This window comes from Sphingomonas mangrovi, assembly GCF_047975845.1.
Lineage (GTDB): Bacteria > Pseudomonadota > Alphaproteobacteria > Sphingomonadales > Sphingomonadaceae > Sphingomonas.
Genome location: NZ_JBIUCZ010000003.1, coordinates 1 through 56,881, shown reverse-complemented (window position 1 = coordinate 56,881; position 56,881 = coordinate 1). Strand labels below are relative to the sequence as shown.

Here is a 56,881-nt window from a genome sequence, read left to right as displayed (position 1 = left end):
GATGGTGTCGCAATGGTCGGCCGGCGACACCGACGGGCTGGCCGAGACGCTCAACGAAGGGCTGGAAGCGACGCCGGAGATCGCGAAGATGCTGCTGACCGATCGCAACATCCGCTGGGCGGACTGGATCGCCGGCCGCATGGCCGAGCCCGGCACGGTGTTCGTCGCGGTCGGTGCGGGGCATCTCGCCGGCAAGGACAGCGTCCAGGCGCAGCTCGCCAAGCACCAGCTGAAGGCCGAGCGCATCGACTATTGAGGCGACGACGGAGCCGTCGACGTGTCCGACCGTTTCGGTCTGGCATCTAGGCAAAAGGAAGCTGCATGGCCCACACCGCTCCCCGTCCGCTGATCGGCCTGCTCGCCGGCGTCGCGGCAGGCCTGGTCGCCTCGGCGGCGATGGCCGCGTTCCAGGCCACCGCCGCCCGGCTGGTCGACTCCGACGACGATGACGATCCCGCAACCGTCAAGGCGGCCGACCGCGTCAGCGAAGCCGCAACCGGCGCGCCGGTGCCGGACGCGCATCGCGAGCAGGCCGGTCAGGCGGTGCATTATCTGGTCGGCGCCGCACTCGGCGGCATCTACGGCGTAATCGCCGAATACCGCCCGGCCACCACCAGCGGTTTCGGCGGCGCCTACGGCCTCGTCACCTCGCTGCTGTTCGACGAGGCTGCGGTGCCCGCCGCCGGCCTCGGCGCGCCGCCCTGGCAGGCATCGCTCGCCAGCCACGCCTACGGGCTCGCCTCGCACCTGACCTATGGCTTCGCGCTGGAGAGCACGCGCGCGCTGCTCGCCGGCCGGCGCTGACGAGACCACCTACGGCGGGTTGACGTGAGATAGAACCGTTCGTGCTGAGTAGGGGCTGAGCCTGGCGAAGACCCGTATCGAAGCACCCGCGGAGGTCCTTCGATACGCCATTTCGACAAGCTCAATGGCTACTCAGGACGAACGGGTCTCTGCCACATTATCGCGCGTTACAGCAGCAGCCAGTCTTCGCGGCTCCGCCCGACGGCGCCGCCGTTCTGCCGCCGCGCGAGTTCCGTCTCGGCGGTGAAGCGCACGTCCTCGTCGCGGTCGGACAGGAAGCCCTCGAGCGAATCGTCGTCGATCTCGCTCCACTCGCGCCCGCGATCGGGGCCGTAGCGCACCCGTGGCAGCAAACCCGGCTGGTTCGACCATTCGATCAGCTGGGCGATGCTCGCCTCGTTGAGCATGTCGCGCAGGTGGAAGGCGGTGACATAGGCGTCGGGAAAGGCACGATGCGCCGGAAGCCCGCGCGCATGCTCGATGCCGTGCGGCCGCCGCCAGTAGCGCAGCATCTGGTTGGAGAAGCCGGGCGAATCGGGCCACAGCCGCAGCGCGCACTTCCACGTGCAGATCCAGTCGGCACCATGCGTCAGCGGCGCGGTGCAGAACTTCTCCTCGAAGCTCGCGCGATGCGCGGCCAGCGCGACCCGCCGCGGATAGGGATCGAGCACGCGCCGCGCGACGTCGTGCCAATAAGGCGCGTCGGCGACCTGCTCGTCGAGGATGTGGTGCACCGCCTGGGTCACCGGCGGGATCGGGCGCCCGGGATTGACGAGCTGCGATCCGCCCTCGCCCATCAGCTCCCAGCGGCCGTCCTCGCCGAGCGCCACGTCCTGCCAGCCGATCTCGCACACCGCATGCGCCGGCGGCGCGCTGCCGGTGGTTTCGAGGTCGACGACGCGAACGATCTGGGGGGAAGCCATGTCCACGAAATGGGGCAGCGGCGCGCGGATTGCCAGCCCCGCGCGCCGCTTCGTCGGATCAGTGCGCCGCCTGCGGGCCGCGCTGGAGACCGCTGAGCGCGAGCTGCTCGTCGATCTGCGCCATCAGCCGGTCGAGCCCGTCCTGGCTCTTGGCCTCGGCGCGCGCGACCAGCACGTCCTGGGTATTGGACGCGCGCAGCAGCCACCAGCCGTCGGGCGTGTTGACGCGCGCGCCGTCGGTCCGGTTGACGTCGGCGCCCGCTGTCTCCAGCCGCGCCAGAATCTCGTCGACCACGGCGAACTTGCGGCTCTCGTCGACCTGGAAGCGCATTTCCGGCGTGTTGATCATGTTCGGCATCGCACCGCGGATCTCGGTCATCGACTTGCCGATCATGTGCACCGCCCGGATCAGCCGCACCGCCGCATAGGGCGCGTCGTCGAACCCGTAATAGTCGTGCGCGAAGAAGATATGGCCCGACATCTCGCCGGCGAGCGGCGAGTCGGTTTCCTTCATCTTGGTCTTGATGAGGCTGTGACCGGTCTTCCACATCAGCGGCTCGCCGCCCAGCTCGGCGATCCGGTCGTACAGCGCTTGGCTCGCCTTCACGTCGGCGATGATCGTCGCGCCCGGCACTTCCTTCAGCACCGGCTCGGCGAGGATCGACAGCAGCTGGTCGCCCCAGATCACCCGGCCGGTGTCGTCGATCGCGCCGATGCGGTCGCCGTCGCCGTCGAAGGCAAGACCGAAGTCGAGGTTCTTGTCCGCCACCAGCTGCTTGAGCGCCGCGAGGTTCTTCTCCTCGGTGGGGTCGGGATGGTGATTGGGGAAGCGCCCGTCGATGTCGGTGAACAGCAGGTGGTGCTCGCCCGGCAGCAGCTTGGTGAGCTTCTCGATCACCCGGCCCGCCGATCCGTTGCCCGCATCCCAGCCGATCCGGTAGGCGCCACCGGCATAGCCCGCCATCAGCCGCCCGACATAGGTGTCCTCGATGTCATAGTCGCTGACGGTGCCCGCACCCTCGTCCCAGTCGGCCTCGGCCGCCATCTTGCCGAGCTTCTGGATGTCTTCGCCGAAGAACGGCTTGTGCTGCAGCACCATCTTGAAGCCGTTGTAGTCGGCGGGGTTGTGGCTGCCGGTGATCATGATGCCGCCGTCGACCTCCAGCGTCGCCTCGGCATAGTAGAGCATCGGCGTCGGCCCCAGGCCGATCCGCACCACGTCGACGCCGCTCTGGGTGAGCCCCTGGACCAGCGCCCCTTCGAGCTCGACCGAGGAGACGCGGCCGTCGCGGCCCACCGCCACGCGCGTGCCGCCGGCGCGGCGCACCACCGTGCCGAAGCCGCGGCCGATCGCAGCCGCATCCGCCGTGCCCAGGGTTTTGCCGACCACCCCGCGGATGTCGTATTCGCGCAGCGAGGTGGGGTCGAAGACGTGGCTCATGGCGTACTCCTGGAAGATCGGTGGCGTCAGATCGTTCGACGCGCCGGAAAGTTCAATGCAGGTCAGTGCCGCAATCGGCCGAGCAGCACGTCGCGGGCGGCATTCACCCGCCGGGTGAGGTCGGCCGATCCGCCGCGGTCGGGATGGACCGCGCCCACCAGCCGACGATGCGCCGCGCGGATCGTCGCCTCGTCGGCGTCGGGGCCGACGCCCAGCACCTGCCGCGCCTCCGCCTCGCCGGACAGCGCCGGCTTCTTCGGCCGCAGGTAGAGCCAGGCTGCGACCAGCAGCCCAACGACGAAAAGGACCTTCAGCATCAAGCGGCCGCAGAGGCGACGACCGGCTCCGGCAGCGCCAGCCCGGCCATCATCTCGCGCAGTTCCTGGCGCGCCGCGACATGGCTCAGCCCCATCGCGCCGAACTCGCGGCTGTCGAGCATGGTCAGCCCCTTGGGGAACAGCTCGCGATAGATCACGCGCTCGGAAAGCCCGGGAATGACGCGGAAGCCGACCCGCTTCGACAGCTGCTCGATCGCCTCGGACACGCGGCGCATGTTGCGCGCCTCGATGTGCTGCAGCCGGTTGCGCAGCACCACCCAGTCGATCGTCGACCCGTCGGCACGGGCTCGGTGCTTGCGCGTCTCCCAGATCAGCTCGGAATAGAAGCTCGGCCGCGTGACCTTGAACGTCTCCGGGTGCACCTGGCCGATCAGGTCGAAGTCGACGAAGCTGTCGTTCATCGGCGTGACCAGCGTGTCGGCGTTGGTGACGGCCATGCGCGCGAACGGATCGTCGCGACCCGGTGTGTCGATCACCAGATAGTCGGCATTCTCCGACAGGCGCTCGAGCGTCTCGGTGAAGAAGTCCATGCTCTCGCCGTCGTGGGTCGCATGGATCGGCGTCGGAAGGGTGCCGTCCAGCCGCCGTGCGGTTTCCGCCCGGTTGTCGAGATAGCGTCCCAGCGTGCGCTGGCGATGATCGAGATCGAACGCCGCCACCCGCGCGCCCTTGGCGGCGAGCGCGATCGCGACATGGACCGCGGTCGTCGACTTGCCCGTGCCGCCCTTCTCGTTGGCAAACACGATGACGTGCAATCCGTTGGAAGCCGTGCTCAAAGTGGCTGATGTCCCCTGTTGGCGCCCTGGTGCCGACGCCGTGGTGTTGATCCCGCGGCGCCACCCCCATAGAAGGCCGCCCTCGCATTCTTACCGGAGGCATTGGGGCCGTGCAAACCATCCGTCAGCTCGACGCGCTTCGCGACGCGCTGGCCTCGTTCCGCGCCGCAGGCGACAGCGTCGCCCTGGTCCCGACGATGGGCGCGCTCCATGCCGGCCACATGGCGCTGGTCGACGCGGCACGCCGCCGCGCCCAGCGCGTAGTCGTGTCGATCTTCGTCAATCCCAAGCAGTTCGGCCCCAGCGAGGACCTCGCCCGCTATCCCCGGCGGGAGATGCAGGATTCGCGCATGCTCGCCGATGCGGGCGTCGACCTGCTGTGGATGCCGCCGGTCGAAGTCATGTACCCGGAGGGCTTCGCCACCACCGTCTCGGTGTCGGGCGTCAGCGAGGTGCTGGAGGGCGCGCATCGCGCCGGCCACTTCGACGGCGTCGCCACCGTGGTCGCCAAGCTGTTCGGTCAGGTCCGCCCCGATGTCGCGCTGTTCGGCGAAAAGGATTTCCAGCAACTCGCGGTGGTGCAGCGGATGGCGGCCGACCTCGATCTCGGCATCGAGGTGGTCGGCGTCCCCACCCAGCGCGACGACGACGGCCTCGCGCTCTCTTCGCGCAACCTCTACCTCGATCCCGACGAGCGCCAGCGCGCCGTCGCCCTGCCCCGCGCGCTGGGCGTCGCCGCACGCACCCTCGAAAAGGGCGGCCCTGCCGAGGAGGCACTCGCCCAGGCACGCGACATGCTCGCCCAGGCCGGGTTCGACACCGACTATCTCGCGCTGGTCGATGCCGAGACGCTGGGCGATCCGGTTGCCGACCGTCCGATGCGGTTGCTCGCCGCCGCCCGCATCGGCAACACCCGCCTCATCGATAACGTCCCCGTCCAGCCGGCCGCCGCATAGCGGCCCGCGCCCGCAGGCGAGGCCTCCGCGACCTTCCTCCCGTCCGGATGACGACAGCGGGCATGCACCCCTGCGCGGGAACGCGAAGGGGTGCCCGCCCTGCTCAGGCCGCGTGCTTGCCCTCGTCGCGGAACTCGATCGGGCACGCCCCGCCGGCGCAGTCGAGATGCTCGCGGCCGATGTCCTCCGACACCGCCGAGCGCTGGATCGCGCGCGCGATGCCCTCGAACTCCGCCTTGGAGACCGGCTGCTCGGGCAGATACTCGTACGCGGTCAGGTCGTCCGACTGCGGCATCACCGAACACGCGCGCACCCCCGGCTGGTGCGCGCGCAGCATCGCCTCGAACGTCGCGAAGTCGGTCGCAGCCGGCCGGTACTTCAGCGTGTAGCTGATCTGGTTGCCATACGCCGGCAGCGCCTTCGCACCGGCCAGGTGCTCGGCGACGTCGAAGCCTTCGAGCCAGAAGCGCTCGCCCAGCCGCAGCCAGGCGAACTGGTCCTCCATGCTCGCCTCGCCCGCGGTGACGAGGTGCGGCTCGATCCCGTCGAGCCCGGCGATGGTCGGCTCGGTCGGGAAGCCGACGATGGTGTGCCCCTTGTATACCTCCAGCGTGCGCACCGGATAGCCGAGCGCGGCATAGTCGGCGACCAGCGGGTCGTCGTTGCGATACTGCACCCAGCGCAGATAGTGGAGCATCGACGGTAGGTGCCAGCCTTCAGTCAGCCCGAACAGCTTCGACACCGATCCCGACGGCTTGATCGTCGTCATGGTGTGCGGCACCACCACGCCCAGCGTCTCGGCATAGCCGGTCGCCTCGTCGTGCACCGCGCGCGACAAGGCGCCCAGCGTTTCCCAGAACGCCGCGGCGCGGATCGGTGGCAGATAGTCGAGGATGTCGGCGGCCACCCGTTCCGGCGCCGCCGCCCGGGCACGCGCATAGCCGTCGAAGTCGGGCGCGACGAGGTCGCGGAAGCCGATGCGGAAGAACTTCCACGCGAACTCGTGCACGCCGGTCAGCCCCACGCCGATCCGGTTGGTGCGCTTCACCTCCGCCGAATAGAGGCTGTCCATCAGGTTGACGCGCATCAGTGCCCGCACCGCCGCGCGGACCGAGGCGTGCGCCTCCTCCAGCGTATCGCAATGGAACGGCGCCACGTCGGCGATCACGCAAAAGGCGCCGAGCACGCTCAGCACGATCTCGCCGCACGGATTGACGATATAGCCGTTGCTCTTTGACGCGACGATCCGCGCAAGCCGCGCGAGATAGAGCCGCGTGTCGTCCTGCACCTGGTAGCGCTCAGACCCCACGAAGTCGCCGCGGCGGAACGCGGGCGCGTCGATCCCGGCATCGTTCTTGACCAGCAGGTCCTCGTTGATGAACCCCGGCTCGCCCGTCCCGTCGCCATAGGCGCATTCGGCACCGCGCTGGAACACCGCGCGGGCATGGCGGGTACGCTGCGCGTTGTATTCGGGATGCTCGGGCTCCAGCGCGACGCGGCGCCAGAAATCGGCGTCGACCGTCACGCTGTTATTGCTCGACCACAGGAACGCCATCGGCGGAAAGGCGCTCTGCTCGCGCAGCGCCACGACCTCGCCGATCGACAATCCGGCATACTCGATCGGGCGCTTGACCTCGATGAACTCGACCGCGTCGAGGTCCGACCAATGCTTGGTCGACATGCGTGCGGCGCGACGCGCGCCCCCGACCAGCACCGGCTCGGCGAGATAATGGTCGATGTAGAGCGTCTGCCGCCACGGAGCGAGGCCGGCGCCCTTGATCTTCGCGATCTTCTCAAACGCGTTCATCAGCGGCACCGGGCCCGATGACGGCCGCCCCTGCATCCCCATGATCGGCTCGCCGCGCCCGCGCACCTTGGTGAAGTCGATCACCAGCAGATGGTCGCGGAACACCTTCTGATAGGTCATGATCTCCAGCAGCTCGACCGCCTCGGCCCAGCCCTCGCGGCTATCCGGAACGCTAAACCAGGTGACGTTCGATCCCTTGCCGTACAGATGGCGCGCGTCGCGCACAGAACTGTGCTGCGAATGGTCGAAGTCGGGGTGCGCGTCGTCGAGCACGACGCGGACCGTGGGCATATTGTCCCAGTTGGTCAGCATCAGGTCGTCGTCGTAGCAGCGGCCGACGCCCGATCCGTTGAGCAGCAGGTAGAACAGCGCGAACGAGGTGGCCGCCGTGCTGCAGTTGGTGAACACCTCCTGCGGGCGGGTGATCTGCGCGGCGTCGCCCTGCTGCAGGTGGCGCCCCGACATCAGCACCGCGCCCTTGGCGATCAGGTCGCGAAGCCCGGTCGCCTCCGCCTCGCGCCGCGCGGCGTCCGGCTCGTGGGCGACGCCGTCGGCGCCGGGCAGTTCGAGCAGCGAGGCGTTGCCCTCCGCAACGCGCGCGGCGAGTTCGCCCCAGCTTTCCCAGCGCGTCGGCGGCACGCTGCCGCGCATCGCCGCCTTGTCGTCGAGCCGCACCGAAAAGCCGCCGCTGTTGTTGAGCGCGACCAGCCAGGGCTTGAGGTTCGGGTCGGCGGGATGGAGCGCGATCTCGCGATCCAGCAGCCCCGCCGCCTCGTCGGTCAGCACGCGGCGCAGATAGGTTCGCTCGGCAACTGCCACGCCCATTCCCGGATGCAGCGGGCGGAAGTCGGGGGCAGGTGCAAGCGTCATGTCGCGTCTCCTTGTGGCGCTCGAGACCTACGCCTCTCCGCCGCCACCAACAACTAGATATAGTGGCCGAGCCGGCCCCATCCACCGTATGTTGCGCGGATTATTGCGAACTTTTCTCAAAATGCGGATTGAGCCTACGCGTCGGCAAGACTCACGCGTCCCCCCGCGTGCCGCTCCAGCCGCCCGGCAAGCTCGAACTCGAGCAGCACCGTCTGCACCACCGCGGCGGGCAGTCCGGACTGACGCACCAGCTCGTCGACCGGCACCGGCACGGGGCTCAGCAGTTGCCCCAGCCGGCGGCGTTCGGCCTCGCCGGCGTCGGTGGCGACCGGACCTGCGTCGTACCGCACCCCCGGCGAGCGCACGCTGCGCGAATCGATCGGGCGCAACATCTCGGCGACGTCGGCGGCGGACTGGACCAGCGTCGCGCCTTCGCGGATCAGCAGGTTGCACCCCTGTGCCCGCGGGTCGAGCGGGCTGCCCGGCACCGCCATCACCTCGCGGCCCGCCTCCGCCGCCAGCCGCGCGGTGATCAGCGATCCGGACTTGGGCGCCGCCTCGACCACGACCGTCCCCTGCGACAGCCCGGCGATGATCCGGTTGCGATAGGGGAAGTGACGCGCCCGCGGCTCGGTGCCCGGCGGCTGTTCGGCGATCAGCAGCCCGCGAGTCGCGAGCGCTTCCTGCAGTTCGGCATTCTCGGGCGGAAAGGCGATGTCGATGCCGCTTGCGATCACCCCCACCGTTCCGCCCGCCAGCGCGCCGGTATGCGCGGCGGTGTCGATGCCGCGCGCCAGCCCCGACACGACCGTGATCCCCTCGCCCGACAGCGCCTCGGCGAGCTGGCGCGCGAAGCGGCAAGCGGCGGCAGAGGCGTTGCGCGCGCCGACCATCGCCACGCACGGCCGCGTCATCAGCGCGCCCTCGCCGCGCAGGATCAGCGCGGGCGGCGCATTCTCGATCTCGGCGAGCAGCGGCGGATAGTCGGGGTCGTCGAGGAACCGGTAGCGGGCGCCGAGCCGCTCGGTCCGGGCGATCTCGCGCCGCACGGAGTCTTCGGATGCGACGACCGGCGCACGGCCACCGCCGCGCGCGGCGAACTGCGGCAGCGCATCGAGCGCGGCCGCGGCGCTGCCGAAGCGGGAAACAAGCTGGCGATAGGTGATCGGCCCGACGTTCGCGGAACGGATCAGCCGGAGTCGATCGATCCGCGGGTCGGCGTCAGCCACCCTTCCGCCCGCCGATGCGGGGCTCGGTGCCCTCGAGCAGCCGCCCCAGATTCTCGCGATGCTTCCACATCGCGACCGCGGCCAGGCCGAGCAGCAGCAGCACCAGGTCGAACCGCCCGAACCAGGCGGCGCTGACCGGCGCGGAAATGCACGCCGTCATCCCCGCCACTGACGAGATGCGCACCGTCGCGAGCAGCGCCAGCCACACCGCGGCGAACACCAGCGCGCTCGGCCAGTGCAGCGCCAGCACCACGCCCATCATCGTCGCCACGCCCTTGCCGCCGCGGAAGCGCAGCCACACCGGATAGCAATGGCCCAGGAATGCCGCCGCCGCCGCGATCGGCCCGTGGCCGGGGAACAGCCATTCGGCGAGCACCACCGCCACCCAGCCCTTGGCGCAGTCGAGCAGCAACGTCGCCGCCGCCAGCCCCTTGCGCCCGGTGCGCAGCACGTTGGTCGCGCCGATGTTGCCGGAGCCGATGCTGCGCAGGTCGCCCGCACCGAATCCGCGTGCGAGCAGCAGCCCGAACGGAATCGAGCCCAGCAGATAGCCGAGCAGCAACGCGCCCACCGCCGGCGCCCAGGTGAAATCGCTTGGCAAAATTGGTTTCGAACCCCCAGTTGCCCGGAAGCTAGGCGTTTCGGTATCGAGGCGCAACAACCTCGATCAAAGCGGGAACACCCGCGCAAGGACCGCCTCCCGATGCCCGACCCGCGCCCGATCCTGTTCTTCGACTCCGGCGTCGGCGGGCTGTCGGTGCTCGAACCCACCCGCCGCCTGCTTCCCCACGCGCCGATCGTCTACGCCGCCGATTCGGCCGGCTATCCGTACGGCACCCGCAGCGAGCGGGAGATCGCCGCACGCGTGCCGGCGCTGCTCGGCCGGCTCGCGGAGCGCTACCACCCGCGGCTGATCGTGATCGCGTGCAACACCGCCTCCACCATCGCGCTGCCGGCGGTGCGCGCCGCGCTCGACCTGCCGGTGGTGGGCACCGTCCCCGCGATCAAGCCGGCCGCCGAGGCGAGCCGCAGCCGCGTCATCGGCGTGCTCGGCACCGAGGCGACGGTCCGCCAGCCCTATGTCGACGACTTGGCCGAACGCTTCGCCGCCGACTGCCGGGTGCTGCGCCACGGCTCCGCCGCGCTCGTCGCCCTCGCCGAGGCGCGGCTGCGCGGGGAAGAGGCCGACGACGCCGCCTATCGCGCGGTGCTCGCCGGGCTGCTCGACCAACCCGACGGCGATCGCATCGACGTGATCGTCAACGCCTGCACCCATTTCCCGCTGGTCGCGGATCGCCTCGCGGCCGCCGCCGGACGGCCGGTCGCCTTCGTCGACGGCGGCCAGGGAATCGCGCGGCGCACCGCGCATCTGCTCGCCGGCGCCGAGTGGCCCGATTCGCCGCCGGCAGGCGAAGCGGTGTTCACCGGGGCGGATGCCGACGTCGAGTCGCTGCGCCCGGCACTGGCGCGCTTCGGACTGACTCAAATCAAAACCTTGTAGTTCTTGCCGGTTCCACAGGGCACCTCCGGGGCTTTCCTAGTGGAAAAACAAGGGTTCGGCCGCTATGTCGCCTCCCCATGTCCAGTGACGAAACCGTTCGCGCAGTCGATTACGGCCGCGTCTTCAACCAGGCGATCGACCGGCTCCATGCCGAGGGCCGCTATCGGGTGTTCATCGACATCCTGCGCAACAAGGGGATGTTCCCCAATGCGCGGTGCTTCGCGGGCCACAACGGTCCCAAGCCGATCACCGTCTGGTGCTCGAACGACTATCTGGCGATGGGGCAGCACCCCGCCGTCATCGCCGCGATGGAAGAGGCGCTGCACGACGTCGGCGCCGGATCCGGCGGCACCCGCAACATCGGCGGCAACACCCATTATCACATCGACCTCGAGCACGAGCTCGCCGACCTCCACGGCAAGGAAGGCGCGCTGCTGTTCACCAGCGGCTATGTCTCCAACGAAGCGACGCTGGCGACGCTCGCCAAGGTGCTGCCGGGCTGCATCATCTTCTCGGACGAGCTCAACCACGCCTCGATGATCGCGGGCATCCGCAACTCGGGCTGCGAGAAGCGCGTCTTCCGCCACAACGACCTCGCCCATCTCGAACAGCTGCTCGCCGAGGCCGATCCGCAGGCGCCCAAGCTGATCGCGTTCGAAAGCGTCTATTCGATGGACGCCGACATCGCGCCGATCGCCGAGATCTGCGATCTCGCCGACAAGTACAACGCGCTGACCTATCTCGACGAGGTCCATGCCGTCGGCATGTACGGCGCGCGCGGCGGCGGCATTTCGGAGCGCGACGGCGTCGCCGATCGCCTCAACATCATCGAGGGCACGCTCGGCAAGGCTTTCGGGGTGATGGGCGGCTATATCGCGGCCGACCGCACGATCATCGACGTGATCCGCAGCTATGCGCCCGGCTTCATCTTCACCACCTCGCTGTCGCCGGTGCTCGTCGCCGGCGCGCTCGCGAGCGTGCGCCACCTCAAGGCCTCCTCGGTCGAGCGCGAGGGCCAGCAGGCCGCCGCCGCCACGCTCAAGGCGATGTTCCGCGACGCCGGGCTGCCGGTGATGGACTCGACCACCCACATCGTGCCGCTGATGGTCGGCGATCCGGTGAAGGCGAAGCGGGTCAGCGATATCCTGCTCGCCGAATACGGCGTGTACGTTCAGCCGATCAACTTCCCGACCGTGCCGCGCGGGACCGAGCGCCTGCGCTTCACCCCCGGCCCCGCGCACGACGAAGCGATGATGCGCGAGCTCACCGACGCGCTGGTCGAGATCTGGGGCCGCCTCGAAATGCGCCGCGCCGCCTGAGGTCCGAGCGCGCCTGCGCAAGCACCGCGCGTTCGAACACGACCGGCGCCCCTCCCCCGCACAAAAGCGCGGTTGCCGTTTGCGGCGGCGGCGGGGGTCATGTATCGGAACCCCAAATCACCCCGGGGCCGCGTCGCCCCACCGCATCCAGAGCTGACGGAATCCGCGCATGGCCGAATTCACCCTGCCCAAGAACAGCAAGATCACGGGCAAGACCCGCGAGCACAAGGCCGCCGAGGGCGCCGCGCGCGTCAAGAAGTTCAAGGTCTATCGCTACGATCCCGACACCGGCGAGAACCCGCGCTACGACAAGTTCGAGATCGACCTCGACGACTGCGGCCCGATGGTGCTCGACGCGCTGATCAAGATGAAGTCCGAGCAGGACCCGTCGCTCACCTTCCGCCGCTCGTGCCGCGAGGGCATCTGCGGATCGTGCGCGATGAACATCGACGGCCGCAACGGCCTCGCCTGCACTACCGCGATCGAGGATGTGAAGGGCGAGGTGCGGATCACGCCGCTGCCGCACATGGACGTCATCAAGGACCTCGTTCCCGACTTCACCCACTTCTACGCGCAGTACAGCTCGATCAAGCCGTGGCTGCAGACGGTCAGCCCCGCGCCCTCGGGCAAGGAGCGGCTGCAGTCGCCGGAGGACCGCGCCAAGCTCGACGGCCTCTACGAATGCATCCTGTGCGCCTGCTGCTCGACGTCGTGCCCCAGCTACTGGTGGAACAGCGACAAGTTCCTCGGCCCGGCGATCCTGCTCCAGGCCTATCGCTGGCTCGCCGACAGCCGCGACGAGATGACCGGCGAGCGCCTCGACGAGCTCGAGGATCCGTTCCGCCTCTATCGCTGCCACACGATCATGAACTGCGCGAACGTCTGCCCCAAGGGGCTGAACCCGGCCAAGGCGATCGCCGAGATCAAGAAGCTGGAAGTCGAGCGCATGCTCTGATCCTCGGGGCCGCCCGTTCGCGGCGGCCCTTCCCTCCCCGTGTCGGCGCAGTCGCGACACGCGCCGCTCCTGCGGCATCCGAAGCACTGGTCCCGACTGCGCACGAACCGGCCGGTGCGGGAGAGTGATGCGTGACCCAGGTGCTCGCCCGATATGATTCGCTCGTCGCGTGCGGCGAGTTGCGTGCCGATCCCGATCAGCGCGCCGCCGCGGCGCGGCTCGACCGCCTCGCCGCCGAACTCGAGTCGCCGCCCTCGCGCGGGCTGCTGGCGCGGCTGACCGGCCGGCACACCCCTTCCCCGCGTGGCGTCTATCTGTGGGGCGGCGTCGGGCGCGGCAAGTCGATGCTGATGGACCTGCTGTTCCACTGCGTCGACATTCGCGAGAAGCGCCGCGTCCACTTCCACGAGTTCATGCTGGAGGTGCACGATCGCCTCAACGTCGAGCGCAAGCGCGAGGCGGGCAATCCGGTGCTGCCGGTCGCCGCGGCGATGGCCGAGGGGCTGCGGCTGCTCGCCTTCGACGAGATGGTGATCAACAACACCGCCGACGCGATGGTGCTCTCCCGCCTGTTCAGCGAGATGATGACCCACGGGCTGACCGTGGTCGCGACCTCCAACCGCCCGCCCGACGATCTCTACAAGAACGGGCTTCAGCGACAGAGCTTCCTGCCGTTCATCGCGCTGCTGAAGGCGCGGCTCGACGTGATGCCGCTCAACGGCCCCGTCGACTATCGCCGCGACCGGCTGGGGAACATGGACACCTGGCTGGTGCCCAACGGTGCCGAGGCGACCGCCAAGCTCTCCGCCGCCTTCTTCCGCCTCACCGACTATCCGGTCGAGGACCGCGAGCACGTGCCGAGCGAGGAACTGGCGGTGCACGGCGGCCGCACGCTCCACGTGCCCAAGGCACTCAAGGGCGTCGCGGTGTTCAGCTTCAAGCGGCTGTGCGGCGAGGCACGCGGCGCCTCCGACTATCTCGCCGTAGCGCGCCATTTCCACACCGTGATCCTCGTCGGCATCCCGCGGCTGGGGCCGGAGAACCGCAACGAGGCGGCACGCTTCGTCACGCTGGTCGACGCGCTCTACGAGCACAAGGTCAAGTTGCTCGCCGCCGCCGACGCGGTCCCGGAACACCTCTACGAACAGGGCGACGGCGCCTTCGAGTTCGAGCGCACCGTGTCGCGCCTCAACGAGATGCGCTCGGAAGCCTATCTCGCCGCCGGCCACGGCGAGGGCGAAACCGACTGACGCCCCCCTCGTCACCCTGACGAAAGTGAGGATCCATTGCCGCAACGGTCGTGGAGTCCACCAAGGCAGCGCGTCTGAATGCTGACTTTCGTCAGCATGACGAACTGGGCAGAGGGCCCGTAGCTCACCCCTCCACGGAGGCAACCGATCCTACCCCCGCGCGTTGTTAACCCGCCAGCGAGCTTCGGATTTCCGGGGGCGACTTCCCTTATTGCACATGGTTCGCAGTTGCAAAGATAGCCGGCTTTGCGGGTTGTTCGGACTCGCCAAACCGGGTAATGCCCCGCGCGACTGCGGTTCCGTTCGAACCGCTGCATCTCAACGGGAGGATACATGGCCCGCAAGAAGATCGCGCTCATCGGCGCCGGCAACATCGGCGGCACGCTCGCCCACCTCGCCGCCCTCAAGAACCTCGGTGACATCGTCCTGTTCGACGTGGTCGAAGGCGTCCCCCAGGGTAAGGCGCTCGACCTCAGCCAGTGCGGCCCGGTCGAGGGCTTCGACGCCAAGATCACCGGCTCGAACGACTATGCCGACATCGCGGGCGCGGACGTCATCATCGTCACCGCCGGCGTCGCCCGCAAGCCGGGCATGAGCCGCGACGACCTGCTCGGCATCAACCTCAAGGTCATGAAGGCCGTCGGTGAGGGCATCAAGGCCAACGCTCCCGACGCGTTCGTGATCTGCATCACCAACCCGCTCGACGCGATGGTGTGGGCGCTGCGCGAATTCTCGGGCCTGCCGCACAACAAGGTCGTCGGCATGGCCGGCGTGCTCGACTCGGCACGCTTCAGCCACTTCCTCGCCGACGAGTTCGACGTCTCGGTCAAGGACGTGAACAGCTTCGTGCTCGGCGGCCACGGCGACACGATGGTTCCCGTCCTCGAATATTCGACCGTGTCGGGCATCCCCGTCACCGACCTCATCGAGATGGGCTTCTCCACCAAAGAGCGCATCGACGCGATCGTCCAGCGCACCCGCTCCGGCGGCGGCGAGATCGTCGGTCTGCTGAAGACCGGCTCGGCCTTCTACGCGCCCGCCACCTCGGCGATCGCGATGGCGGAGAGCTATCTGTTCGACAAGAAGCGCGTCCTGCCGGCCGCCGCCCATCTGACGGGCCAGTACGGCGTGGACAACCTCTACGTCGGCGTGCCGATCGTCATCGGCAAGGACGGCGTCGAGAAGGTGATCGAGATCACGCTGTCCGAGGAAGCGAAGGCGAACCTCACCGTCTCGGTCGACGCGGTCAAGGAACTGCTGGTCGCGTGCAAGGGCATCGACGCCAGCTTGAGCTGAGTACAGCGTACCCCCGCGCAGGCGGGGGTCCAGAGCCACAGGCGCTACCGCTTGTGGCTCTAGGCTCCCGCCTGCGCGGGAGCACGTGGAGATCGAAAATGAAGGTCGGCTACGTCTATATCGTAGCAAGCCGACGGAACGGAACGATCTACGTCGGATGCACGAGCAACCTGGTCCAGCGGACCTGGCAGCATCGCACCGCGGCGATCGATGGTTTTACAAGCGAGCACGGTTGCACGCTTCTGGTTTGGTATGAACCGCACGACGACCTGCAAGAGGCTCGCTTGCGCGAACGGCAGATCAAGAAGTGGAATCGGGCTTGGAAGCTGAAGCTGATTGAAGACCACAACCCGCAATGGGAAGACCTTTTCGACCAGCTGATCTGACACCGACGCCGATGGCGCGCCAAGGAGCGACCGACGAATGAGCATCCTCGTCAACAAGAACACCAAGGTCATCACCCAGGGGATGACCGGCGAAACCGGCAGCTTCCACACCAAGGCGGCGCTGGAATACGGCACGCAGATGGTCGGCGGCGTGACGCCGGGCAAGGGCGGCACCGAGCATCTCGGCCTGCCGGTCTACAACACCGTCGCCGAAGCCAAGTCGAAGACCGGCGCCGACGCGTCGGTGATCTACGTGCCGCCGCCATTCGCCGCCGATTCGATCCTGGAAGCGATCGACGCGGAAATCCCGCTGATCGTCGCCATCACCGAGGGTATTCCGGTGCTCGACATGGTCCGCGTCAAGCGCGCGCTGTCGGGTTCGAAGTCGCGCCTGATCGGCCCGAACTGCCCGGGCGTGCTGACGCCGGGCGAGTGCAAGATCGGCATCATGCCGGGCTCGATCTTCAAGAAGGGGTCGGTCGGCGTCGTCTCGCGCTCGGGCACCCTCACCTATGAGGCGGTGTTCCAGACCTCGAACGCCGGCCTCGGCCAGACCACTGCGGTCGGCATCGGCGGCGATCCGGTCAACGGCACCAACTTCATCGACGTGCTCGAGCTGTTCCTGGCCGACGACGCGACCGAGTCGATCATCATGATCGGCGAGATCGGCGGCTCGGCCGAGGAAGAAGCCGCGCAGTTCCTCAAGGACGAGGCGAAGCGCGGGCGCAAGAAGCCGATGGCAGGCTTCATCGCCGGCCGCACGGCACCTCCGGGCCGCCGCATGGGCCATGCCGGCGCGATCGTCTCGGGCGGCCAGGGCGGCGCCGAGGACAAGATCGCGGCGATGGAAGCGGCCGGCATCAAGGTCGCTGCTTCCCCCAGCGAGCTCGGCTCGACGCTGCTGGAAGTGCTGAAGGGTTAAAGACAGCGCCGCGCGTTCCCATCTCGCGCGTGTCGCACGGACACGCCGGGGCGCGCGGCACGTCCCTCGACTAGGTCGGGACGAACGGACGGACAGGACGCATCATGGGCTACGAAGGCCAGGACTTCTCCGATATCGCAGCCGGCGTCAGCCCGGCGTTCGTGGAGACGCTCTACACCCGCTACAAAGCGGATCCCGCCAGCGTCGACGCTGGCTGGCGCCAGTGGTTCGACGGGCTGGAAGGCGCGGTCTCCGGCCCCAGCTGGCAGAGCAAGCGCTGGCCGCTGACCGACACCGATGCGCTGACCGCCGCGCTCGACCCGACCCAGATGGAGCCGGCGCCCAAGCCCGCGAAGGGCGGCGGCAAGCCCGCACCGGCGCCGGCCGCAGCCCCCGCGCAGGCCTCCACCGCCGACATCGCTAAGGCGGCCGGCGACGCCATCCGCGCCCAGCTGCTGATCCGCACCTATCGCGTGCGCGGGCATCTCGCGGCGAACCTCGATCCGCTCGGCCTCTCGCCGCACCGCGAGCTGCCCGAGGATCTCAAGACCGAATACCACGGCTTCCCGGACAGCGAGATCGACCGTCCCGTCTATCTGGGCGGCGCGCTGGGCCTGGAGACCGCGACGATCCGCGAGCTGGTGACGATCCTGCGCGCCAACTACTGCGGCAACGTCGGCCTCGAATATATGCACATCGCCGACGTGGAGGAGCGCCGCTTCCTTCAGGACCGCATGGAGGGCAAGGACAAGGCCATCCAGTTCACGGTCGACGGCAAGAAGGCGATTCTCTCCAAGGTCATCGAGGCCGAGCAGTGGGAGAAGTTCCTGGGCCGCAAGTATGTCGGCACCAAGCGCTTCGGCCTCGACGGCGGTGAATCGATGATCCCGGCGCTCGAGTCGGTCATCAAGTACGGCGGCCAGATGGGCGTGCGTGAGATCGTCTACGGCATGGCCCACCGCGGCCGTCTGAACGTGCTCGCCAACGTGATGGCGAAGCCGTTCCGCGTGATCTTCCACGAATTCTCGGGCGGCTCGGCCAACCCGGAGGACGTCGGCGGCTCGGGCGACGTGAAGTACCATCTGGGTACCTCGACCGACCGCAGCTTCGACGGCGCCACCGTCCACATGTCGCTGGTCGCCAACCCCTCGCACCTCGAGGCGGTGAACCCGGTCGTGCTCGGCAAGTCGCGCGCGATCCAGACGGTCCGCAACGACCTGTCGGATCATGAGCAGGTGCTGCCCGTCCTCATCCACGGCGATGCGGCCTTTGCCGGCCAGGGAATCGTCTGGGAGTGCCTCGGCTTCTCCGGCATCCGCGGCTACAACACCGGCGGCTGCGTCCACTTCGTCATCAACAACCAGGTCGGCTTTACGACGAGCCCGCAGTTCGCGCGCTCCTCGCCCTATCCGTCGGACGTCGCCAAGGGCGTCCAGGCACCGATCCTGCACGTCAACGGCGACGATCCCGAGGCGGTGACCTTCGCCTGCAAGGTGGCGATCGAGTTCCGCCAGACGTTCAAGCGCGACGTCGTCATCGACATGTGGTGCTACCGCCGCTTCGGCCACAACGAGGGCGACGAGCCCTCGTTCACCCAGCCGCTGATGTACGCCAAGATCAAGACCCACCCGCCGGTCTCGGAGATCTACGCCAAGCGGCTCCAGGCAGAGGGCGTGGTCGACCAGGCGTTCGTCGACGGCAAGACGCACGAGTTCACGACGCTGCTGGAAGGCGAGTTCGAAAGCGCCAAGAGCTACCAGCCCAACCGCGCCGACTGGTTCGCGGGGCGCTGGTCCGGCCTGCACATGCCGGCCGATCCGGAGACGGCGCGCCGCACCGCCGAGACGGGCATCGAGACCAAGCTGTTCGACTCGCTCGGCCGCACGCTGACCGAGGTTCCGGACGACCTGGAAATCCACAAGACGCTCGGCCGCGTGCTCGATGCCAAGCGGCAGATGTTCAAGGCGGGCGAGGGCTTCGACTGGGCGACGGCCGAGGCGCTGGCGTTCGGCTCGCTGCTGTCGGAAGGCTTCGGCGTCCGCCTGTCGGGCCAGGATTCGGGCCGCGGCACCTTCTCGCAGCGCCATGCCGTCTGGGTCGACCAGAAGGACGAGCACAAGTACGTGCCGCTCCAGCAGATCCAGCACGGCCGCTTCGAGGTGCTCGACTCGCCGCTCAGCGAATATGGCGTGCTCGGGTTCGAATACGGCTATGCGCTGACCGATCCCAAGACGCTGGTGCTGTGGGAGGCGCAGTTCGGCGACTTCGTCAACGGCGCGCAGATCATGATCGACCAGTTCATCGCGTCGGGCGAGGCCAAGTGGTTGCGCGCCAACGGCCTGGTGATGCTGCTGCCGCACGGCTACGAAGGCCAGGGTCCGGAGCACAGCTCCGCACGCCCCGAGCGCTTCCTGCAGCTGTGCGCGCAGGACAATATGCAGGTCGCCAACGTCACGTCGCCGGCGAACTATTTCCACCTGCTGCGTCGCCAGATGCACCGCAACTTCCGCAAGCCGCTGGTGGTGATGACTCCCAAGTCGCTGCTCCGCCACAAGATGGCGGTGTCCAAGGCGGAGGACTTCCTCGACGCCGGCCATTTCCGCCGCCTGCTCTCCGATCCGTCGGCACCGGCCGATACGGACGTGAAGCGGCTGGTGCTGTGCACCGGCAAGGTCGCGTTCGATCTGATCGAGGCGCGCGACGCCGCCGGCGATCGCAACACCGCGATCGTCCGCGTCGAGCAGCTCTATCCCTTCCCGGGCGAGCCGCTGGTCGAGCGCCTCAAGCGCATGCCGAACCTCGAGGAGGTCGTCTGGGCGCAGGAAGAGCCGAAGAACAACGGCTACTGGTTCTTCGTCGAGCCGCTGATCGAGGAAGCGCTGGAAAAGGCCGGCACCCGCGTGTCGCGCGCCCGCTATGCCGGCCGTGCCGCCGCCGCCTCTCCCGCGACCGGCCTGATGAAGCGCCACACCGCGGAACAGGGCGCGCTGGTGGCCGAGGCGCTCGGCCACAGCGTGCGCGAGGAAATCCGCCGCACGCGCAAGTCCGACGACGATCGTGTCACCGGTAAGGCTGGCGCCTGACCGTTTCTGAAGCTCCGAGTCCCCCCGGCGGGAACCAAGAGGAAGACCCAATGGCAACCGAAGTCCTTGTTCCCGTACTGGGCGAATCGATCACCGAAGCCACGCTCGGCGAATGGCTGAAGCAGCCGGGCGACCCGGTGAAGGCCGACGAGCCGATCGCCAGCCTCGAAACCGACAAGGTGTCGGTCGAAGTCCCCTCGCCCGTCGCGGGCGTGATGGGCGCGCACGCCGTCCAGCCGGGCGACACCGTCTCGGTCGGCGCGATGATCGCGACGATCGACGCGGGCGACGGCGCCCCGGCCAAGACCGCCGCCCCCGAAGCCGGCAGCACCGCCGCACCGGCGCCGGCCCCGGCCGCCGCGCAGCAGGAAGCCGGCGGCAACGTCGACGCCGCCGCGCTGTCGCCGTCGGTCCGCCGCGCGATCCTGGAGCATGGCGTCGATCCGGCGACCGTGAAGGGCAGCGGCAAGGACGGTCGCCTGACCAAGGAAGACATCGTCGCTGCCGCGTCGAACAAGCCGGCCGCAGCGCCTGCGTCCGCGCCGACCCAGGCTCCGGCCGCAGCGCCCGCCGCCGCGGGTGGCGAGCGCCGCGAGGAACGCGTCAAGATGACGCGCCTGCGCCAGACCATCGCCCGCCGCCTGAAGGAAGCCCAGGACACCGCCGCGCTGCTCACCACCTTCAACGACGTCGACATGACCGCCGTCATCGAGGCGCGCACCAAGTACAAGGACCTGTTCGAGAAGAAGCACGGCGTCCGCCTGGGCTTCATGGGCTTCTTCGTGAAGGCCGCGTGCATGGCCCTCAAGGACATCCCCTCGGTCAACGCCTACATCGAGGGCGACGAGATCGTCTATCACGACTATGCCGACATCTCGGTCGCGGTTTCCGCGCCGCAGGGCCTGGTCGTGCCGGTGATCCGCTCGGCCGACCAGATGTCGGTGGCGCAGGTCGAGAAGACGATCGGCGACTTCGGCAAGCGCGCCAAGGAAGGCGCGCTCAAGATGGACGAGATGAAGGGCGGTACCTTCACCATCTCCAACGGCGGCGTGTTCGGCTCGCTGATGTCGACCCCGATCATCAACCCGCCGCAGTCGGCGGTGCTGGGTCTCCACCGCATCGAGGAGCGCCCGGTCGTCCGCGACGGAGAGGTCGTGGTGCGCCCGATGATGTATCTGGCGCTCAGCTACGACCACCGCATCATCGACGGCCGCGAGGCGGTGACCTTCCTCGTCGCGCTCAAGAACGCGATCGAGGATCCGACCCGCCTGCTGATCGACCTGTAAGTCCCGTGCAACCGGTCCCCGGCGCAGGCCGGGGTCCAGTTGCGGCCGGTTTGTAACGAAGCGAGACGCGCACCAGATTCCGTCTCGAAACTGGGCTCCGGCCTTCGCCGGAGCACAAGAAAGAGAAGAAAATGGCTGAATACGACTTCGACGTTCTCGTGATCGGTGCCGGCCCCGGCGGCTATGTCGCGGCGATCCGCGCGGCCCAGCTGGGCCTCAAGACCGCCTGCGCCGAATCGCGCGAGACGCTGGGCGGCACCTGCCTCAACGTCGGCTGCATCCCCTCCAAGGCGCTGCTCAACGCGTCGGAGAAGTTCGACGAGGCGATGTCCGGCGTCCTCGCCAAGCATGGCGTGAAGTTCTCAGGGGTCGAGCTCGACCTGTCGGCGATGATGGCCGACAAGGACAAGGCCGTCACCGGCCTCACCGGCGGCATCGAGTTCCTGTTCAAGAAGAACAAGGTCGAGTGGGTGAAAGGCCTCGCCACCTTCCAGGACGCGCACACCGTCCAGGTCGGCGACCGCACCGTCACCGCCAAGAACATCGTCATCGCTACCGGCTCCTCGGTCACTCCGCTGCCGGGCGTGGAGATCGACCAGAAGGTCGTGGTCGATTCGACCGGCGCGCTGACGCTGGAGAAGGTGCCGGAGCATCTCGTCGTCATCGGTGGCGGCGTGATCGGCCTGGAGCTCGGCTCGGTGTGGAAGCGCCTGGGCGCCAAGGTGACCGTGGTCGAATATCTCGACCAGCTGCTGCCCGGCATGGATGGCGAAGTCCGCAAGGAAGCCGCCAAGATCTTCAAGAAGCAGGGCATGGAGCTCAAGCTTTCGACCAAGGTCACCGGCGTGGCGGTCGACGGCGGCCGAGCGACCGTGACGGTCGAGCCGGCGGCCGGTGGCGCTGCCGAAACGCTGGAGGCCGACGCCGTGCTGGTCGCGATCGGCCGTCGCCCGAACACCGAAGGCCTCGGCCTCGACAAGATCGGGCTGCAGCTCAACCAGCGTCACCAGATCGAGACCGACCACGACTTCCGCACCGCCGTCGACGGCGTGTGGGCGATCGGCGACGTGATCCCGGGCCCGATGCTCGCGCACAAGGCCGAGGACGAGGGCGTCGCAGTGGCCGAGAACATCGCGGGCCAGACCGGCATCGTGAACCACGACGTCATCCCCAGCGTCGTCTACACCCACCCGGAGATCGCCGGCGTCGGCCTGACCGAAGAGCAGGCCAAGGAAAAAGGCGAGATCAAGGTCGGCAAGTTCCCGATGATGGCGAACAGCCGCGCGAAGGCGATCGACGACACCGCCGGCTTCGTGAAGGTCATCGCCGACGCCAAGAGCGATCGCGTGCTGGGCGTGTGGATCATCACCTCGGTGGCTGGTACCATGATCGCCCAGGCGGCGCAGGCGATGGAGTTCGGCGCCACCAGCGAGGACATCGCCTACACCTGCCACGCGCACCCGACGCACAGCGAGGCGATCAAGGAAGCGGCGATGGCCGTGCAGGGCAAGCCGATCCACATGTGATCGGCTCCCCAACCGGGATCGAAGACGGCGTCGGTGGCACCCCACCGGCGCCGTTTTTTCGTCGGGCGGCAAGGGTGCAGAACGAAGCATCGCTTGGCTGACGGCCCGGCTATGCCGGTCACGCTTTACAGAGAGGCCGTCATGACCCGGCGAAACTCGTAAGACGGCGCTTCGCGTTCCGCCTTATGACAACTCGGTCGCGGCGTCCGCTCGAATTATGGCCAGCTGCGGCCGGCAGCTACCGCCGCGCCAACGCCGCCCGCGCATCGTCGCAATCGCGTGCGATCTGCGCCTTCAGCGCGTACAGATCGTCGAACCGCCACTCCGGCCGCAGATAGTCGATCAGCTCGACCTCGATGCGCTGTCCGTACAGGTCGCCGGAGAAGTCGAAGAAATAGGGCTCGAGCAGTTCGACCGGCGGCTCGATCATCGGTCGGATGCCGAGGTTGGCGACCCCGTCCAGAACGCGTCCGTCGTCGAGCCGCCCGCGCACCGCATAGATGCCGTAGGAGGGGCGCAGATAGCTGCCGAGCGTCAGGTTGGCGGTCGGATAGCCCAGCTCCCGCCCCAGCTTCGCACCCGGTGCCACGATGCCCTCGACCGCGAACGGCCGGGTCAGCAGCGCCGCCGCCTCGGCCGGCCGCGCCGCCTGGAGCAGCGCGCGGATGCGGCTCGACGACACGGGGCCGCCGGCGTCCTCGACCGGCGCGACCGTGTCCACGGAGAAGCCTTGCGCCGCGCCCAGCGCCGCCAGCACCGCGACTTTGCCGTCGCGCCCCTTGCCGAAGGTGAAGTCGGCACCCGTCACCACCCCGCCGACTCCGGCGAGCTCCCGCAACCGTTGCTCGACGAAGTCCGCCGCCGACAGGCTCGCCAAGTCGGCATCGAAGCGGAACACGAGCATCGCGTCCGCGCCGGCGTCGGCGAACAGCCGCTGGCGCTGGTCGAGGCTGGTCAGGCGGAACGGCGCCGCGTCGGGGCGAAAATATCGGATCGGGTGCGGGTCAAAGGTGGCGACGATCGCCGGCCGCCCTTCGGCGCGCGCACGCGTCACCGCGCGGCGCACCACCGCCTGGTGGCCGAGGTGAAAGCCATCGAAATTGCCGAGCGCGACGACTCCGCCGCGCAAGCTCGCGGGAACCGCCGAGCCGCCGTCCAGCCGCTCCATGCGCCGCGCTATAGGCAAAGCGGACGCGCAGGCAAACCGTGCGTGCGAAACCGCCCCTCCGGCGCGCGTCCTGCGCGGCTCTGCTACCGCACCAGCGTCACGAAGCTGTACGCCGGCCGCCCCCCCTCGGCGGCGAAGTCCTCGCGTGCCGTCTCGCGCCAGCCGTCGAAGCCCGGCACCACCGCGTCGCCCTCCGGCGCGGCATGGACCTCGGTCAGCTCGATCCGCTCGGCCTGCGGAAGGAACAGCGCGAACACCTCCGCGCCGCCGATCACCGCCACCTCGCCGGGTCCCGCCAGTGCCAGCGCCGCTTCGGGATCGTGCGCGACTTCCGCACCGGGTGCCGACCAGCCCGGATCGCGCGTCAGCACGATGTGCCGCCGCCCCGGCAGGGGGCTGGGAAAGCTCTCGAACGTCTTGCGCCCCATCACCATCGGCTTGCCCATCGTGCCCGCCTTGAACCGGCGGAGATCGGCAGGGAGGCGCCAGGGCAGCTGCCCGTCGCGCCCGATCACGCCGTTGTCGGCGCGCGCGAGGTGGAAGACGATCACACCGCCACCGGTGCCTTGATGTGCGGCTGCGCGCGATAGTCGTGCAGCACGAAATCCTCCAGTTCGTAGCCGTCGATGCCGTCCGGCCGCCGCAGGATCTCCAGCCGCGGCAGCTCGGTCGGCGTCCGCGCCAGCTGCTCGCGTGCCTGGTCGAGGTGGTTGAGGTAGAGGTGGCAGTCGCCGCCGGTCCACACGAACTCGCCCACCTCCAGCCCGCACTGGTCGGCGAGCAGATGGGTGAGCAGCGCGTAGCTGGCGATGTTGAACGGCACCCCCAGGAAGATGTCGGCCGAGCGCTGGTAGAGCTGCAGCGACAGGCGACCGTTGGCGACGTGGCACTGGAACAGGCAGTGGCACGGCGCCAGCGCCATCGCCGGCAGGTCGCCGGGATTCCAGGCGGAGACCACCATCCGCCGCGACGCAGGGTTCGCCTTCAGCGTCGCGATCAGCTCGACGATCTGGTCGAGGTGGCGGCCGTCCGGCGTCTCCCAGTCGCGCCACTGCTTGCCGTATACCGGCCCGAGATCGCCGGAAGCGTCAGCCCACTCGTCCCAGATGCGGACGCGCCGCTCCTGCAGCCAGCGCACGTTGGTATCGCCGCGCAGGAACCACAGCAGCTCGACGATGATCGAGCGCAGGTGCAGCTTCTTGGTGGTGAGCACCGGAAAGCCCTGCGCCAGATCGAAGCGCATCTGGTGACCGAACACCGATCGCGTGCCGACCCCGGTACGGTCCATCGTCTCCACGCCCGTGTCGAGCGCGCGCTGCATCAGGTCGAGATATTGCTGCATCGGATGACCTAGCCGCGGACCAACGGGCTGATCCAGCCCATTTCGGAGTAAAGTCTCGCGTCCACTACGGTCTGGCTTCGTCGCAGGGCACCGCGGCGCGGCCCTAGCGTGGCGCGATGGCCGCGCAGCGCCCTTTCCGCAACGATCGCATCCTCTCCGATTGGGAGAATGCCTCGCGGCTGTTCGCGCCCTTGTCGCGCGAGCGCGTGGAGATCGCCGCCTTCGCCTATCTCGCGGCCGACCGGCGGATGCTCGCGCTCCGCTACACCCGCTCCCGCCGCGCCGATCTGGTCGACCTGCCGCTGCGCCGGATCGTCAGCGACGCGCTGGCGTTCGGCGCGTCCGGCCTGGTGATCGGCCACAACCACCCACGCGGATCGAGCGCGCCCAGCCGCGCCGATATCGACGCCACCCGCCTGCTCGCGCGCACGCTGCGCCCGCTCGAGATCGCCGTGCTGGACCATCTCGTCGTCGCGTCCGACGGCATCGCCAGCTTTCGCGTGATGGGGCTGTTGTAGCGGATCAGCCTTGCTGCGCGGCCGCCGCGCGGCTGGACAGGCGGCACGGGCGGATCGCCTTGGGCTCCGGCCGCGGCCCTTCGGCGCGGAAGGCGGCGAGATAGCCGCCGGCAGAGGGCATCGGCCGCATCGCCACCTGGCGGTATCCCACCGCCTCGAACTCGCAGCGCAGCAGCGCGGGCGGCGTGCCGTGGTTCTGCGTCGCGCGGTTCGCGTCAACCACCACCACCAGCCCGTCAGGACGCAGCGAGGGCCGCAGGTGCCACAGGAACGCGTAGGGCTCGGCGATCTCGTGGTACATGTGCACCATCAGCACGCGGTCGAAGCTCGCCGCCGGCAGCCGCGGATCGTCGGCCTTGCCCAGCCGCACGCTCACATTGTCGAGCCGCTCGCGCGCGACGCGCTGCGCCAGGGCGTCGCGCACGTCCGGCACGATGTCCTCGGCCAGCACGCGCCCGTCGGGGCCGACGCGCTGGGTCAGGCGGATCGTGTAATAGCCCTCGCCCGCGCCGATGTCGGCGACGGTCATCCCCTTGGCGATGCCCGCGCCGTCCATCACTTCCTCGGCCTCGTTGAGCCGGTCGCGCGCCTCCTCGGTCGACCAGCGCGCCGAGACGATGGTCGCAACCGGCCGGTCGGCGGCGGGGAAGTCGGCGGGCTTCGCCTCAGGCTTGCGCTCGGGCAGCTTGGGCTCGGTCGCGTCGCAGCCGCCGAGCAGCAGCGCGAGCGCGGTCGCACCGATCACCGCGCGGTAACGCCGATGGAACGAGGATCGCGGCCCGATCAGTCGACGTCCTCCACCTCGACCGACTCGCCCGTCACCCGCTGCGACAGCGCCGCGGCCATGAACGGGGTCAGCGCGCCGTCGAGCACGTCGGAGGGGGCGGTGGAGGTCACGCCGGTGCGCAGGTCCTTCACCAGCTGATACGGCTGGAGCACGTAGGAGCGGATCTGGTGACCCCAGCCGATGTCGGTCTTGGTCGCGTTCTGGGCATTGGCCGCCGCCTCGCGCTCGGCCAGCTCCCGCTCGTAGAGGCGCGCGCGCAGCTGGTTGTACGCCTCCGCCTTGTTCTTGTGCTGCGAACGCTGGTTCTGACACTGCACGACGATCCCCGTCGGCAGGTGGGTGATGCGCACCGCCGAATCGGTCGTGTTGATGTGCTGCCCGCCCGCGCCCGACGCGCGATAGGTGTCGATGCGCAGGTCGCTCTCGTTGATCTCGACCTGGATGTCGTCGTCGATCACCGGATAGACCCACACGCTCGAAAAGCTGGTGTGGCGCCGCGCCGCGCTGTCATAGGGCGAGATGCGCACCAGCCGGTGCACGCCGCTCTCGGTCTTGGCGTAGCCATAGGCGTTCTCGCCCTTGAGCAGCAGCGTCGCCGACTTGATCCCCGCCTGCTCGCCGGCGTGATAGTCGACCAGCTCCACCTTCATGCCGTTGCGCTCGGCCCAGCGCGTGTACATGCGCTGGAGCATGCCGGCCCAGTCCTGGCTCTCGGTGCCGCCGGCGCCCGAGTTGATCTCGACATAGGTGTCGTTGACGTCGGCCTCGCCCGACAGCAGCGCCTTGACCTTGTCCTGCTCGGCGCGTTCCGCCAGCTGGGCCAGGCTCTGCGTACCCTCGTCCGCCATTTCGGCGTCGCCCTCGGCATCGGCCATCTCGATCAGCTCGGCCGTGTCGGCCAGCTCGCGCTCGATCGCCCGGGTCGCGGTGATCGCCTCGTCCAGCCGCCGCCGCTCGCGCATCACTTCCTGCGCCGCCTTGGGGTCGTTCCACAGGCTCTGGTCCTCGACGCGCGCGTTCAGCTCGTCCAGGCGGCGCAGCGCGCGGTCCCAGTCGAGGAAGCGGCGCAGCAGCGCCAGCGCGTCGTTGATCTTGTCGACATGGGCTTGCGCTTCGGCGCGCATCGAACTTCACTCCACCTGGTTCCGGCCGTACCGGAATCTCGGGCCGCGACCGCGGCGCTTCAATAGATCGGTCTAAACACGTGCCGGCCGGGGCCGGGATCCTCGTTCGGGGCCCTAGTAAATGCCCCCCTCCCTTTGCAAGAAATCGCTGTCGCGCGGGGCGGCGGCGGGGGCAGGTGCGGCCTTCTGCACCGGCGCCGCATCCTGCGACCGGCGCGCGCGGCGGCGCGGCTCGCTCTCGGGCTTGAACGCTTCCCAGATCACCGATGCCTTGGGCTCGGTGGTGGGCCAGGCGCCGTAGACCGGCTTGCCGCTGCCGCGGTCGATCCGCACCATCCGCACGCCGGCCGGCGCGGTGAAGGGCAGCTTCTCCATCCCCTCGAACGCCTTTTCCGCGAACGCCTTGAAGATCGGCGCGGCGAGCGTGCCGCCCTGCGCCGAGCCGCCCAGGTTCCGCGGCGTGTCATAGCCGATGTAGAGCCCGCCGATCATCTGCGGCGTGCCGCCGACGAACCACACGTCGGTCGGGCCGTTGTTGGTGCCGGTCTTGCCCATCATCGGCCGGTCGAGCGAGCGCAGCGTCACCGCGGTGCCGCGCTGGACGACGCCCTCGGTGATGTGAACCATCTGATAGGCGGTCATCGCGTCGAGCAGCTGGCGCGAGCGGACTTGCGGCCGCGGCATCGCCTTGCCGTCCCAATCGCGTGCGTTGCAGCGATCGCACGCGCGCCAATCCTGCGGCCAGATCACCTTTCCGTGGCGATCCTGGACGAAGTCGATCACCGACGGGGTGAGCGCGCGACCGTGGTTCACCAGGATCGAATAGGCGTTGACCATCCGCGCCACCGTCGTCTCGCCCGCGCCCAGCGCATAAGAGAGGTAGGGCGGATAGCGGCCCTCGCTCACCCCCAGCCGCTCGATCAGCGCGGTGACGTTCTTCATCCCCGTGGTCGCGGCCGCGCGGATCGTCATCAGGTTGCGCGACTGCTCGATGCCCCAGCGCATCGTGTGCGGCCCGGCGTAGGAGCCGGAGAAGTTGCGGAAGCACTTGGTGCCCAGCCGCCCGCCCTGATCGACGCAATAGGGCGCGTCGGCGATGATCGTCGCCGGGGTCATCCCCTTTTCGAGCGCCGCCGAATAGACGATCGGCTTGATCGTCGATCCCGGCTGGCGCTTGGCCTGGGTAGCACGATTGAACGCCTGCAGCCGCGAATCGAACCCGCCCTGCATCGCCAGTATGCGGCCGGTGCGCGGTTCCTCGACCACCATGCCGCCCGACACCTTGGGAATCGAGCGCAGCGCGACGTGCCCGCCCTCGGGCGCCACCGCGATGATGTCGCCGACCTTGAGCGCCGCGAAGGCGGTGCCGCCGCCGCCGCGCTTGGGCATCTGCGCCGCCGATCGCGGCAGCGTCGCGGTGCTGCCGTCGGCGAAGCCGATCTCGGCCTGGCCGCCGTCGCGCGACACGACGATGCCGGCGCGCCAGTCGCTGTAGTCGAGGCCGATGTTGGTGTTGAGCAGCGCCTGGCGCCAGCGGTCGCCATCGATCTCGACATGGTTGATCGCGCCGGACCAGCCGCGCCCCGAATCATAGCGGATCAACCCGCGGCGCAGCGCCTCCTGCGCGAAGCCCTGCAGGCGCGGGTCGAGCGAGGTGCGCACCCACAGCCCGCCAGCATAGACGCTGTGCGGTCCGTCCTTCTCGTTCTCGCCCAGCCGGCCGAGCAGCTGGCGGCGCACTTCCTCGATGAAATAGCCGCCGACGCGCTCGAACCGTGGCGTCTGCCGCGGGCTGGTGCCGAGCGGCTGCGCCACCGCGCCGTCGTGCTGCGCCTGGTTGATGAAGCCGTTGCGCAGCATCTCCCCCAGCACCCAGTTGCGCCGGGCGATCGCGCGGTCGTGGCCGCGCTCGGGCGTGTAGTTGGACGGCCCCTTGGGCAGGATCGCCAGATACGCCATCTGCGCCAGCGACAGCTGGTCGAGGTCCTTGTCGAAATAGGCGTGGCTCGCCGCCTCGACGCCGAACGCGTTGCGGCCCAGTGCGATCTGGTTGAGGTAGAGTTCGAGGATCTGCTGCTTCGTCAGCGCATCCTCGATGCGATAGGCGAGCAGCGCCTCCTTGGCCTTGCGGACGTAGCTCACCTCGTTGGTGAGCAGCAGGTTCTTGGCCACCTGCTGAGTGATGGTCGAGGCGCCGATCGGGCGGCCGTCGTTGCGCAGGTTGATCAGGATCGCGCTGGCGATGCCCGGATAGTCGACGCCGTGATGCTCGAAGAAGGTGCGGTCTTCGGCGGCCAGGAATGCCTTGACCAGCAGCGGCGGATATTCGGCGTAGGACAGTTCGACGCGGCGCTCGCGCGCATAGCTGTGGATCGGCGTGCCGTCGATCGAGCGCACGTTGGTCGGCAGCGGCGGCTCGTAGCTGCGCAGCGCGTCGACCGAGGGCAGCGTGCGGATCAGGAAGAACCACACCGCCACCATTGCCAGCCCGGCGAGCAGCGCGGCCCAGGCGAGCAGCCGGAACCACCAGCGCCGGCGGATCCGGCGAAAGCGGTCGCGACGACGCTCGCGCGGGGCATCGGGTCGGGCGGTCACGGGATCGGAAGCGGCACTCATCGGCCGCGCGATGTAGCAGGTTTGGCCCGCGGTGCCAGCAGCTTGGCCGCCGGCCCCGGGACGGGTCGCCGCAAGGCGGCGTCAGCGCGAGGCGAGCCGGCGCGCGAAATGCACCTCCACCGCGCGCCGCACGCTCTCCGCGATCGCGCGCCGCCCGGCCTCGGAATTGAGCCGCTTGGCGTCGACCTCGTTGGAGATGTAGCCGGTCTCGAACAGGATCGACGGCATGTCGGGCGCCTTGAGCACCATCAGCGACGCCATGCGGTGATAGTTGGGCTTGAGCGGCACCAGTTCCTTGGCCTCGCGCCCGAGCAGCCGGGCGAAGCCGGCCGAGGCGTTCATCGTCTCGCGCTGGGTGAGGTCGATCAGGATCGACGAGACGTCCGCCGAGGCGTCCGCCAGGTCGACGCCCGCCAGGATGTCCGCCTTGTTCTCGCGTGCCGCCAGCCGCGCCGCCTCGCGGTCGGAGGCGACCTCGGACAGCGTGTAGATCGACGCGCCGGACGCGCCCTGGTTCTCGGCGCTGTCGCAGTGGATCGAGATGAACAGGTCCGCGCCTAGCCGGCGGGCGATGCCGAATCGCTCCTGCAGGATCAGGAATTCGTCGCGGTCGCGGGTCAGCGCCACGCGCACCCGCCCCGACTTGAGCAGCCGCTCGCGAATCGCGCGCGCCAGGTCGAGCGTCAGGTCCTTCTCGCGAACCCCGCCGTCCCACGATGCGAGCGCCCCGGGGTCGTGGCCGCCGTGGCCCGCATCGATCACCACCAGCGGCCGGCCGGCGACGCCGTCGATCCGCGGCAGGCGGGTCGCGCGGCGCGTCGCCGGCACCGCCATGCGGGTGCGCTTGGCGGCGTCGGGCGCGGCGAAGGCGACGCTGCCGGCGCGCCAGTCGGGACCGAGCGCGGCCACGCCGGCTTTCGTGTCGGCAAGCGGAATCGCGGCAGCGAGCCCCGGCGTCACGCCGCCCCCGGCCGACAGCAGCAGCGATGCGAGCGCCACCGCAGCGGCGCGCGGAGCGCAGCGGCGGGCAGGATGCGGGGCGCGCGAACGGGCGCGGGGCCGGAGCCGGCGGGCGATCATAAGCAACTCGTCCGTTTACGTACTGCGGGAATCGGGAACCCCGATATGCGGACAGGGTGGAAGCATCGAGTTAACTACTTCCTAACCGGGGCGGAAAGGCAAGTTCGACGCGACCGACGGGGGCGTGCGCGCGGTGTTGCCGCGTGGCAACGGCAATGCTAGGCAAGGATCACGCCGTTTGTCGTCCGACGACGACCGGCGTTCCCGAAAGCCCGTCCGCCGCATTCGCGCCGACAAACGGGTAAACCAGGTTGACGCTCGCATGAGGCATGTTCCGTCCCGACCCAGCAGCACCGCCCCGAATGGCGGACGCTGGTCGGCGACGTTTGGCCCGGACCACCGGTCCGGCCGTGCCCGTGCGGCAGAGGCATTCATCGACCCATGCAGCACCGCCGCGGATCCGGATCCGCCCGGCGGCCATGCCCAAGGCGCGCCGCACCGGCCCCAGGCCGTCCGCCGCGCCCGGAGACACTTCAATGACCACGCGTATGCTGATCGACGCACGCCACCGGGAGGAAACCCGCGTTGCCGTCGTCAAGGGAAACCGGATCGAGGAGTTCGACTTCGAATCCGCTGAGCGCAAGCAGCTCAAGGGGAATATCTATCTCGCCAAGGTGACGCGCGTCGAGCCGTCGCTCCAGGCGGCGTTCGTCGAATACGGCGGCAACCGCCACGGCTTCCTCGCCTTTTCCGAGATCCACCCCGACTATTACCAGATCCCCAAGGAGGATCGCGAGGCGCTGCTGCGCGAGGAGGCCGAGCACGCCGCCGAGGAAGCCGCCCTGCGCGCCCGCGAGGACGACGAGGACGAAGAAGGCTACGACGACGAGGACGCCATCGCGCTCGACGCGGACGGCGACGTCGAAGTGCTGGAGCACGACGAGGACGAGCACGACGAGGACGCGGGCGAGGATGCCGGCGACGACGACGGTGCGCCCGCGTCGTCCGGCCGCAAGCGCAAGCGCCGCGGCGGTGGTGACGACGCGGCGGTCGACGCGCTGCGCCAGCGCCGCCTGAACCTGCGCCGCCGCTACAAGATCCAGGACGTCATCCACCGCCGCCAGGTGCTGCTGGTCCAGGTCGTCAAGGAAGAGCGCGGCAACAAGGGCGCGGCGCTGACCACCTACCTCAGCCTCGCCGGCCGCTATTGCGTGCTGATGCCCAACACTGCGCACGGCGGCGGCATTTCGCGCAAGATCAGCTCGTCGTCGGACCGCAAGCGGCTGAAGTCGATCATGTCGGAGCTGCAGCTGCCGCCCTCGATGGGCTGCATCGTCCGCACCGCCGGCCTCCAGCGCACCAAGACCGAGATCAAGCGCGACTTCGACTATCTCGCCCGTGTGTGGGACGACATCCGCGAGACGACGCTGCACTCGACCGCCCCGGCGCTGGTCTATGGCGACAGCGACCTGTTGAAGCGCGCGATTCGCGACATCTACAACCGCGACATCGAGGAAGTGATCGTCGAGGGCGAGGACGGCTATCGTCAGGCCAAGGACTTCATGAAGCTGCTGATGCCGAGCCACGCGCGCAAGGTGAAGCAGTATGCCGACGCGGTGCCGCTGTTCCAGCGCGCCGGCGTCGAGGACCAGCTGGCCGCGATGTACAGCCCGGTCGTGCAGCTCAAGTCGGGCGGCTATCTCGTCATCAACCCGACCGAAGCGCTGGTGTCGATCGACATCAACTCGGGCCGCTCGACCCGCGAGCACAACATCGAGCAGACCGCGACCGCGACCAACCTGGAAGCGGCGCAGGAAATCGCCCGCCAGCTGCGCCTGCGCGACATGGCCGGCCTCGTCGTCATCGACTTCATCGACATGGACCACGGGTCCAACGTCCGGAAGGTCGAGAAGGCGATGAAGGAAGCGCTCAAGAACGACCGCGCGCGCATCCAGGTCGGCCGCATCTCCGCCTTCGGCCTCATGGAGATGAGCCGCCAGCGGCTGCGCACCGGCGTGCTCGAGGCGTCGACCCGCACCTGCCCGCATTGCGAAGGCACCGGCCTGGTCCGCACCGCCTCGTCGGCAGGCCTGTCTGCCCTGCGCATGATCGAGGACGAGGCCGCACGCGGCCGCGGTTCGCAGCTGCTGCTGCGGGCCAGCCAGGAAGCCGCCTTCTACGTGCTCAACAAGAAGCGCGCCGACATCGCCGAGATTGAGGACCGCTACGGCGTCGCCGTCGAGGTCGCGGCGGAAGCCGAGCTCGAGGGTGCGCGCATGTCGGTCGAGGCGTCCGGCCCGCCGCCCGCCTATGCGCCCAAGATCGCGCCGCTGATCGAGGAGCCCGAGGACGAGGTCTTCGACGAGATCGACGACGAGGAGCTGGAGGAGGCCGAGGAGGCCGAGGCCCGCGACGAGCAGCCGCAGCGTCGCCGTGACGACGAGGAAGGCGAAGGCCGCAACAAGCGCCGCCGCCGCCGCCGCGGCCGTCGCGGTCGCAATCGCGAGGATGAGGCCGAAGCGGGCGAAGAAGCCGCCGCCGAGTCGTTCGCGGACGAAGCCGAAGAGGCGGACGTCGACGAGGACGCCGAGGTGCTCGAGGAGAGCAGCGCGCCGATCGCCGAAGCGGAAGCCGGCGAAGGCCGTCGCCGCCGCCGTCGCGGTCGTCGCGGTGGCCGTCGCGGCGATGCGCTCGCGCCGGTGACCGAGGCGGAGGCCGCCGAGCAGGCGATCGCGCCGGTCGAAACCAGCGCCCCGGTCGAGGCCGCACCTGCCGAGGTCGAGCCGACGCCCGAAGCGCCGGTCGAGGCACCGGAGGCACAGGCGGAAGAGCCCGCGCCCAAGCCGAAGCGCACCCGCCGCCGTCCGTCGGCGCGCGCCGCCGAAGCGGCGGAAGCGGCGCCTGCGGTCGAGGCTCCCGCGGCCGAAGCCCCGGCAGCGGAGCCGGCGGCCGAGGAAGCGCCCAAGCCCAAGCGCACGCGTCGCCGCAAGGCCGACGCCGCACCGGCCGAAGCGCCCGCCCCGGTCGAGACCAGCGCACCGGTTCCCGAGGAGGAAGCCGCGCCCAAGCCCAAGCGCACCCGTCGCCGCAAGGCGGACGCTGCGCCGGCCGCCGAGGCACCCGCCGAGCCGGCACCGGTCCCGGAACCGGCTGCGCAGCCCGCTGCGGCCGAGCCCGAGGCTGCCGAGAGCGATGCGGCGGAAGGCACGTCCGACGGTGCGGCCCCGCGCCGCGGCTGGTGGCAGCGCACCTTCGGCGCCTGACCGGCAGAAAGCCCCTCCCGCCGCGCGGCGGGAGGGGCTTCACCCGAGGTTCAGCCCCGCGGCACCAGCGTGATGCCCAGCCCGCGTTGAACCTGGCGCCGGCATCGCCGATAAGGACGGCCATGAAGCGCACTCTCGCCGGCCTTGCCGCCGCGCTCCTCCTGTGGGCGCAACCCGCCGCCGCCCAGTCGATCCTGCGCGACGCGGAAACCGAATCGCTGCTCACCGACATGGCGCGGCCGATCGCGGTCGCCGCCGGGCTCGATCCCAAGAATTTCACGGTCGTCCTGCTCAACGACCCCAGCGTCAACGCGTTCGTCGCCGGCGGCCAGACCGTCTATCTCCACTCCGGGCTGATCGACGAGGCCGACGACGTCAACGAAGTGCAGGGCGTCGTCGCGCACGAGGTCGGCCACATCATCGGCGGCCATGTCGCTCTCGCCGGGCGCGGCGCGGGGCCTGCGACGGGCATCTCGATCCTCAGCCTGCTGCTCGGCGTCGCCGCAGTCGCCGCCGGCGCGGGCGAGGCCGGCGCGGGCATCCTCGCCGCCGGCCAGCAGGCCGCGCTCGGCAACTATCTCGCCTTCAGCCGCACGCAGGAGACCACCGCCGACGCGGCGGGCGCACGCTACCTCGGCACCGCCGGCATCAGCGGCAAGGGCATGCTGTCCTTCTTCAAGAAGCTCCAGAACATGGAGTACCGCCTCGCGATCCCGCAGGAGAACAGCTACAACCGCACCCACCCGCTGAGCGGCGAGCGGATCAGCGCGCTCACCGCCGATCTCCAGGCGCAGCCCGGCTGGAACGCGGCGATCGACCCCAAGCTTCAGGAGCGGTTCCTCCGCGTCCAGGCGAAGCTGCGCGGCTACGTCAACGATCCCAAGGCGACGCTGCAGCGCTATCCGGCGAGCGACAACAGCATCCCGGCGCATTACGCGCGCGCCTATGCCTATCACCTCACCGGCTATCCGGAGCAGGCGCAGCAGGAGACCGCCGCGCTGGTGAAGGCGAAGCCGCACGATCCCTATTTCCTGGAGCTCCAGGGCCAGATCCTGCTCGAATCGGGCAAGCCGCAGGAAGCGCTGGCGCCGCTGCGCGAGGCGACGACGCGCACCGGAAACCAGCCGCTGATCGCCGCCACCTTCGGCCATGCGCTGATCGCGACCGAGGACACCAGCCATCTCGCCGAGGCGGAGAAGGTGCTGCGCCAGGCGGTGGCGCGCGATCGCGAGAACCCCTTCGCCTGGACCCAGCTGGCGACGATCTACGAGCGCAAGGGCGACCAGCCGCGCGTCGCGCTGGCGATGGCGGAGCGCGCCAGCCTGATCGGCGAGCCCGGCATGGCGCTGGCGAGCGCCCGCGCCGCGGTCGCCGGCCTCCCCGAGGGCAGCTCCGAACGGCTGCGGGCGCAGGATATCCAGATGATTTCGCAGAACGCGCTCGACGACCGCAAGCGCGACCGCCGCCGCCTGACCGCACGCTAAGGACCTCCATGCCGCGCAATCCCCTTCTCGCCTTCGGCGCGCTGCTGCTCGCCGCCCTGCTCGGCGCCGCCGCCTTCGCGCTGCTCCAGCCGCTGCTGCTTCCGGGCGGCGCCGACCGTGCGCGGACCGAGGCGATCGTCCACGACTACATCCTCTCACACCCGGAGATCCTGCCGGAGGCGATGCAGAAGCTGCAGGAGCGGGAGGTCGGAAAGGCCGTTGACGCCAATCGCGTCGCGATCGAGACGCCGTTCGCCGGCGCCTGGGCGGGCAACGCGCAGGCCGACGTCACGCTCGTCGCCTATATGGACTATGCCTGCGGCTATTGCCGCGCGAGCCTGCCGGCGATCGACAAGCTGCTCGAATCCGATCCCAAGGTGCGCATCGTCTATCGCGAGCTGCCGATCCTGAGTCCCGGCAGCCGCACCGCCGCCGAATGGGCGCTCGCCGCCGCGCAGCAGGGTAAGTTCCGCCCGTTCCATGCCGCGCTCTACGCCGAAAGCCGGCTCGACGAGGCCGCGATCCAGCGCGCCGCCGCCAAGGCCGGGCTCGACGTCGCCGCCGCCCGCACCGCCGCCGGCTCGCAGGCGGTCCAGCAGGAGATCGCGCGCAATATCGGCCAGGCCGGGCAGCTCGGCATCACCGGCACGCCGACCTGGGTGGTCGGCGACCAGATGCTGAGCGGCGCCGTCGGCTACGATGCGCTGGTCGCGGCGGTCGCCCGCGCACGCAAGGCGGGCTAGGCTGGATCGACGTTCCCACTCTCCCCGTTCGTCTCGAGTAGGGATCGAGCTTGTCGAGAGCCCGTATCGAGAGAGCCACGAGCGTTGACCTCTCGCTACATCCTAAGGCACCGCACGTGCCGCCGGTGCGTTGATCCGCGACATGTTTCCGGCCGCGTCCGGCCTGCTGAGGAGCTGTTCCATGCGAGTATCGTTGCGCTTCCTGCCGATCGCCCTCGTCCCGCTGCTCGCCGGCGGCTGCGTCGCGAAGACCGCGTGGGACGTCGCCACCGCGCCGGTGCGTGCCGGCTCGCAGGTGGTCGACTGGACGACCACCAGCCAGGACGAGGCCGACCGCAACGCCGGCCGCAAGCTGCGCAAGCAGCAGGCCGAAGAGGAACGCCAGCGCCGCAAGGAAGAGAAGCAGGCCAGCAAGGATGCCGAGCGCATCCAGCGCGACAAGCCCTACTGAGCGCGGCGCTCCGCCAGCACCCCGGCGATCGCGCGGAGCACCTCGGCACGGGTCTGCACGCCCAGGTGGCTGCTGCACACCTCGATCGCGCGGCAGTCCTGGCCGCGGCAGGCGAGCCCGTTGACCAGGCCGTCGCTGCGGCTCCAGATCGCCGTGGCGGGGACCGGCAGCGGGCTGCGGATCAGCGCCGCCAGCGCCAGCGTCTCCGCCGCGTCGATCCGGTCGCCGGTGATCCGCTGATACGCGCGCCACACCCGCGTCGCGCGCGCCGGGCCGGCATAGGGGGACGACACCGTGATCACCTCGGCCACGCGGTCGGGCAGAAGATGCGCCGCCAGTCGCGCCATGATCCCGCCCAGGCTCACCCCGATCAGCGTCACCGGCGCGCGCGCCTCCTCCGCCGCTTCCGCGACGATCGCGAGCAGCCGCTCGCCCTCGCCACCGATCGTGCGCCGGCCCAGGTTGCGGCCGAGCCCCCAGCCCGACGCGCGATAGCCGATCGTGTTCAGATAGCGGACCATCAGCGCGGTCGAACGATCCGAGTTGAACAATCCCGGTAGCACCAGCACCCGCCGGCCGTCGCCCGGAGGTGCGGACAGCAGCCCGCGCCACGTCAGCGACAGCTGCGCCAGTCCCCAGGCGGCACGCGGCCATTCGCGCAGCGTGTGGCGCAGCGGCGGGGGGCCGAGCGGCGCGCTCACGGCAGCCAGCGCATCACGGTGACCGGGAACGGCGTCCACGCCCCCATCCGCACTCCGGCATGGCGCAGCGCCTCGCCGGTCCAGCTGTTGCAGGTGCGCAGCGCGCTGTAGTGGCCGTGCGCGGTGTAGAAGGCGTCCGCCCGCCCATAGCCCGGCACGCTGCCCGCCAGCCCGTCGGGGCCGGTGGAGAAGCTCGAGCGGATGAAGTCGGCGAGGCGGCGGTACTCCGCGGGCCGCAGCACCAGCGCGCGGACGCCGGGCTCGCCCGCCCGCGGCTCGGGCAGATGGCCGACGTGGAGCACGGTGTCCTCGCTTCCGAACGCGGCGCGCAGCACGGTCGACGGCTTGAGGTCGCCCCACGTCGGCGTGCCGACGTAGAAGGCGCGGTCGCCCCAGCCGATCGAGAGATGGCTGTGCCCGGCATAGCGCGGGTCGCGCAAGTGTTCGGGCCGCACCAGATCGCGCCAGTCGACGCCGACCGCCGACACCGGCACGACGATGCCGGTGTGGATGCCGTTGTCCTCGACATAGATGCGCACGCCGTCTTCGGGCGCCTGCCACGCGCGATGGACCGGGATCGCCCCGCCGATCAGCCCGGCGAGGCCATAGCCCAGCAGCACGACCACGACCGTCGCCAGCAGGATGCGCACGGCGCGGGCGGCGCGGCGCAGGGGGATGGCGGTCGGCACGGACCCGATGCTAGCCGCTCCCGCTCCGGCCGGAAAGCGCGTCAGATGTCGAGCGCCCAGCCGTCGCGTCCGGCAGGATCGAACGGCGCGGTCGGCACATAGCGCTCCGCGCCGGCACGCAGCCGTAGGATCGTCCAGTCGCCCCGGTCGTCCCGCGCCTCCAGCGTGCAGCCGCAGGCGGCGTAGGCGTCGATCACCTCGGCGGCCTGGCGCCCGAGCAGCCCGGCGAGCACCACCGTCGCGTGCGGCGCGGCGATTGACGCGAGCTCCGGCGCCATCGACACCAGCGGCCCGGCGAGGATGTTGGCGATCACCAGGTCGTAGGGCGCCGCGGCGGTGATCGCGTCCGCCAGCGCGCCGTCGGCGACCACCAGTTCGATGTCCGCCACGTCGTTCGCCACGGCATTGTCGCGTGTCACGTCGATCGCGACGGGATCGATATCGGTCGCGACGATCCGCGCCGCGGGCCACAACTCGCGCGCGGCGAAGGCGAGCAGCCCGGTACCCGTGCCGACGTCGATCGCCCGCTCGAAGCGCTCGCCGGCAAGTCCGTCGAGCATCGCCAGGCAGCCGCTGGTCGTCTCGTGGTGGCCGGTGCCGAACGCGCGGCCCGCCTCGATCCGGAACACCCGCGCGCCGGCCGGCGGCGGCGCGTCGTGCGCGGCGGTGTGAACGTAGAAGCGGCCGACGTGCAGCGGCGCGAGCCCCGCCTGGCTCATCGTCACCCAATCCTCGTCCTCGAGCCGCTCGATCGCGGGCGCCAGCCCGCGCGCGCTCGGCACCAGCGCCTGCACCGCCGCGACCGCGGCATCGTCGGGTTCCACCTCGAAATAGGCGTCGAGGTGCCAGCGCTCGGCATCGTCCTCGACATCCTCGGTGGTCATCAGCACCGGCGTCGGATCGAGGCCGAGATCGGCCTCGGCATCGATCGCTTCCGCTTCCAGGCGGGTGCACGGCAGGGTCAGCTTCCAGCTGGGCATGGGGAGAGTCCTTGAAGAGGGCGCGGCGCCGGCCCGCTCCCCACCCGGCCACCCAACGCCAGTATCCTATGGGTGGCCGGGTGGGGGCGCGGGCCGGCGCCGCAGCAAAGAGCAAATCAGCGCACGTAGCTCGCGCCGTTGATGTCGAGCACCGCCCCCGTCATCGACGCCGGCGCCTCCAGCGCCAGGAAGCGCGCGGCCGTTGCGACCTCGTCGGGCATCGCCACCCGGCCGAGCGGGATGTCGGCGAGCAGCTTCGCGCCGCCGCGGCTCTCGACATAATCCTCGGCCATGCCCGTCATCGTGAAGCCGGGGCAGATCGCGAAGGCGAGGATATCCTCGGCGGCATAGCCGCGCGCGATCGTCTTGGTCATCGCCACCATGCCGGCCTTGGCGGCGGCGTAGTGCCAGTGCGCCGGGCTGTCGCCGCGATAGGCCGCGCGGCTCGCCACGTTGACGATCCGCCCCCCGACGCCCCGTTCCTGCCAATGCAGCACCGCCAGCCGGCACAGCTCGGCCGCGGCGGTCAAGTCGATGCGCATCGTCCGCTCCCAGCCGGCGACCCAGTCGTCGTGCGGCAGGTCGAGCGGCGTCGCCTCGAACACGCCCGCATTGTTGACGAGCACATCGATCCGCCCGTCGAGCGCGTCGAGCGCCTGTTCCCACAAGCGCCGCGGCGCGGCGGGGTCGGCGAAGTCGGCGGCGATGCCACTGGCGGTGCCGTGGCCGACGACACGCGCGCCGGTACCGTCGAGCGTGTCGGCGATCGCCGCGCCGATGCCGCGCGAGCTGCCGGTAAGAAGGATATGGGTCATCGCCTGCGGATAGAGGCTGCGGCGCCCCGGCGCCAGCGCCGCCAGCCGCGTCTCAGCCCGCAACCTTCGCGACGAACTCGCCCGCGCTCGCCTTCAGCACTGCCAGCTCGCCGTCCAGCGCGGCGAACCCCTCGCCCACCCGGTCGATGCCGCTCGCCACCGTCTCGGTCTCGGCGCGGATCGCGGCGATGGTGGCGGACATCGAGTCGGCAGTAAGCGCGGTCTCGTCGACCGCGGCGGTGATCGCCGCCACCGTCTGCGCCTGCACCGCCATCGCGTCGCGGATGCGGTCGGCGCTCTCGCGGACCTCCACCACGGTCGAGCGGATCGAGGCGTTGGTGTCGACGGTCGAGCGCGTGGCGGACTGGATCGCCTCGATCTTGCCGGCGATGTCGTCGGTCGCGCGCGCGGTCTGGCTGGCGAGGCTCTTCACCTCCTGCGCGACCACGCCGAAGCCGCGGCCGGCATCGCCGGCGCGCGCCGCCTCGATCGCGGCGTTGAGCGCGAGCAGGTTGGTCTGGCCGGCGACGTCGCGGATCAGCCCCAGGATCGACTCGATCGACTTGGCATGGCCCGACAGCGTCTCCGACACCGCGACCGCGGTTCCCGCCTGGCCGGCGGCACGCTCGGCGATCGAGGCACTGCCGTCGACCTGCGCGCGCGCATCCTTGATCGCGCGGATCAGCCCGGCCGCGGTCGCCGCCGCCTCGCGCATCGCCAGCGCCGACTGCTCGGCGGCGGCAGCGACGTTCGATGCCTTGTCGAGCATCCCGCGCGCGCAGGTCGAGGCGTGCGCCGCCTGCACGCGCAGGTCGTCGCCCCGGCTCGTCGCGCGCTCGACGGTGCTGCCGATGCTGTCCCGGAACTCGACCGACAGCCGATCGCGCTCGGACCGCTCGTTGAACTGGTAATAGGCGTTGTAGATCTCGACGAAGATCGCCGCCTCGAGCGATCGCAGCCGCAGCAGCAGCGCGACAAAGCCGGCGTAGCGCGGGTCGGTCGCGGGAAGCTCGGTCTGCAGCGTCGCCAGCATCGCGCGCCCTCCGGCGTCGCCCATCGAAAGGATCGCGGTCAGCGACACGTCGGCGGCATAGGCGCTGGCGATCGTGCGCTCGATCGACTCGATCCAGGCGGGCTCGTCGAGTCGGGTGAAGCGGTTGCGCAGATAGATCGCGCCGAGCTCCACCATCCGCTCGTGCCGGTGCGGCGCCCAGTCGCGGCTCTCGCCGTAGAAGCGCTGCCACTGGCGCCAGTGCGCCGCCGAGATCTCGAGCGCGCCCGGCTCGATCACCGCCCACATCGCCCGCGCCTGCTCGATCTCCGCAGGTCCCAGGTCGAACAGTCGCAGCCGCTCCGCGAGATCGATCGTCCGGCTCACGCCCTCCGCGGGCGGCAACTGCTTCTCCGGCATCGGCCTTTCTTCCCCCTGTGAACGGCGTTCCCGTGCCGTTTCAACCGGATGATAGCCGCGCCGGGGTTAAACGCCAGTTAGCCAAGGATTTGCGTTGCGGCTTGCATCGCCCCCGCCCCCGGGTAGATAGGCGCGGTTCGCGAAAGGAATAGTCTTGGCTTCCAAACCCTATGCGCGCCCGCTGTCGCCGCATCTCGGCATCTGGCGCTGGGGCCCGCACATGCTGGTCTCGATCGTCCACCGCGCCTGCGGAGTCGCGCTGTCCGTCGGCCTCGCGCTGATGGTCTGGTGGCTGGCCGCGCTTGCCGGCGGCGAGAAGAGCTACGCGCGCTTCGTCGACGTGTTCACGCTGTCGGGCGGCGGGCTGAACGTGATTGGCTACATCGTCGGCATCGGCCTGACGCTGGCGCTGTTCCAGCACATGGCGAGCGGCGTGCGCCACTTCGTGCTCGACATCGGCGCCGGCTACGAACTGCGCAAGGGCAAGCAGAGCGCGATGGCGACGCTGGTGTTCTCGCCGCTCGCGACGATCGCCTTCTGGGCATGGCTGCTGGCAGGGAAGTTCTGATGGGCAACGGTACGAGCATCGGTCGCGTCCGCGGCCTCGGGGCCGCCAAGGCGGGCACCCATCACTGGTGGCATCAGCGGCTGACGGCGGGGTCGAACCTGCTGCTGCTCCTGTGGTTCCTCTTCTCGATCGCGCGGCTGCCGGCCTATGATCTCGCCAGCGTCACCGGCTGGCTGGGCTCGGCCTGGGCGGCGGTGCCGATGCTACTGCTGGTCGGCAGCGTCTTCTACCACGCGCGCCTCGGCCTCCAGGTCGTGATCGAGGACTATCAGCACGACGAGACGCGAGTCGTGTTCCTGCTCCTGCTCAACCTCGTGACCGCGCTCGGCGCCGGCCTCGCCATCTTCTCGATCCTCCGGATCGCCTTCACCGGGACTCCCGCCTGATGCCTGAAGCCTACAAGATCATCGACCACACCTATGACGCGGTGGTGGTCGGCGCGGGCGGCTCCGGCCTGCGCGCGACGATGGGGATCGCCGAGGCGGGCCTCAAGACCGCCTGCATCACCAAGGTGTTCCCGACGCGCAGCCACACGGTCGCGGCGCAGGGCGGCATCGCCGCCTCGCTCGGCAACATGGGTCCGGACCACTGGACCTGGCATATGTTCGACACCGTCAAGGGCTCCGACTGGCTCGGCGACCAGGACGCGATCGAATATCTGTGCCGCGAGGCGCCCGCCGCCGTCTACGAGCTGGAGCACGCCGGCGTGCCGTTCAGCCGCACGCAGGAAGGCAAGATCTATCAGCGCCCGTTCGGCGGCATGATGCAGAACATGGGCGAGGGTCCGCCCGCGCAGCGCACCTGCGCGGCGGCGGACCGTACCGGCCACGCGATGCTCCACGCGCTCTACCAGCAGAGCCTGAAGTACGACGCCGACTTCTTCATCGAGTATTTCGCGCTCGACCTGATCATGGAGAACGGCCAGTGCCGCGGCGTGATCGCGCTGTGCATGGAAGACGGCTCGATCCATCGCTTCCGCTCGCATTCGGTCGTGCTCGCGACCGGCGGCTACGGCCGCTGCTATTTCTCGGCGACGTCGGCGCACACTTGCACCGGCGACGGCGGCGGCATGGTGCTGCGCGCGGGGCTCCCGCTCCAGGACATGGAGTTCGTCCAGTTCCACCCGACCGGCATCTACGGCGCGGGCGTGCTCATCACCGAGGGTGCGCGCGGTGAGGGCGGCTATCTCACCAACTCCGAGGGCGAGCGCTTCATGGAGCGCTATGCCCCGTCGGCGAAGGACCTGGCGTCGCGCGACGTCGTGTCGCGCTCGATGGCGATGGAGATCCGCGAAGGGCGTGGCGTCGGCAAGGAAGGCGACCACATCTTCCTCCACCTCGACCACATCGATCCCAAGGTGCTGGCCGAGCGGCTTCCGGGCATCACCGAGACCGGCAAGATCTTCGCCGGCGTCGACCTGACGCGCCAGCCGCTGCCGGTGGTGCCGACCGTCCACTACAACATGGGCGGCATCCCGACCAACTTCCACGGCGAGGTCGTCCACCTGAAGGACGGCAACCCGGACGCGGTCGTCCCCGGCCTGTTCGCGGTCGGCGAGGCGGCCTGCGTCTCGGTGCACGGCGCCAACCGCCTCGGCTCCAACTCGCTGATCGACCTCGTCGTGTTCGGCCGCGCGACCGGCCTGCGCATCAAGGACACGCTCAAGCCCGGCACGTCGCACAACCCGCTGCCCAAGGGCTCGGAAGAGATGGCGCTCGGCCGCCTCGACCACTTCCGCAACGCCAAGGGCGGCACGCCGACCGCGCAGCTGCGCCTCGACATGCAGAAGACGATGCAGCGCCACTGCGCCGTCTTCCGCACCGACGAGCTGATGGCCGAGGGCGTCACCAAGATGGAGGGCGTCTATGCCGGCATGCAGGACATCGGCATCACCGACCGCTCGCTGATCTGGAACACCGATCTGGTCGAGACGATGGAGCTCGACAATCTGGCGGGCCAGGCGCTGGTGACGATCCGCGGCGCGATCAACCGCAAGGAAAGCCGCGGCGCGCACATGCACGAGGATTTCCCCGAGCGCGACGACGCCAACTGGATGAAGCACACCATCGCGACCTTCGACGGCTGGGGCGGCAAGGGTGGCAGCACCACGCTCGATACGCGTCCGGTGCACGACTACACGCTCACCGACGAGATCGACTACATCAAGCCCAAGAAGCGCGTGTACTGATCGCGCCTCAGCGGCCGAGAATCCGGGGGGGGGACGGCAACGTCCGCCCCCTTTTTCTTTCCGCCGTCTGCCCAGCATCGGAACCATTGCGCATCCGGCACGGTTTGCGCGGCATGACCGACGCCACCGACTATCCGCTGCTCGCCGCGCCGCACGTCCATCTGGCGGGGCCGGTCGACCAGGCGATGTACGCCGATTTCCGCCAGCAGATGCTGAACGCCCCGACCGAGGGCTCGCTGGTGATCTCGATCTCGACGCTGGGCGGCGACCCGGAGGTCGCGCGCGCGATGGGCGACGACGTCCGGCTGATGCGCGAATACACCGGCCGCGAGCTGCTGTTCCTCGGCAAGGTCGCGGTCTATTCGGCCGGCGCCACCTTCATGGCCGCCTTCCCCGTCGAGAAGCGTTTCCTCACCAAGGGTACGCGGCTGATGCTGCACGAGCGGCTGATGACCAGCACGGTCAATCTCTCGGGCCCGCTTAAGGCGCTGACCTACACGCTCAAGGCCAAGCTGCACGAGATCGAGCATTCGATCCGAATCGAGGAAGAGGGGTTCCGCGACCTCGTTGCCGGTTCCGACGTGCCGTTCGAGGAACTGGTCGAGAAGGCACCCTCCAACTGGTACATCGACGCGGAAGAGGCCAAGCGTCGCCGGCTGGTGCTCGACGTGATCTGAGACGGAGCCGTCGCGGATCGCCTCACGCGTCGGCCGGCATCCGCGCGACCAGCAACGTCAGCAGTCCGGCGAGCAGCGCCGCGATCCAGATCGCTAGGTCGCCGATCAGCTGGAAGGCGCCGGCACCGCCGACCGTGCCGAACACGAAGCCGCCCCAGAACAGCAGGTCGCGCCACCAGCCGAGCCGACCGCCCACCCCCATCAGCGCGTCCGCCAGCCGCTGGCCGAATCGCACCAGCGTGCCGGTCATGTAGGTGAGCCCGACCCGCACCTCGCCGTTGCCGCTGAACACCGCATTCTCCGCCCCCATCGCGGCGGCGAGCAGCACCAGTCCGAGCTGGCGCGGTCCGAAGCCGACGCACAGCGCCGCGAGCGCGAGCAGGGTGGTGACCAGCAGCATCACCGCTTCGCGCGCCCGCATGCCCGCGGCGCGCGCGGCGATGGCGCCACCCATCACGCCGGAGACGAAGCCGAGCAGCAGCGCGGCGGCGGTGCGCATCTCCGCCTGGAGGCCGGAGGCGACCGCGACGCCCAGCCGCGTGGTATTGCCGCTCATGAACGAGGCGAAGAAGCCGGCGAAGCTGGAGAAGGCGACGGCGTCGACGAAGCCGGCCAGCGCGGCGAGCAGCACGGCGACCAGCAGCAGGGGAACGGGAAGGCGTTGCATGACGCCTTTTCGCGATTTCGCGCCGCCGCGCCAACCCCGTGCGGCAGGGGTTTCGCGACGGACGGCGAGGCGCTAGCGGCGGATGCCGTGCCCATCGAGTCCCTCGCCCCCGGTCCTGTCCTGCAGGCGCTCAACCTGTTCGGCATCGCCGTGTTCGCCGCCACCGGCGCGCTGGCAGCCGCGCAGCGCGGGCAGACGCTGGTCACCGCCGCCTTCTTCGCGCTGATCACCGGCGTCGGCGGGGGCACGGTGCGCGACCTGTTGATCGGTGCGTCGGTCTTCTGGATCCGCGACGCGCAGACCGCCGCGCTGTGCCTGGGAGCGGCGCTGGTGATCTGGGTGACGCCCGAGCGCTGGTGGACGCATCGCGCCTTCGAATGGTTCGATGCCGTGGGCCTGTCGATCTACGCCGTCTACGGCGCGGCCAAGGCGCTGAGCTTCGGCGTGCCCCCCACCCCGGCGGCGGTCATGGGCGTGGTGACGGCCTGTGCGGGCGGCATCCTGCGCGACATGCTGGTGGGCGAGCCGTCGATCCTGATGCGGCCGGAGCTCTACGTCACCGCCGCCGCGCTGGCGGGCGGGCTCTACGTGCTGCTGATCGCGCTGGGGCTGCCGACCTATGTGGCGGCACCCTGTGCGGCGAGCGCCGGGTTCCTGCTGCGCGGCGCGGCGATCCGCTGGAAGCTGGCGCTCCCCGCCTATCGCGGGCGCCGCTAAGCCGCCACCCGCCGGCGCGAGCCTTGCCCTCAGGCGCGCACCACCCCGACGTCGCGAAACGAGCGCGGCTCGGCCGGGGGCATGGCGGTGTGCGCCAGCTCGCACTGCCACAGGCCGATGTCGATCCACTGGCCCTGCTTGTAGCCGATCGAGCGGATCACGCCGGCGCGGCGGAAGCCGACCGCCTCGTGCAGCGAGATCGACGGGCCGTTGGGAAGCGCGATCACGCCCATCGCCTGGGTGAAGCCCTGCGCGCGTAGCGTGACGATCAGCGCCTCGTACAGCAGCCGCCCGACGCCCTGCCCGTGCGCGTTGCCGGCGAGGTAGATCGTCGTCTCGACCGAGAAGCGATAGGCCTGCCGCTCGCGGAACGGTCCGGCATAGGCGTAGCCGAGGATCTCGCCCGGCCCGGTCTCGCCCAGCGGATCGGTGCCGGTCGCGACCAGCCAGGGGTAGAAGCCGTCCTGCGCCGCCATGCGCTCGGCGATGGCGTCGGCGTCGGGGGACTGCTCCTCGAAGCTGATCGTGCTGCCGGTCACATAGCCGGCGTAGATCGCCGCGATCGCCTCGGCATCGCGCGGGGTCGCCGCGCGGATCGCGATCACAGCCCGAGCCGGGCGAGCAACAGGTCGAGCAGCCGCACGTCGCCCTGCGTCGGGATCACCGGTCCGAGCGCGGCGCATTCCAGGCAGCGCGCCTGCATCGCCGCACCGCCCCGCACCAGCCGCCGCGCATCGCCCAGCGCCTGGGCAAGCAGCGCGCGCCGCTCGCCGGCTAGCCGCGAGACGAGGTCGGTCGAAGCCGATCCGACGCGGTCATCGTTGTTGCCGGCCGACAGCGTCTCGGCGAGTTTGGCGAGCGGGTTCGGCTCCTTTTCCAGATATGCGGCATGGACGGCGCCCGGATCGAGGTCGGCGCGCCGCGCCGCCTCGGCGACGGCGTCGGACAGCGTGCCGAAGCGGTCGACCAGCCCCAGCTGCCGCGCGGTCCCGCCGTCCCACACCCGGCCCTGGCCGATCTCGTTCACGCGCTCAGGGGTCATCTTGCGCGACTGCGACACCAGCCCGACGAAGCGGCGGTAGCCGTTCTCGATCGTCGCCTGCACCAGCGTGTCGAACGTCGCGTTGGTGCCGCCCAGCACGTCGGGCTGGCCGGTCAGCGGCGTGGTCTGCACCCCGTCGCTGGTGACGCCGATCTTGGCGAGCGTGTTCTCGAACGTCGGGATCAATCCGAAGATGCCGATCGAGCCGGTGATGGTGTTGGGCTCGGCGAACACGACGTCGCCGGGCGTCGACACCCAATAGCCGCCGCTCGCGGCCAGGCCGCCCATCGAGACGACCACCGGCAGGCCCTTCTCCTTCGCCTGCAGGATCGCCTGGCGCATCTGCTCGGACGCGAGCGCCGAGCCGCCGGGCGAATCGACGCGCACCACCAGCGCCTTCAGGTCCTTTTCGGCGAGGCCCTTGAGCAGCAGCTTCGCCACCGTGTCGCCGCCGGCGGTGCCGGTGCCGGAGTCGCCGTCGACGATCTCGCCGGCGATGGTGAGGATGCCGATCGCGGCGCCGGTCTGCGGCACCGGGTTGGCGGCGATCCAGTTGCGCAGCGGAATCGCCTTGAAGCTGCCCGGCGTCTTGTCGTCGCCCAGCCCCACGCCGTCGAACTCGGCGACGCGCTTGCCGAAGGCGACGCGGTCGCCCAGCCGGTCGACGAGGCCGCCGGCAAGGTTGGCGTTGGCGATGTCGCCGCCGGCCGCGACCACCAGCCGCTCGGGCTGGCTTACGAAGTCGCCGACGCGGGCCTTGGGCCGGGCCTTGGCGACGGCGTCGCGCCACTGACCGAAGATCGCGCCGTAGAGCGCCTTGTTGGCGGCGCGCGCGGGCTCCGACTGGTCGGCGCGGGTATAGGGCTCGACCGCCGACTTGAACTCGCCGACGCGGTAGACGTGGGCGTTGACGCCCAGCTTGTCGATCAGCCCCTTGTAGTAAAGCTGCGATCCGCCGGGTCCGGTGAACATCGCCCCGCCCATCGGGTTGACCCAGATCTCGCTGGCGTTGGCGGCGAGCAGATAGCTCGAATCCGTATAGCCGGTCGCATAGGCGAGCACCGGCTTGCCGCTCGCCCGCACCCGGCCGACCGCGGCTGCGACTTCGGCCACCACCGCCGGATAGCCGCCGACGAAGCGGTCGAGGTCCAGCACCACCACCTTCACCCGATCGTCGCCGCGCGCCGCGTCGAGCGCCTGCACCACGTCGCGCAGGCGATGCTCGCGCGCGACGCTGGCGCCGCTCAGCAGCGCCATCGGGTCGACCTCGCTCGGCTGCTCGACCACCGTGCCGTCGAGCGCGACGAGCAGCGCGCCGGGCTTGATCGCGGGATTGGGCTTCGCCGCCAGCGCCGCGAACAACAGTCCGAAGAACAGCAGCATCGCCAGCAGGACGAGCCCGTCCTTCACCGCGACCAACACCTTCCAGGCACCCCGAACCAGTTTCACGCAGCCATCCTCATCAGCGATGTCGTGCGGTGCTAGAGCAGCGCCCAGGGGGAGTAAACCGCAGCGCCCCAGGGATGCCTTCCCCGGCCGACCCCGTGTCGCGACCGGCTCGCCGCAGCCGTCACGCGCCTGTCTTCATCGGACATAATTTTCGGCCGGGGCACCCGTTGACGATGCCGGGGGGCGATCGCATATGCGGGCTGCTGGCACTCGCTGGGGGTGAGTGCCAAGAACCTATTTGCAGGAAAGGAAAGCGCGCATGAACTTTCGTCCGCTGCACGATCGTGTGCTCGTTCGCCGCGTCGAGGCCGAAGAAAAGACCGCCGGCGGGATCATCATCCCCGACACGGCCAAGGAAAAGCCGCAGGAAGGCGAAGTCGTCGCCGCCGGCAACGGTGCGAAGTCCGAGGACGGCAAGGTCACGCCGCTCGACGTCAAGGCCGGCGACCGCATCCTGTTCGGCAAGTGGTCGGGCACCGAGGTCAAGGTCAATGGCGAAGACCTGCTGATCATGAAGGAAAGCGACATCCTGGGGATCGTCGGCTGATTTCCTGACCCGGTTCCGTGCTCCTGCGAAGGCAGGAGCCGAGAGCCAAGCATCCAGAACCCTGGGCTCCTGCTTTCGCAGGAGCCCGAGATAGAAGGAATTGCCACATGGCAGCCAAGGACGTGAAATTCAGCCGCGACGCGCGCGAGCGCATCCTGCGCGGCGTCGACATCCTCGCCGACGCGGTGAAGGTGACGCTTGGGCCGAAGGGCCGCAACGTCGTGATCGACAAGAGCTTCGGCGCGCCGCGCATCACCAAGGACGGCGTCACCGTCGCCAAGGAAATCGAGCTCAAGGACAAGTTCGAGAACATGGGCGCCCAGATGGTGCGCGAAGTGGCCTCGAAGACCAACGACCTCGCCGGTGACGGCACCACCACCGCCACCGTGCTCGCCCAGGCGATCGTGCGCGAAGGCATGAAGTCGGTCGCGGCCGGCATGAACCCGATGGACCTGAAGCGCGGCATCGACCTCGCGGTCACCAAGGTGATCGACGACGTCAAGTCGCGTTCGAAGCCGGTCTCGGGCTCGTCCGAAGTCGCGCAGGTCGGCATCATCTCGGCCAACGGCGACCGCGAAGTCGGCGAGAAGATCGCCGAGGCGATGGAGAAGGTCGGCAAGGAAGGCGTGATCACCGTCGAAGAGGCGAAGGGTCTCGATTTCGAGCTCGACGTCGTCGAGGGCATGCAGTTCGACCGCGGCTACCTGTCGCCCTACTTCGTCACCAACCCGGAAAAGATGACGGTCGAGCTCAACGATCCGTACATCCTGATCCACGAGAAGAAGCTGTCGAACCTGCAGGCGATGCTTCCGATCCTGGAAGCGGTCGTCCAGTCGGGCCGTCCGCTCCTGATCATCGCTGAGGACATCGAGGGCGAGGCTCTGGCCACTCTCGTCGTCAACAAGCTGCGCGGCGGCCTGAAGGTCGCAGCGGTCAAGGCGCCGGGCTTCGGCGATCGCCGCAAGGCGATGCTCGAGGACATCGCGATCCTGACCAAGGGCGAGGTGATCTCCGAGGATCTCGGCATCAAGCTGGAGTCCGTGACCCTGGGCATGCTCGGCACCGCCAAGCGCGTCACCATCGACAAGGACAACACCACCATCGTCGACGGTGCGGGTGAAGCCGACGCGATCAAGGGCCGCACCGACGCGATCCGCCAGCAGATCGAGGTCACGACCTCCGACTACGACCGCGAGAAGCTCCAGGAGCGTCTCGCCAAGCTGGCCGGCGGCGTCGCCGTGATCAAGGTCGGCGGTGCGTCCGAGGTCGAGGTGAAGGAGCGCAAGGACCGCGTCGACGACGCGCTGCACGCGACCCGCGCGGCCGTCGAAGAGGGCATCGTCCCGGGCGGCGGTACCGCGCTGCTCTACGCGTCGAAGGCGCTCGAAGGCGTCACCGGCGTCAACGAGGACCAGACCCGCGGCGTCGACATCGTCCGCAAGTCGCTGACCGCGCTGGTTCGCCAGATCGCGACCAACGCCGGCCACGACGGTGCGGTCGTCTCGGGCAAGCTGCTCGACCAGACCGACACCTCGTTCGGCTTCAACGCGTCGACCGACACCTACGAGAACCTGGTCTCGGCCGGCGTGATCGACCCGACCAAGGTGGTTCGCACCGCGCTGCAGAACGCGGCCTCGGTCGCCGGCCTGCTCATCACCACCGAAGCGGCGGTGAGCGAGCTGCCGGAAGACAAGCCCGCGATGCCCCCGATGGGCGGCGGCGGCATGGGCGGCATGGGCGGCATGGACTTCTGATCCGATTGCGGCCCAGGCCAGCTTGTGCTGGCCCGGGACCCGCACCGGATCGGCCGGCGGGCTTCGGCCCACCGAAGTCCGTCCGACGTCCGCACCGGCTTTGCCGGTGCCGTCCCAAGGAACGGGGCCGGAGGGGAAACCTTCCGGCCCTTTTCTTTGGCCCCCTTTCTTTCCGCGTTCCCAAGGTCGATGAAGGAGGCAGGCGCCGTCCGGCGCATCATCCACGGGAAGCCGCATGACCGATCTCAGCCGCCGCGAAGCCCTCGCCACCTCCGCGCTCGCCGGCCTCGCCGCCGCCACGCCCGCCTGGGCGCAGCAGGCCGCCACCCCGGCGCCCGGCGCCGGCACCGCAGCCTGGGACCTCACCGAACTCTATCCCAGCGACGCCGCCTGGGACGCCGCGCGCGTGAAGGCGCTCGCCGACGCGAAGGCGCTGGCCGAGTGGAAGGGGCGGCTGGGCGAAAGCGCCGAGACGCTCGCCAAGGCGCTGTCCGCCCAGTCCGACGTCGGCCGCACCGTCTCGCGCCTCTATACCTACATCAGCCTCAAGGCCGACGAGGACGTCCGCGTCGCCGCCAACCAGGAGCGCCGCGCCCAAGCGACCGATCTGTGGGTGGCGATGGGCGAGGCGACCGCCTGGACCAGCCCCGAGCTGCTCGCGCTGGGCCGGGAGAAGATCGAGTCGTTCGTCGCGCAGAACGCCACGCTGCGGACGCGCTTCGGCTTCCTGCTCAAGAACATTCTGCGCCAGGCCGAGCACACGCTGACGCCGGAGGGCGAGGCGCTGCTCGCCAGCGCCGGGGCCGCGCTGTCGGGGCCGGACACTGTCGCCGAGCAGCTGCGCTCGTCCGACATGCCGCGCCCCACCGTGACGCTGTCGACCGGCAAGTCGGTGCGGCTCGACGATCAGGGCTATTCGCTCAACCGCGACGCGCCGGTACGCGCCGACCGCAAGCTGGTGTTCGACGCCTTCTGGAAGAGCTACGACGCGTTCGAAAGCTCGCTGGGCGCCGCCTATGTCGCCAAGATCAAGGGCGACATCTTCCACGCCAAGGCGCGCAACTACCCCAGCTCGCTGGCCGCGGCGCTGTCGGGCGGCAACATTCCCGAGGGCGTGTACCGGACGCTGGTACAGGAAACCAACGCCGGCCTGCCGCAGCTCCACCGCTATTTCGAACTGCGCCGGCGGATGCTCGAGCTGCCGGACATGGCGTACTACGACATCTACCCCCCGCTGGTGTCGCTCGACCGCCGCTTCACCCTGGCGGACATGCGCACGCTGACGCTGGACGCGACCAAGCCGCTCGGTGCCGATTATCAGAAGCTGATCGCGCAGGGGACGGCGGCGCGCTGGATGGACCCCTTCCCGCGCACCGGCAAGCGCTCGGGCGCCTACATGAACCCCGGCGCCTACGACGTGCACCCCTATCTGCTGCTCAACCTGGGCGAGAACTACGAGGGGCTGTCGACCTATGCGCACGAATGGGGGCACGCGATCCATTCGCTGCTGTCCAACCGCGCCCAGCCCTACGACATGGCCGACTATCCGATCTTCCTCGCGGAGATCGCCTCGACCGCGAACGAGGCGCTGCTGGTCGACGCCATGCTCAAGCGCGCGAAGACCCGCGAGGAGAAGCTGTTCTACCTCGGCCAGCGGATGGAGAGCATCCGCGGCACCTTCTTCCGCCAGGCGATGTTCGCCGAGTTCGAGCTCGCCGCGCACGAGCTGGCCGAAAAGGGCGAAGGAGTGTCGGGCGAACGCTTCACCGAGCTCTATCTCGACCTGCTCAAGCGCTATCACGGGCCGAAGGTCGCGATCGACCCGGCCTATGCGATCGAATGGGCCTATATCCCGCACTTCTATTCGAACTTCTACGTCTACCAATACGCCACCTCGATCACCGCGGCGGAGTATTTCGCGCGCTCGGTGCTGACCGGCGGCACGGCCGAGCGCGACCGCTATCTGACGGTGCTGAAGGCGGGCGGATCGGACTATCCGATCGACATCCTCAAGCGCGCGGGCCTCGATATGACCAGCCCCGAGCCGTACCGGCAGCTGGTGCAGAGCTTCAAGGAGACGCTCGACCAGGCCGAGGCGCTGATGGCGTAGCGCCTATCGTCTCTCGTCATCCTGACGGAAGTCAGGATCCATTGCCGCTCCGGCAGTTGCGGAGCGCCGCGCGAATGGATGCTGACTTCCGTCAGCATGACTAGAATGGGCCGGGCGTACGCGACGGTCCCGTTTTCGCCGTGGCGCGGATTGCGGCAAGCGTGGGAGAGAGGCGGTCATCCCGCCGGCGCACCGCCTCCTCCTGCCTCAGAAAATCCCCAGGAACTTCTTGCGCTGGGTCTTCTTTTCCTCGCCCGAAGCCTTGCCGTCCTCTTCCTTCGAGGTCGTGCCCTGCCCGACGTCGTCGCGCGGCTTGCCCTTGGTGGTGCGCTGCGCCTTGGCGGTGGCACCCGCGAGAACCGGGCCGCACGCCGCCGCCTTGGCATCGCCCACGTCGACGAAGGCGAGCAGCCCCCCGACCGGCGTCGCCACCGCCGCCAGGCCTAGGCCCACGCCGGCGCGGCCGACCAGCTCGGGGCTGATCACGTCGAAGCCGGGCTTGGCGAAATAGCCGTTGATCCCGACCGGCGACTGGCCCGCAAACACCGAGAACTTCTTGGAGTCGGCGCGGAAGGCGAGGTCGATCGCCTCGGTCTTGAAGCTGAACCCGCCGCGGCCGAGCATCACGTTCTTCTGCGTGTCGATCAGGATCGGGTCGGCCGCCGCGACGCCGTTGCGCACGGTGAAACCGATCAGCCCGCAGTTGATCTGCACCGGCTCCTTGAGCTTGTCCTCGAACATCTTCTGCACGAACGTACCGACGTCGATTTCCGACAGCTGGACGTTGCGCGTCCAGAAGCTGCCCTTGGGCATGATGAAGGCGATCCGGCCGTTCGCGCTCGCAAGCGAATCATGCACGCTGTTGCCGCTTCCGGTCATCTTCACCCGGCCCGAGACGGTGCCGCTGGTGCCCGCTTCCGCCACCCCGAACCCGGCGAGCAGCCGGCCCATCGGCGTCGGTGTCAGGCGGATGTCATAGTCGGTGAAGACCGGCGACCGGCGCGCGTTGATGCTGATGTCCGACCGGACCGATCCGCGCGCCATCGTGAAGTTCAGCGGCGACAGCTTGAGCAGCCGGTCTTCGAGCGACAGGCCGAGCCGGATGTTCGACACCGGCACGTTCTTCGACCGTACCTGCTGCACCGTCCATTCGACCTTGGCGTCGAAGTTCTTGAGCGCGTCGACGTTGAGCGGCGTGTCGGGCAGCAGCCGCGGCCGGCCGGCGACCTGGGTGACGGCGCCCGCCTTGCCCTGGGTCGCAACCTTGTCCGGATTGTAGCCGATGAACGGTGCCGCATCGACGATGTCGAGCCGGCGGGTGGCGATGTCGGCAGTCAGCAGCATCCGCGGCTCGCGCTGGAACACGCTGAAGCGGCCGGCGAGGTCGCTGTCGCCGAAGGTACCCTTCAGCTTGGTGAAGCGCCATTCCTCGCCATCCTTGGTCAGCGCGGAGGCGAGGTGATAGCGCCGCGTGTCGGGCACGGTCATGCCGGCGGCGAGGAACAGGTTGGCGAGGTTGCGCCCGCGCACGTCCAGGTTCAGGTCGGCGCCCTCGAGCACCGTCGGCTCGGGCAGCGTGCCCGACACGGTCGCGACCGTGTCGACCGCGCGCACCGTCAGCGCCAGCTGGGTCCGCCCGCCCGCCAGCGTCGCGTCGGGCGACAGCAGCGCGCCCGTCAGCGTGAACGGGGTACCGCGCGCACGCCCGTCGCCGTCGAAGCGGATCGCGCTGGCGAACTTCGTGTCCTTGGCCTCCACCGTATGGAAGCGCAGGTTGGCGAGCAGCCGCATCGACGGGTCGCTGTAGCGCAGGCCGCTGTTGGTCACCGCCGCCTGGCGCACCACCGGCATGTCGAACGGCTCGCCCTTGGCGTTGGGATCGCCGAAGGTCCAGCTGTTGCGGCGATGGTCGGCGTCCCAGGCGAGGTCGACGCGGGCGCCGTCGAGCGCCACCCAGTTGATCCGCCGCTTGCCGAACAGGAAGGTCAGCGTCGCGGTCGAGCTGTCGAGCTTCTTCGCCTCGAAGAAATTGCCGCCGCCCGCCCAGGCCGGGTTGGAGACGGTGATCCCCTCGGCCAGGAACTTGAGGTTGATCGGATTGAAATAGAATTGGAAATCGCCGGCAACGCGCACCTGCCGCTCGGTCGAGCTCGACGCGATCTTCTCGAACGTGTGCTTGAGGAAACGTCCCTTGGTGACGAACAGGATCGCCCACACCAGGAAGATCGCGACGAGGATGCCCAGCAGCACCCGCAGCACGATGGTGAGCCAGCGCGGCCGGGCGCGGCGCGGCGGCGCCGTCTTCGCCGGCTCGGCGGGGGACGGCGGCACGGGGTCCGCGAGAGGAGCGTCGTCGCGATCAGCCATGCCGGGCAAAACTCGCCGTCCCCGTAACGAGTTCCCGCGACGCCGCCGCCGCGGTTGCAAGCCGCCGGCCATTGGGCTAAGCGCGCGCTCTTTCCACGACTCTTCGAGCCCGTCTCGAGGGATCGCCCGGCCAACAGGGCTGCCGCGGCGATCTGCTGGGTCGTGATAACAAGGAGACCAAAATGCCCAAGCTCAAGACCAAGAGCGGCGTCAAGAAGCGCTTCAAGTTCACCGCCACCGGCAAGGTGAAGCACGGTGTCGCCGGCAAGCGCCACCGCCTGATCAGCCACAACGCCAAGTACATCCGCCAGAACCGGGGCACCTCGGTGCTCGCCGACGCCGACGTGGCACACGTCAAGGCGTGGGCTCCCTACGGCCTGCGTTAAGGAGTACTGACACATGGCACGCATCAAGCGCGGCACGACGACCAAGACCAAGCACAAGCGTATTTTGGATCAGGCGAAGGGCTATTACGGCCGTCGCAAGAACACGATCCGCATCGCGCGTCAGGCCGTCGAAAAGGCCGGCCAGTACGCTTATCGCGATCGCAAGGTGAAGAAGCGGACCTTCCGCGGTCTGTGGATCCAGCGCATCAACGCGGGCGTCCGGGCCGAAGGCCTGACCTATTCGCAGTTCATGCACGGCCTGAAGCTCGCGGGCATCGACCTGGACCGGAAGGTCCTGGCCGACATCGCGATGCACGAGGGTGAGGCATTCGCAGCCATCGTCGCTCAGGCGAAGGCGGCACTGCCGGAGCAGGCCGCGGCGTAACGCCCGGCTGCCCGTCCAGGCACAGGAAAGGCGTCGGTGGGCAACCACCGGCGCCTTTTTCGTTGCGCGTTTATCCAGCGCGCAGCCGCCACTCCCGTCATCCCAGCGAAAGCGGGACCTTTGCATAAAGCTGGGGATGTGATTCTCTTCGCTGGGTATCGGAGAGATGAGATGCGCAAGCAGACGAGGCCGGCGTCCTTTGCGGACCTGTTGGTGGTTGGCGGGGGGAGCGCGCGTCTGGATC

General features: G+C 69.5%; 51 protein-coding genes (1 of these 51 cut by a window edge). 28 read left to right on the top strand and 23 right to left on the bottom strand.

The genetic code is table 11. The features are described 5' to 3' along the window. Positions 1–256, top strand: the 3' end of a protein-coding gene (locus ACBY01_RS02860) for a TraB/GumN family protein (RefSeq protein ID WP_416459260.1). 647 nt of this gene lie to the left of the window's left edge; only the last 256 of its 903 coding nucleotides appear in the window; the start codon falls outside the window, past its left edge; its stop codon occupies positions 254–256. Between the two features lie 65 nt (positions 257–321). Further along, on the top strand, positions 322–804 hold the full coding sequence (locus ACBY01_RS02855) for a DUF1440 domain-containing protein (RefSeq protein ID WP_416459259.1): 483 nt from the start codon (positions 322–324) through the stop codon (positions 802–804). A 167-nt stretch (positions 805–971) separates the two neighbouring features. Here ACBY01_RS02855 and ACBY01_RS02850 read toward each other — a convergent pair whose 3' ends face one another. The 4 genes from ACBY01_RS02850 to ACBY01_RS02835 all read right to left on the bottom strand — a co-directional run bounded on the left by ACBY01_RS02850 (position 972) and on the right by ACBY01_RS02835 (position 4,282). Then, positions 972–1,727: a 3'-5' exonuclease gene (locus ACBY01_RS02850; RefSeq protein ID WP_416459258.1), complete on the bottom strand. Its 756-nt coding sequence runs from the start codon at positions 1,725–1,727 to the stop codon at positions 972–974. Between the two features lie 58 nt (positions 1,728–1,785). Continuing rightward, entirely contained in the window at positions 1,786–3,168 is a 1,383-nt protein-coding gene (pgmG, locus tag ACBY01_RS02845; protein ID WP_416459257.1) for a phosphoglucomutase/phosphomannomutase PgmG, read from the bottom strand. Positions 3,169–3,230: 62 nt separating this feature from the next. Continuing rightward, positions 3,231–3,485: a J domain-containing protein gene (locus ACBY01_RS02840; protein ID WP_416459256.1), complete on the bottom strand. Its 255-nt coding sequence runs from the start codon at positions 3,483–3,485 to the stop codon at positions 3,231–3,233. Next, complete coding sequence (locus ACBY01_RS02835; protein ID WP_416459255.1) at positions 3,485–4,282, bottom strand: division plane positioning ATPase MipZ; 798 nt, start codon at positions 4,280–4,282, stop codon at positions 3,485–3,487. The genes ACBY01_RS02840 and ACBY01_RS02835 overlap by 1 nt, the downstream gene beginning before the upstream one ends. A gap of 110 nt (positions 4,283–4,392) precedes the next feature. On the opposite strand from ACBY01_RS02835, the gene panC reads away from it, so the two are divergent. Further along, a complete protein-coding gene (gene panC / locus ACBY01_RS02830) occupies positions 4,393–5,238 on the top strand; it encodes a pantoate--beta-alanine ligase (protein WP_416459254.1) in 846 nt (281 codons plus the stop codon). A 103-nt stretch (positions 5,239–5,341) separates the two neighbouring features. On the opposite strand, the gene ACBY01_RS02825 is transcribed toward panC, so the two are convergent. The 3 genes from ACBY01_RS02825 to plsY all read right to left on the bottom strand — a co-directional run bounded on the left by ACBY01_RS02825 (position 5,342) and on the right by plsY (position 9,745). After that, positions 5,342–7,915: a hypothetical protein gene (locus ACBY01_RS02825; protein ID WP_416459253.1), complete on the bottom strand. Its 2,574-nt coding sequence runs from the start codon at positions 7,913–7,915 to the stop codon at positions 5,342–5,344. Positions 7,916–8,049: 134 nt separating this feature from the next. Beyond that, positions 8,050–9,144 carry a DNA-processing protein DprA gene (dprA, locus tag ACBY01_RS02820; RefSeq protein WP_416459252.1) on the bottom strand — a complete coding sequence of 365 codons (1,095 nt, stop codon included), beginning with the start codon at positions 9,142–9,144 and terminating at the stop codon, positions 8,050–8,052. Beyond that, complete coding sequence (plsY, locus tag ACBY01_RS02815) at positions 9,137–9,745, bottom strand: glycerol-3-phosphate 1-O-acyltransferase PlsY (RefSeq protein WP_416459250.1); 609 nt, start codon at positions 9,743–9,745, stop codon at positions 9,137–9,139. Before plsY ends, dprA begins: the two co-directional genes overlap by 8 nt. Positions 9,746–9,847: 102 nt before the next feature. Here plsY and murI point away from each other — a divergent pair, with 102 nt between their 5' ends. The 10 genes from murI to lpdA all read left to right on the top strand — a co-directional run bounded on the left by murI (position 9,848) and on the right by lpdA (position 22,668). Beyond that, entirely contained in the window at positions 9,848–10,645 is a 798-nt protein-coding gene (gene murI, locus ACBY01_RS02810) for a glutamate racemase (protein ID WP_416459248.1), read from the top strand. Between the two features lie 77 nt (positions 10,646–10,722). Next, complete coding sequence (gene hemA, locus ACBY01_RS02805; RefSeq protein ID WP_416459247.1) at positions 10,723–11,964, top strand: 5-aminolevulinate synthase; 1,242 nt, start codon at positions 10,723–10,725, stop codon at positions 11,962–11,964. Positions 11,965–12,133: 169 nt separating this feature from the next. Beyond that, a complete protein-coding gene (locus ACBY01_RS02800; RefSeq protein WP_416459246.1) occupies positions 12,134–12,919 on the top strand; it encodes a succinate dehydrogenase iron-sulfur subunit in 786 nt (261 codons plus the stop codon). Between the two features lie 131 nt (positions 12,920–13,050). Then, positions 13,051–14,169, top strand: coding sequence for a cell division protein ZapE (zapE, locus tag ACBY01_RS02795; protein WP_416459245.1), 1,119 nt, complete (start codon positions 13,051–13,053; stop codon positions 14,167–14,169). Positions 14,170–14,502: 333 nt separating this feature from the next. Beyond that, a complete protein-coding gene (mdh, locus tag ACBY01_RS02790) occupies positions 14,503–15,465 on the top strand; it encodes a malate dehydrogenase (protein ID WP_416459244.1) in 963 nt (320 codons plus the stop codon). Positions 15,466–15,563: 98 nt separating this feature from the next. Beyond that, positions 15,564–15,851, top strand: a complete 288-nt coding sequence (locus ACBY01_RS02785; RefSeq protein WP_416459243.1) for a GIY-YIG nuclease family protein — start codon at positions 15,564–15,566, stop codon at positions 15,849–15,851. 37 nt (positions 15,852–15,888) lie between these two features. Continuing rightward, positions 15,889–16,773 (top strand): succinate--CoA ligase subunit alpha, encoded by an 885-nt coding sequence (sucD, locus tag ACBY01_RS02780; protein ID WP_416459242.1) that lies wholly within the window; start codon positions 15,889–15,891, stop codon positions 16,771–16,773. A gap of 104 nt (positions 16,774–16,877) precedes the next feature. After that, positions 16,878–19,856 (top strand): 2-oxoglutarate dehydrogenase E1 component, encoded by a 2,979-nt coding sequence (locus ACBY01_RS02775; protein ID WP_416459240.1) that lies wholly within the window; start codon positions 16,878–16,880, stop codon positions 19,854–19,856. 50 nt (positions 19,857–19,906) lie between these two features. Then, positions 19,907–21,142, top strand: a complete 1,236-nt coding sequence (gene odhB / locus ACBY01_RS02770) for a 2-oxoglutarate dehydrogenase complex dihydrolipoyllysine-residue succinyltransferase (protein WP_416459239.1) — start codon at positions 19,907–19,909, stop codon at positions 21,140–21,142. A gap of 131 nt (positions 21,143–21,273) precedes the next feature. Beyond that, entirely contained in the window at positions 21,274–22,668 is a 1,395-nt protein-coding gene (lpdA, locus tag ACBY01_RS02765) for a dihydrolipoyl dehydrogenase (protein WP_416459238.1), read from the top strand. 238 nt (positions 22,669–22,906) lie between these two features. Here lpdA and ACBY01_RS02760 read toward each other — a convergent pair whose 3' ends face one another. The 3 genes from ACBY01_RS02760 to ACBY01_RS02750 all read right to left on the bottom strand — a co-directional run bounded on the left by ACBY01_RS02760 (position 22,907) and on the right by ACBY01_RS02750 (position 25,178). After that, positions 22,907–23,836, bottom strand: coding sequence for a bifunctional riboflavin kinase/FAD synthetase (locus tag ACBY01_RS02760; protein ID WP_416459237.1), 930 nt, complete (start codon positions 23,834–23,836; stop codon positions 22,907–22,909). Positions 23,837–23,919: 83 nt separating this feature from the next. Next, complete coding sequence (locus tag ACBY01_RS02755) at positions 23,920–24,387, bottom strand: dihydrofolate reductase (RefSeq protein ID WP_416459236.1); 468 nt, start codon at positions 24,385–24,387, stop codon at positions 23,920–23,922. Beyond that, positions 24,384–25,178 (bottom strand): thymidylate synthase, encoded by a 795-nt coding sequence (locus ACBY01_RS02750; protein WP_416459235.1) that lies wholly within the window; start codon positions 25,176–25,178, stop codon positions 24,384–24,386. The genes ACBY01_RS02755 and ACBY01_RS02750 overlap by 4 nt, the downstream gene beginning before the upstream one ends. 116 nt (positions 25,179–25,294) lie before the next feature. Here ACBY01_RS02750 and ACBY01_RS02745 point away from each other — a divergent pair, with 116 nt between their 5' ends. After that, positions 25,295–25,696 (top strand): JAB domain-containing protein, encoded by a 402-nt coding sequence (locus ACBY01_RS02745; RefSeq protein ID WP_416459234.1) that lies wholly within the window; start codon positions 25,295–25,297, stop codon positions 25,694–25,696. A 4-nt stretch (positions 25,697–25,700) separates the two neighbouring features. On the opposite strand, the gene ACBY01_RS02740 is transcribed toward ACBY01_RS02745, so the two are convergent. From ACBY01_RS02740 to ACBY01_RS02725, 4 genes are all read right to left on the bottom strand, one after another. Continuing rightward, positions 25,701–26,441: a class I SAM-dependent methyltransferase gene (locus ACBY01_RS02740; RefSeq protein ID WP_416459233.1), complete on the bottom strand. Its 741-nt coding sequence runs from the start codon at positions 26,439–26,441 to the stop codon at positions 25,701–25,703. A 38-nt stretch (positions 26,442–26,479) separates the two neighbouring features. Beyond that, entirely contained in the window at positions 26,480–27,607 is a 1,128-nt protein-coding gene (gene prfB, locus ACBY01_RS02735; protein WP_416459232.1) for a peptide chain release factor 2, read from the bottom strand. A gap of 114 nt (positions 27,608–27,721) precedes the next feature. Then, complete coding sequence (locus ACBY01_RS02730) at positions 27,722–30,223, bottom strand: penicillin-binding protein 1A (RefSeq protein WP_416459231.1); 2,502 nt, start codon at positions 30,221–30,223, stop codon at positions 27,722–27,724. 81 nt (positions 30,224–30,304) lie between these two features. Beyond that, the gene (locus ACBY01_RS02725; protein ID WP_416459230.1) at positions 30,305–31,303 is read right to left on the bottom strand and encodes an N-acetylmuramoyl-L-alanine amidase family protein; all 999 of its coding nucleotides are present in this window, start codon (positions 31,301–31,303) and stop codon (positions 30,305–30,307) included. Between the two features lie 476 nt (positions 31,304–31,779). On the opposite strand from ACBY01_RS02725, the gene ACBY01_RS02720 reads away from it, so the two are divergent. From ACBY01_RS02720 to ACBY01_RS02705, 4 genes are all read left to right on the top strand, one after another. Beyond that, the gene (locus tag ACBY01_RS02720) at positions 31,780–34,506 is read left to right on the top strand and encodes an Rne/Rng family ribonuclease (RefSeq protein ID WP_416459229.1); all 2,727 of its coding nucleotides are present in this window, start codon (positions 31,780–31,782) and stop codon (positions 34,504–34,506) included. Between the two features lie 122 nt (positions 34,507–34,628). Next, entirely contained in the window at positions 34,629–35,990 is a 1,362-nt protein-coding gene (locus ACBY01_RS02715) for a M48 family metalloprotease (RefSeq protein ID WP_416459228.1), read from the top strand. Between the two features lie 8 nt (positions 35,991–35,998). Further along, complete coding sequence (locus ACBY01_RS02710) at positions 35,999–36,733, top strand: DsbA family protein (protein ID WP_416459227.1); 735 nt, start codon at positions 35,999–36,001, stop codon at positions 36,731–36,733. 181 nt (positions 36,734–36,914) lie between these two features. Further along, positions 36,915–37,184 (top strand): hypothetical protein, encoded by a 270-nt coding sequence (locus ACBY01_RS02705; RefSeq protein WP_416459226.1) that lies wholly within the window; start codon positions 36,915–36,917, stop codon positions 37,182–37,184. Here the strand turns inward: ACBY01_RS02705 and ACBY01_RS02700 are convergent. The 5 genes from ACBY01_RS02700 to ACBY01_RS02680 all read right to left on the bottom strand — a co-directional run bounded on the left by ACBY01_RS02700 (position 37,178) and on the right by ACBY01_RS02680 (position 41,780). Further along, the gene (locus tag ACBY01_RS02700; protein ID WP_416459225.1) at positions 37,178–37,924 is read right to left on the bottom strand and encodes an alpha/beta hydrolase; all 747 of its coding nucleotides are present in this window, start codon (positions 37,922–37,924) and stop codon (positions 37,178–37,180) included. The two genes, ACBY01_RS02705 and ACBY01_RS02700, sit on opposite strands and share 7 nt — an antisense overlap. After that, on the bottom strand, positions 37,882–38,574 hold the full coding sequence (locus tag ACBY01_RS02695) for a TIGR02117 family protein (protein ID WP_416459224.1): 693 nt from the start codon (positions 38,572–38,574) through the stop codon (positions 37,882–37,884). The genes ACBY01_RS02700 and ACBY01_RS02695 overlap by 43 nt, the downstream gene beginning before the upstream one ends. Before the next feature lie 41 nt (positions 38,575–38,615). Next, positions 38,616–39,554 (bottom strand): 50S ribosomal protein L11 methyltransferase, encoded by a 939-nt coding sequence (locus ACBY01_RS02690; RefSeq protein ID WP_416459223.1) that lies wholly within the window; start codon positions 39,552–39,554, stop codon positions 38,616–38,618. A 116-nt stretch (positions 39,555–39,670) separates the two neighbouring features. Next, positions 39,671–40,369: an SDR family NAD(P)-dependent oxidoreductase gene (locus ACBY01_RS02685; RefSeq protein ID WP_416459222.1), complete on the bottom strand. Its 699-nt coding sequence runs from the start codon at positions 40,367–40,369 to the stop codon at positions 39,671–39,673. 52 nt (positions 40,370–40,421) lie between these two features. Beyond that, on the bottom strand, positions 40,422–41,780 hold the full coding sequence (locus tag ACBY01_RS02680; protein ID WP_416459221.1) for a methyl-accepting chemotaxis protein: 1,359 nt from the start codon (positions 41,778–41,780) through the stop codon (positions 40,422–40,424). Positions 41,781–41,934: 154 nt separating this feature from the next. On the opposite strand from ACBY01_RS02680, the gene sdhC reads away from it, so the two are divergent. The 4 genes from sdhC (at position 41,935) to ACBY01_RS02660 (ending at position 45,213) form a co-directional block, all read left to right on the top strand. Beyond that, complete coding sequence (gene sdhC / locus ACBY01_RS02675) at positions 41,935–42,348, top strand: succinate dehydrogenase, cytochrome b556 subunit (RefSeq protein ID WP_416459220.1); 414 nt, start codon at positions 41,935–41,937, stop codon at positions 42,346–42,348. Further along, entirely contained in the window at positions 42,348–42,734 is a 387-nt protein-coding gene (gene sdhD / locus ACBY01_RS02670) for a succinate dehydrogenase, hydrophobic membrane anchor protein (protein WP_416459219.1), read from the top strand. The genes sdhC and sdhD overlap by 1 nt, the downstream gene beginning before the upstream one ends. After that, positions 42,734–44,536 (top strand): succinate dehydrogenase flavoprotein subunit, encoded by a 1,803-nt coding sequence (gene sdhA / locus ACBY01_RS02665; protein WP_416459218.1) that lies wholly within the window; start codon positions 42,734–42,736, stop codon positions 44,534–44,536. The genes sdhD and sdhA overlap by 1 nt, the downstream gene beginning before the upstream one ends. 113 nt (positions 44,537–44,649) lie before the next feature. Beyond that, positions 44,650–45,213: an ATP-dependent Clp protease proteolytic subunit gene (locus ACBY01_RS02660; protein WP_416459217.1), complete on the top strand. Its 564-nt coding sequence runs from the start codon at positions 44,650–44,652 to the stop codon at positions 45,211–45,213. Positions 45,214–45,235: 22 nt separating this feature from the next. Here ACBY01_RS02660 and ACBY01_RS02655 read toward each other — a convergent pair whose 3' ends face one another. Continuing rightward, complete coding sequence (locus ACBY01_RS02655) at positions 45,236–45,880, bottom strand: YoaK family protein (RefSeq protein WP_416459216.1); 645 nt, start codon at positions 45,878–45,880, stop codon at positions 45,236–45,238. 87 nt (positions 45,881–45,967) lie between these two features. On the opposite strand from ACBY01_RS02655, the gene ACBY01_RS02650 reads away from it, so the two are divergent. Then, the gene (locus tag ACBY01_RS02650) at positions 45,968–46,597 is read left to right on the top strand and encodes a trimeric intracellular cation channel family protein (RefSeq protein WP_416459215.1); all 630 of its coding nucleotides are present in this window, start codon (positions 45,968–45,970) and stop codon (positions 46,595–46,597) included. Positions 46,598–46,626: 29 nt separating this feature from the next. Here the strand turns inward: ACBY01_RS02650 and ACBY01_RS02645 are convergent, their stop codons facing one another. After that, a complete protein-coding gene (locus ACBY01_RS02645) occupies positions 46,627–47,202 on the bottom strand; it encodes a GNAT family N-acetyltransferase (protein ID WP_416459214.1) in 576 nt (191 codons plus the stop codon). Next, positions 47,199–49,088, bottom strand: coding sequence for a signal peptide peptidase SppA (sppA, locus tag ACBY01_RS02640; RefSeq protein WP_416459213.1), 1,890 nt, complete (start codon positions 49,086–49,088; stop codon positions 47,199–47,201). The genes ACBY01_RS02645 and sppA overlap by 4 nt, the downstream gene beginning before the upstream one ends. 259 nt (positions 49,089–49,347) lie before the next feature. Between sppA and groES the strand changes: the two genes are divergently transcribed. The 3 genes from groES to pepF all read left to right on the top strand — a co-directional run bounded on the left by groES (position 49,348) and on the right by pepF (position 53,499). Then, entirely contained in the window at positions 49,348–49,635 is a 288-nt protein-coding gene (gene groES / locus ACBY01_RS02635; RefSeq protein WP_264939482.1) for a co-chaperone GroES, read from the top strand. Between the two features lie 107 nt (positions 49,636–49,742). After that, the gene (gene groL / locus ACBY01_RS02630) at positions 49,743–51,389 is read left to right on the top strand and encodes a chaperonin GroEL (protein WP_416459212.1); all 1,647 of its coding nucleotides are present in this window, start codon (positions 49,743–49,745) and stop codon (positions 51,387–51,389) included. 235 nt (positions 51,390–51,624) lie between these two features. After that, positions 51,625–53,499, top strand: a complete 1,875-nt coding sequence (gene pepF, locus ACBY01_RS02625) for an oligoendopeptidase F (protein WP_416459211.1) — start codon at positions 51,625–51,627, stop codon at positions 53,497–53,499. A gap of 207 nt (positions 53,500–53,706) precedes the next feature. On the opposite strand, the gene ACBY01_RS02620 is transcribed toward pepF, so the two are convergent. Beyond that, a complete protein-coding gene (locus ACBY01_RS02620; protein ID WP_416459210.1) occupies positions 53,707–55,866 on the bottom strand; it encodes an AsmA family protein in 2,160 nt (719 codons plus the stop codon). A 182-nt stretch (positions 55,867–56,048) separates the two neighbouring features. On the opposite strand from ACBY01_RS02620, the gene rpmI reads away from it, so the two are divergent. After that, entirely contained in the window at positions 56,049–56,252 is a 204-nt protein-coding gene (rpmI, locus tag ACBY01_RS02615) for a 50S ribosomal protein L35 (protein ID WP_125961808.1), read from the top strand. 13 nt (positions 56,253–56,265) lie between these two features. After that, a complete protein-coding gene (rplT, locus tag ACBY01_RS02610; RefSeq protein ID WP_416459209.1) occupies positions 56,266–56,637 on the top strand; it encodes a 50S ribosomal protein L20 in 372 nt (123 codons plus the stop codon). Positions 56,638–56,881 lie beyond the last annotated feature (244 nt).

What these genes read in the sequence shown, in the direction of transcription:
- ACBY01_RS02855 (WP_416459259.1), top strand. Translation starts at nt 322, where the DNA reads ATGGCCCACACCGCTCCCCGTCCGCTGATCGGCCTGCTCGCCGGCGTC.
- ACBY01_RS02850 (WP_416459258.1), bottom strand. Translation starts at nt 1,727, where the DNA reads ATGGCTTCCCCCCAGATCGTTCGCGTCGTCGACCTCGAAACCACCGGC.
- pgmG (WP_416459257.1), bottom strand. Translation starts at nt 3,168, where the DNA reads ATGAGCCACGTCTTCGACCCCACCTCGCTGCGCGAATACGACATCCGC.
- ACBY01_RS02840 (WP_416459256.1), bottom strand. Translation starts at nt 3,485, where the DNA reads ATGCTGAAGGTCCTTTTCGTCGTTGGGCTGCTGGTCGCAGCCTGGCTC.
- ACBY01_RS02825 (WP_416459253.1), bottom strand. Translation starts at nt 7,915, where the DNA reads ATGACGCTTGCACCTGCCCCCGACTTCCGCCCGCTGCATCCGGGAATG.
- murI (WP_416459248.1), top strand. Translation starts at nt 9,848, where the DNA reads ATGCCCGACCCGCGCCCGATCCTGTTCTTCGACTCCGGCGTCGGCGGG.
- hemA (WP_416459247.1), top strand. Translation starts at nt 10,723, where the DNA reads ATGTCCAGTGACGAAACCGTTCGCGCAGTCGATTACGGCCGCGTCTTC.
- ACBY01_RS02800 (WP_416459246.1), top strand. Translation starts at nt 12,134, where the DNA reads ATGGCCGAATTCACCCTGCCCAAGAACAGCAAGATCACGGGCAAGACC.
- mdh (WP_416459244.1), top strand. Translation starts at nt 14,503, where the DNA reads ATGGCCCGCAAGAAGATCGCGCTCATCGGCGCCGGCAACATCGGCGGC.
- ACBY01_RS02785 (WP_416459243.1), top strand. Translation starts at nt 15,564, where the DNA reads ATGAAGGTCGGCTACGTCTATATCGTAGCAAGCCGACGGAACGGAACG.
- sucD (WP_416459242.1), top strand. Translation starts at nt 15,889, where the DNA reads ATGAGCATCCTCGTCAACAAGAACACCAAGGTCATCACCCAGGGGATG.
- ACBY01_RS02775 (WP_416459240.1), top strand. Translation starts at nt 16,878, where the DNA reads ATGGGCTACGAAGGCCAGGACTTCTCCGATATCGCAGCCGGCGTCAGC.
- odhB (WP_416459239.1), top strand. Translation starts at nt 19,907, where the DNA reads ATGGCAACCGAAGTCCTTGTTCCCGTACTGGGCGAATCGATCACCGAA.
- lpdA (WP_416459238.1), top strand. Translation starts at nt 21,274, where the DNA reads ATGGCTGAATACGACTTCGACGTTCTCGTGATCGGTGCCGGCCCCGGC.
- ACBY01_RS02760 (WP_416459237.1), bottom strand. Translation starts at nt 23,836, where the DNA reads ATGGAGCGGCTGGACGGCGGCTCGGCGGTTCCCGCGAGCTTGCGCGGC.
- ACBY01_RS02750 (WP_416459235.1), bottom strand. Translation starts at nt 25,178, where the DNA reads ATGCAGCAATATCTCGACCTGATGCAGCGCGCGCTCGACACGGGCGTG.
- ACBY01_RS02745 (WP_416459234.1), top strand. Translation starts at nt 25,295, where the DNA reads ATGGCCGCGCAGCGCCCTTTCCGCAACGATCGCATCCTCTCCGATTGG.
- prfB (WP_416459232.1), bottom strand. Translation starts at nt 27,607, where the DNA reads ATGCGCGCCGAAGCGCAAGCCCATGTCGACAAGATCAACGACGCGCTG.
- ACBY01_RS02730 (WP_416459231.1), bottom strand. Translation starts at nt 30,223, where the DNA reads ATGAGTGCCGCTTCCGATCCCGTGACCGCCCGACCCGATGCCCCGCGC.
- ACBY01_RS02725 (WP_416459230.1), bottom strand. Translation starts at nt 31,303, where the DNA reads ATGATCGCCCGCCGGCTCCGGCCCCGCGCCCGTTCGCGCGCCCCGCAT.
- ACBY01_RS02720 (WP_416459229.1), top strand. Translation starts at nt 31,780, where the DNA reads ATGACCACGCGTATGCTGATCGACGCACGCCACCGGGAGGAAACCCGC.
- ACBY01_RS02715 (WP_416459228.1), top strand. Translation starts at nt 34,629, where the DNA reads ATGAAGCGCACTCTCGCCGGCCTTGCCGCCGCGCTCCTCCTGTGGGCG.
- ACBY01_RS02710 (WP_416459227.1), top strand. Translation starts at nt 35,999, where the DNA reads ATGCCGCGCAATCCCCTTCTCGCCTTCGGCGCGCTGCTGCTCGCCGCC.
- ACBY01_RS02705 (WP_416459226.1), top strand. Translation starts at nt 36,915, where the DNA reads ATGCGAGTATCGTTGCGCTTCCTGCCGATCGCCCTCGTCCCGCTGCTC.
- ACBY01_RS02690 (WP_416459223.1), bottom strand. Translation starts at nt 39,554, where the DNA reads ATGCCCAGCTGGAAGCTGACCCTGCCGTGCACCCGCCTGGAAGCGGAA.
- ACBY01_RS02685 (WP_416459222.1), bottom strand. Translation starts at nt 40,369, where the DNA reads ATGACCCATATCCTTCTTACCGGCAGCTCGCGCGGCATCGGCGCGGCG.
- ACBY01_RS02680 (WP_416459221.1), bottom strand. Translation starts at nt 41,780, where the DNA reads ATGCCGGAGAAGCAGTTGCCGCCCGCGGAGGGCGTGAGCCGGACGATC.
- sdhD (WP_416459219.1), top strand. Translation starts at nt 42,348, where the DNA reads ATGGGCAACGGTACGAGCATCGGTCGCGTCCGCGGCCTCGGGGCCGCC.
- sdhA (WP_416459218.1), top strand. Translation starts at nt 42,734, where the DNA reads ATGCCTGAAGCCTACAAGATCATCGACCACACCTATGACGCGGTGGTG.
- ACBY01_RS02660 (WP_416459217.1), top strand. Translation starts at nt 44,650, where the DNA reads ATGACCGACGCCACCGACTATCCGCTGCTCGCCGCGCCGCACGTCCAT.
- ACBY01_RS02655 (WP_416459216.1), bottom strand. Translation starts at nt 45,880, where the DNA reads ATGCAACGCCTTCCCGTTCCCCTGCTGCTGGTCGCCGTGCTGCTCGCC.
- groES (WP_264939482.1), top strand. Translation starts at nt 49,348, where the DNA reads ATGAACTTTCGTCCGCTGCACGATCGTGTGCTCGTTCGCCGCGTCGAG.
- groL (WP_416459212.1), top strand. Translation starts at nt 49,743, where the DNA reads ATGGCAGCCAAGGACGTGAAATTCAGCCGCGACGCGCGCGAGCGCATC.
- pepF (WP_416459211.1), top strand. Translation starts at nt 51,625, where the DNA reads ATGACCGATCTCAGCCGCCGCGAAGCCCTCGCCACCTCCGCGCTCGCC.
- ACBY01_RS02620 (WP_416459210.1), bottom strand. Translation starts at nt 55,866, where the DNA reads ATGGCTGATCGCGACGACGCTCCTCTCGCGGACCCCGTGCCGCCGTCC.
- rpmI (WP_125961808.1), top strand. Translation starts at nt 56,049, where the DNA reads ATGCCCAAGCTCAAGACCAAGAGCGGCGTCAAGAAGCGCTTCAAGTTC.
- rplT (WP_416459209.1), top strand. Translation starts at nt 56,266, where the DNA reads ATGGCACGCATCAAGCGCGGCACGACGACCAAGACCAAGCACAAGCGT.